The 57,671-nt window shown below is 37.7% G+C and carries 64 protein-coding genes and 1 riboswitch (1 of these 65 running past the window's edge); of the genes, 56 read left to right on the forward strand and 8 right to left on the reverse strand.

The window, feature by feature from the left end; genetic code table 11:
• Positions 1-220: 220 nt before the first annotated feature.
• Together rlmN and GY23_RS02435 are read left to right on the forward strand one after the other, a co-directional pair.
• A complete protein-coding gene (rlmN, locus tag GY23_RS02430; RefSeq protein WP_075617613.1) occupies positions 221-1,294 on the forward strand; it encodes a dual-specificity RNA methyltransferase RlmN in 1,074 nt (357 codons plus the stop codon).
• A gap of 138 nt (positions 1,295-1,432) precedes the next feature.
• Positions 1,433-1,690, forward strand: coding sequence for a phage holin (locus GY23_RS02435; RefSeq protein ID WP_075617614.1), 258 nt, complete (start codon positions 1,433-1,435; stop codon positions 1,688-1,690).
• Positions 1,691-2,165: 475 nt separating this feature from the next.
• On the opposite strand, the gene lexA is transcribed toward GY23_RS02435, so the two are convergent.
• Positions 2,166-2,786 carry a transcriptional repressor LexA gene (gene lexA, locus GY23_RS02440; protein ID WP_075617615.1) on the reverse strand — a complete coding sequence of 207 codons (621 nt, stop codon included), beginning with the start codon at positions 2,784-2,786 and terminating at the stop codon, positions 2,166-2,168.
• 170 nt (positions 2,787-2,956) lie between these two features.
• Between lexA and yneA the strand changes: the two genes are divergently transcribed.
• The 6 genes from yneA (at position 2,957) to GY23_RS02470 (ending at position 7,216) form a co-directional block, all read left to right on the forward strand.
• Positions 2,957-3,274 carry a cell division suppressor protein YneA gene (yneA, locus tag GY23_RS02445; RefSeq protein WP_075617616.1) on the forward strand — a complete coding sequence of 106 codons (318 nt, stop codon included), beginning with the start codon at positions 2,957-2,959 and terminating at the stop codon, positions 3,272-3,274.
• The gene (locus GY23_RS02450) at positions 3,274-3,933 is read left to right on the forward strand and encodes a YneB family resolvase-like protein (protein ID WP_075617617.1); all 660 of its coding nucleotides are present in this window, start codon (positions 3,274-3,276) and stop codon (positions 3,931-3,933) included. The genes yneA and GY23_RS02450 overlap by 1 nt, the downstream gene beginning before the upstream one ends.
• 67 nt (positions 3,934-4,000) lie before the next feature.
• Complete coding sequence (locus GY23_RS02455; protein WP_075617618.1) at positions 4,001-4,234, forward strand: DUF896 domain-containing protein; 234 nt, start codon at positions 4,001-4,003, stop codon at positions 4,232-4,234.
• A gap of 89 nt (positions 4,235-4,323) precedes the next feature.
• Entirely contained in the window at positions 4,324-6,330 is a 2,007-nt protein-coding gene (gene tkt, locus GY23_RS02460; RefSeq protein ID WP_075617619.1) for a transketolase, read from the forward strand.
• 133 nt (positions 6,331-6,463) lie between these two features.
• Complete coding sequence (gene sirA, locus GY23_RS02465) at positions 6,464-6,919, forward strand: sporulation inhibitor of replication protein SirA (RefSeq protein WP_075617620.1); 456 nt, start codon at positions 6,464-6,466, stop codon at positions 6,917-6,919.
• Positions 6,920-6,997: 78 nt separating this feature from the next.
• Positions 6,998-7,216: a YneF family protein gene (locus GY23_RS02470; protein ID WP_075617621.1), complete on the forward strand. Its 219-nt coding sequence runs from the start codon at positions 6,998-7,000 to the stop codon at positions 7,214-7,216.
• A gap of 48 nt (positions 7,217-7,264) precedes the next feature.
• Here GY23_RS02470 and GY23_RS02475 read toward each other — a convergent pair whose 3' ends face one another.
• Positions 7,265-8,191 (reverse strand): alpha/beta hydrolase, encoded by a 927-nt coding sequence (locus GY23_RS02475; RefSeq protein WP_075617622.1) that lies wholly within the window; start codon positions 8,189-8,191, stop codon positions 7,265-7,267.
• A 17-nt stretch (positions 8,192-8,208) separates the two neighbouring features.
• Positions 8,209-9,108, reverse strand: coding sequence for a hydroxymethylglutaryl-CoA lyase (locus GY23_RS02480; RefSeq protein ID WP_075617623.1), 900 nt, complete (start codon positions 9,106-9,108; stop codon positions 8,209-8,211).
• Between the two features lie 83 nt (positions 9,109-9,191).
• Here GY23_RS02480 and GY23_RS02485 point away from each other — a divergent pair, with 83 nt between their 5' ends.
• The gene (locus GY23_RS02485) at positions 9,192-10,379 is read left to right on the forward strand and encodes an acetyl-CoA C-acetyltransferase (protein ID WP_075617624.1); all 1,188 of its coding nucleotides are present in this window, start codon (positions 9,192-9,194) and stop codon (positions 10,377-10,379) included.
• An 88-nt stretch (positions 10,380-10,467) separates the two neighbouring features.
• Positions 10,468-10,656 carry a DUF3886 domain-containing protein gene (locus GY23_RS02490; protein WP_075617625.1) on the forward strand — a complete coding sequence of 63 codons (189 nt, stop codon included), beginning with the start codon at positions 10,468-10,470 and terminating at the stop codon, positions 10,654-10,656.
• A gap of 50 nt (positions 10,657-10,706) precedes the next feature.
• On the opposite strand, the gene GY23_RS02495 is transcribed toward GY23_RS02490, so the two are convergent.
• Positions 10,707-11,609, reverse strand: coding sequence for an aldo/keto reductase (locus GY23_RS02495; protein ID WP_075617626.1), 903 nt, complete (start codon positions 11,607-11,609; stop codon positions 10,707-10,709).
• A gap of 70 nt (positions 11,610-11,679) precedes the next feature.
• Here GY23_RS02495 and GY23_RS02500 point away from each other — a divergent pair, with 70 nt between their 5' ends.
• The 12 genes from GY23_RS02500 to GY23_RS02555 all read left to right on the forward strand — a co-directional run bounded on the left by GY23_RS02500 (position 11,680) and on the right by GY23_RS02555 (position 22,772).
• On the forward strand, positions 11,680-12,228 hold the full coding sequence (locus GY23_RS02500; RefSeq protein ID WP_075617627.1) for an NUDIX domain-containing protein: 549 nt from the start codon (positions 11,680-11,682) through the stop codon (positions 12,226-12,228).
• A 51-nt stretch (positions 12,229-12,279) separates the two neighbouring features.
• Positions 12,280-12,798 (forward strand): hypothetical protein, encoded by a 519-nt coding sequence (locus GY23_RS02505; RefSeq protein WP_245827544.1) that lies wholly within the window; start codon positions 12,280-12,282, stop codon positions 12,796-12,798.
• A 99-nt stretch (positions 12,799-12,897) separates the two neighbouring features.
• The gene (gene fur, locus GY23_RS02510) at positions 12,898-13,356 is read left to right on the forward strand and encodes a ferric iron uptake transcriptional regulator (protein ID WP_075617629.1); all 459 of its coding nucleotides are present in this window, start codon (positions 12,898-12,900) and stop codon (positions 13,354-13,356) included.
• Positions 13,357-13,472: 116 nt separating this feature from the next.
• Positions 13,473-14,375, forward strand: a complete 903-nt coding sequence (gene xerD / locus GY23_RS02515) for a site-specific tyrosine recombinase XerD (RefSeq protein WP_075617630.1) — start codon at positions 13,473-13,475, stop codon at positions 14,373-14,375.
• A gap of 83 nt (positions 14,376-14,458) precedes the next feature.
• On the forward strand, positions 14,459-15,643 hold the full coding sequence (deoB, locus tag GY23_RS02520) for a phosphopentomutase (protein ID WP_075617631.1): 1,185 nt from the start codon (positions 14,459-14,461) through the stop codon (positions 15,641-15,643).
• 143 nt (positions 15,644-15,786) lie between these two features.
• Positions 15,787-17,091 carry a pyrimidine-nucleoside phosphorylase gene (locus GY23_RS02525; RefSeq protein WP_075617632.1) on the forward strand — a complete coding sequence of 435 codons (1,305 nt, stop codon included), beginning with the start codon at positions 15,787-15,789 and terminating at the stop codon, positions 17,089-17,091.
• 630 nt (positions 17,092-17,721) lie between these two features.
• Positions 17,722-18,078: an STAS domain-containing protein gene (locus tag GY23_RS02530; RefSeq protein WP_075617633.1), complete on the forward strand. Its 357-nt coding sequence runs from the start codon at positions 17,722-17,724 to the stop codon at positions 18,076-18,078.
• The gene (gene spoIIAB, locus GY23_RS02535; RefSeq protein ID WP_075617634.1) at positions 18,068-18,520 is read left to right on the forward strand and encodes an anti-sigma F factor; all 453 of its coding nucleotides are present in this window, start codon (positions 18,068-18,070) and stop codon (positions 18,518-18,520) included. The genes GY23_RS02530 and spoIIAB overlap by 11 nt, the downstream gene beginning before the upstream one ends.
• Positions 18,517-19,299 carry a SigF/SigG family RNA polymerase sporulation sigma factor gene (locus tag GY23_RS02540; protein ID WP_075617635.1) on the forward strand — a complete coding sequence of 261 codons (783 nt, stop codon included), beginning with the start codon at positions 18,517-18,519 and terminating at the stop codon, positions 19,297-19,299. The genes spoIIAB and GY23_RS02540 overlap by 4 nt, the downstream gene beginning before the upstream one ends.
• Positions 19,296-20,750, forward strand: coding sequence for a spore germination protein (locus GY23_RS02545; protein ID WP_075617636.1), 1,455 nt, complete (start codon positions 19,296-19,298; stop codon positions 20,748-20,750). Before GY23_RS02540 ends, GY23_RS02545 begins: the two co-directional genes overlap by 4 nt.
• A 70-nt stretch (positions 20,751-20,820) precedes the next feature.
• Positions 20,821-22,149: a diaminopimelate decarboxylase gene (gene lysA / locus GY23_RS02550; RefSeq protein WP_075617637.1), complete on the forward strand. Its 1,329-nt coding sequence runs from the start codon at positions 20,821-20,823 to the stop codon at positions 22,147-22,149.
• Positions 22,150-22,406: 257 nt separating this feature from the next.
• Positions 22,407-22,772 carry a GNAT family N-acetyltransferase gene (locus tag GY23_RS02555; RefSeq protein ID WP_075617638.1) on the forward strand — a complete coding sequence of 122 codons (366 nt, stop codon included), beginning with the start codon at positions 22,407-22,409 and terminating at the stop codon, positions 22,770-22,772.
• Here the strand turns inward: GY23_RS02555 and GY23_RS02560 are convergent.
• Positions 22,769-23,266, reverse strand: a complete 498-nt coding sequence (locus tag GY23_RS02560) for a DUF309 domain-containing protein (RefSeq protein WP_075617639.1) — start codon at positions 23,264-23,266, stop codon at positions 22,769-22,771. The two genes, GY23_RS02555 and GY23_RS02560, sit on opposite strands and share 4 nt — an antisense overlap.
• Before the next feature lie 56 nt (positions 23,267-23,322).
• Here GY23_RS02560 and GY23_RS02565 point away from each other — a divergent pair, with 56 nt between their 5' ends.
• From GY23_RS02565 to GY23_RS02620, 12 genes are all read left to right on the forward strand, one after another.
• On the forward strand, positions 23,323-24,102 hold the full coding sequence (locus GY23_RS02565) for a segregation/condensation protein A (RefSeq protein WP_075617640.1): 780 nt from the start codon (positions 23,323-23,325) through the stop codon (positions 24,100-24,102).
• Positions 24,095-24,670: an SMC-Scp complex subunit ScpB gene (gene scpB, locus GY23_RS02570; RefSeq protein ID WP_084544008.1), complete on the forward strand. Its 576-nt coding sequence runs from the start codon at positions 24,095-24,097 to the stop codon at positions 24,668-24,670. The genes GY23_RS02565 and scpB overlap by 8 nt, the downstream gene beginning before the upstream one ends.
• A 38-nt stretch (positions 24,671-24,708) precedes the next feature.
• On the forward strand, positions 24,709-25,680 hold the full coding sequence (locus GY23_RS02575) for a D-alanyl-D-alanine carboxypeptidase family protein (RefSeq protein WP_075618212.1): 972 nt from the start codon (positions 24,709-24,711) through the stop codon (positions 25,678-25,680).
• Positions 25,681-25,775: 95 nt separating this feature from the next.
• Complete coding sequence (locus GY23_RS02580; protein ID WP_075617642.1) at positions 25,776-26,510, forward strand: pseudouridine synthase; 735 nt, start codon at positions 25,776-25,778, stop codon at positions 26,508-26,510.
• A gap of 104 nt (positions 26,511-26,614) precedes the next feature.
• Positions 26,615-27,151, forward strand: coding sequence for a thiol-disulfide oxidoreductase ResA (resA, locus tag GY23_RS02585; RefSeq protein ID WP_075617643.1), 537 nt, complete (start codon positions 26,615-26,617; stop codon positions 27,149-27,151).
• 14 nt (positions 27,152-27,165) lie between these two features.
• A complete protein-coding gene (gene resB / locus GY23_RS02590; protein ID WP_075617644.1) occupies positions 27,166-28,824 on the forward strand; it encodes a cytochrome c biogenesis protein ResB in 1,659 nt (552 codons plus the stop codon).
• Entirely contained in the window at positions 28,821-30,005 is a 1,185-nt protein-coding gene (ccsB, locus tag GY23_RS02595; protein WP_075617645.1) for a c-type cytochrome biogenesis protein CcsB, read from the forward strand. The genes resB and ccsB overlap by 4 nt, the downstream gene beginning before the upstream one ends.
• Positions 30,006-30,105: 100 nt before the next feature.
• Complete coding sequence (locus GY23_RS02600; protein WP_075617646.1) at positions 30,106-30,822, forward strand: response regulator transcription factor; 717 nt, start codon at positions 30,106-30,108, stop codon at positions 30,820-30,822.
• Positions 30,815-32,596 carry an ATP-binding protein gene (locus GY23_RS02605; RefSeq protein ID WP_075617647.1) on the forward strand — a complete coding sequence of 594 codons (1,782 nt, stop codon included), beginning with the start codon at positions 30,815-30,817 and terminating at the stop codon, positions 32,594-32,596. Before GY23_RS02600 ends, GY23_RS02605 begins: the two co-directional genes overlap by 8 nt.
• 45 nt (positions 32,597-32,641) lie before the next feature.
• Entirely contained in the window at positions 32,642-33,178 is a 537-nt protein-coding gene (sigX, locus tag GY23_RS02610) for an RNA polymerase sigma factor SigX (protein ID WP_075617648.1), read from the forward strand.
• Positions 33,171-34,433, forward strand: a complete 1,263-nt coding sequence (locus tag GY23_RS02615; protein ID WP_075617649.1) for a hypothetical protein — start codon at positions 33,171-33,173, stop codon at positions 34,431-34,433. Before sigX ends, GY23_RS02615 begins: the two co-directional genes overlap by 8 nt.
• Before the next feature lie 75 nt (positions 34,434-34,508).
• A riboswitch (FMN riboswitch) is annotated at positions 34,509-34,641 on the forward strand.
• A gap of 155 nt (positions 34,642-34,796) precedes the next feature.
• Positions 34,797-35,375, forward strand: a complete 579-nt coding sequence (locus tag GY23_RS02620; RefSeq protein ID WP_075617650.1) for an ECF transporter S component — start codon at positions 34,797-34,799, stop codon at positions 35,373-35,375.
• Between the two features lie 81 nt (positions 35,376-35,456).
• Here the strand turns inward: GY23_RS02620 and GY23_RS02625 are convergent, their stop codons facing one another.
• The gene (locus tag GY23_RS02625; protein WP_075617651.1) at positions 35,457-35,705 is read right to left on the reverse strand and encodes a ferredoxin; all 249 of its coding nucleotides are present in this window, start codon (positions 35,703-35,705) and stop codon (positions 35,457-35,459) included.
• Positions 35,706-35,812: 107 nt separating this feature from the next.
• Between GY23_RS02625 and GY23_RS02630 the strand changes: the two genes are divergently transcribed.
• From GY23_RS02630 to GY23_RS02655, 6 genes are all read left to right on the forward strand, one after another.
• Entirely contained in the window at positions 35,813-36,865 is a 1,053-nt protein-coding gene (locus GY23_RS02630; protein ID WP_075617652.1) for a YpbB family protein, read from the forward strand.
• Positions 36,846-38,294: a RecQ family ATP-dependent DNA helicase gene (locus tag GY23_RS02635; protein WP_075617653.1), complete on the forward strand. Its 1,449-nt coding sequence runs from the start codon at positions 36,846-36,848 to the stop codon at positions 38,292-38,294. Before GY23_RS02630 ends, GY23_RS02635 begins: the two co-directional genes overlap by 20 nt.
• 83 nt (positions 38,295-38,377) lie before the next feature.
• Complete coding sequence (locus GY23_RS02640; RefSeq protein WP_075617654.1) at positions 38,378-39,001, forward strand: LysM peptidoglycan-binding domain-containing protein; 624 nt, start codon at positions 38,378-38,380, stop codon at positions 38,999-39,001.
• Positions 39,002-39,074: 73 nt separating this feature from the next.
• Positions 39,075-39,704 (forward strand): CBS domain-containing protein, encoded by a 630-nt coding sequence (locus tag GY23_RS02645; protein ID WP_075617655.1) that lies wholly within the window; start codon positions 39,075-39,077, stop codon positions 39,702-39,704.
• Positions 39,705-39,781: 77 nt separating this feature from the next.
• Positions 39,782-40,546, forward strand: a complete 765-nt coding sequence (locus GY23_RS02650) for a metallophosphoesterase (RefSeq protein WP_075617656.1) — start codon at positions 39,782-39,784, stop codon at positions 40,544-40,546.
• A 102-nt stretch (positions 40,547-40,648) separates the two neighbouring features.
• Complete coding sequence (locus GY23_RS02655; protein ID WP_075617657.1) at positions 40,649-41,623, forward strand: YpdA family putative bacillithiol disulfide reductase; 975 nt, start codon at positions 40,649-40,651, stop codon at positions 41,621-41,623.
• Positions 41,624-41,696: 73 nt separating this feature from the next.
• Here GY23_RS02655 and GY23_RS02660 read toward each other — a convergent pair whose 3' ends face one another.
• The gene (locus GY23_RS02660) at positions 41,697-42,179 is read right to left on the reverse strand and encodes a hypothetical protein (protein WP_084543943.1); all 483 of its coding nucleotides are present in this window, start codon (positions 42,177-42,179) and stop codon (positions 41,697-41,699) included.
• A 230-nt stretch (positions 42,180-42,409) separates the two neighbouring features.
• Positions 42,410-43,375: an asparaginase gene (locus GY23_RS02665; protein WP_075617658.1), complete on the reverse strand. Its 966-nt coding sequence runs from the start codon at positions 43,373-43,375 to the stop codon at positions 42,410-42,412.
• Between the two features lie 77 nt (positions 43,376-43,452).
• Between GY23_RS02665 and prsW the strand changes: the two genes are divergently transcribed.
• From prsW to GY23_RS02745, 16 genes are all read left to right on the forward strand, one after another.
• Entirely contained in the window at positions 43,453-44,112 is a 660-nt protein-coding gene (gene prsW, locus GY23_RS02670) for a glutamic-type intramembrane protease PrsW (protein ID WP_075617659.1), read from the forward strand.
• A gap of 100 nt (positions 44,113-44,212) precedes the next feature.
• Positions 44,213-45,010: a spore cortex-lytic enzyme gene (gene sleB / locus GY23_RS02675; RefSeq protein WP_075617660.1), complete on the forward strand. Its 798-nt coding sequence runs from the start codon at positions 44,213-44,215 to the stop codon at positions 45,008-45,010.
• 11 nt (positions 45,011-45,021) lie between these two features.
• The gene (locus GY23_RS02680; protein WP_084543945.1) at positions 45,022-46,311 is read left to right on the forward strand and encodes a PepSY1/2 domain-containing protein; all 1,290 of its coding nucleotides are present in this window, start codon (positions 45,022-45,024) and stop codon (positions 46,309-46,311) included.
• A gap of 140 nt (positions 46,312-46,451) precedes the next feature.
• Positions 46,452-47,126: a (d)CMP kinase gene (gene cmk, locus GY23_RS02685; protein WP_211270636.1), complete on the forward strand. Its 675-nt coding sequence runs from the start codon at positions 46,452-46,454 to the stop codon at positions 47,124-47,126.
• The gene (locus tag GY23_RS02690; RefSeq protein WP_075617661.1) at positions 47,127-47,711 is read left to right on the forward strand and encodes a lysophospholipid acyltransferase family protein; all 585 of its coding nucleotides are present in this window, start codon (positions 47,127-47,129) and stop codon (positions 47,709-47,711) included.
• Positions 47,712-47,807: 96 nt separating this feature from the next.
• A complete protein-coding gene (rpsA, locus tag GY23_RS02695) occupies positions 47,808-48,947 on the forward strand; it encodes a 30S ribosomal protein S1 (protein WP_075617662.1) in 1,140 nt (379 codons plus the stop codon).
• 11 nt (positions 48,948-48,958) lie between these two features.
• Complete coding sequence (fni, locus tag GY23_RS02700; RefSeq protein WP_075617663.1) at positions 48,959-50,011, forward strand: type 2 isopentenyl-diphosphate Delta-isomerase; 1,053 nt, start codon at positions 48,959-48,961, stop codon at positions 50,009-50,011.
• A 352-nt stretch (positions 50,012-50,363) separates the two neighbouring features.
• Entirely contained in the window at positions 50,364-51,674 is a 1,311-nt protein-coding gene (der, locus tag GY23_RS02705) for a ribosome biogenesis GTPase Der (RefSeq protein ID WP_075617664.1), read from the forward strand.
• Positions 51,675-51,700: 26 nt separating this feature from the next.
• Positions 51,701-52,723, forward strand: a complete 1,023-nt coding sequence (locus tag GY23_RS02710; RefSeq protein WP_075617665.1) for an NAD(P)H-dependent glycerol-3-phosphate dehydrogenase — start codon at positions 51,701-51,703, stop codon at positions 52,721-52,723.
• Between the two features lie 91 nt (positions 52,724-52,814).
• Positions 52,815-53,018: a DUF2768 domain-containing protein gene (locus tag GY23_RS02715; protein ID WP_075617666.1), complete on the forward strand. Its 204-nt coding sequence runs from the start codon at positions 52,815-52,817 to the stop codon at positions 53,016-53,018.
• A gap of 9 nt (positions 53,019-53,027) precedes the next feature.
• Positions 53,028-53,744, forward strand: a complete 717-nt coding sequence (locus tag GY23_RS02720) for a hypothetical protein (RefSeq protein ID WP_075617667.1) — start codon at positions 53,028-53,030, stop codon at positions 53,742-53,744.
• Between the two features lie 424 nt (positions 53,745-54,168).
• The gene (spoIVA, locus tag GY23_RS02725; RefSeq protein WP_075617668.1) at positions 54,169-55,647 is read left to right on the forward strand and encodes a stage IV sporulation protein A; all 1,479 of its coding nucleotides are present in this window, start codon (positions 54,169-54,171) and stop codon (positions 55,645-55,647) included.
• A gap of 175 nt (positions 55,648-55,822) precedes the next feature.
• Positions 55,823-56,095: an HU family DNA-binding protein gene (locus GY23_RS02730; protein WP_075617669.1), complete on the forward strand. Its 273-nt coding sequence runs from the start codon at positions 55,823-55,825 to the stop codon at positions 56,093-56,095.
• A 185-nt stretch (positions 56,096-56,280) separates the two neighbouring features.
• Positions 56,281-56,850 (forward strand): GTP cyclohydrolase I FolE, encoded by a 570-nt coding sequence (folE, locus tag GY23_RS02735; RefSeq protein WP_075617670.1) that lies wholly within the window; start codon positions 56,281-56,283, stop codon positions 56,848-56,850.
• Between the two features lie 68 nt (positions 56,851-56,918).
• Entirely contained in the window at positions 56,919-57,140 is a 222-nt protein-coding gene (mtrB, locus tag GY23_RS02740; RefSeq protein ID WP_075617671.1) for a trp RNA-binding attenuation protein MtrB, read from the forward strand.
• 215 nt (positions 57,141-57,355) lie between these two features.
• A protein-coding gene (locus GY23_RS02745) for a heptaprenyl diphosphate synthase component 1 (RefSeq protein WP_245827546.1) crosses the window boundary here: on the forward strand, positions 57,356-57,671 show its 5' portion. Its footprint extends 341 nt past the window's final position; 316 of the gene's 657 nt are visible here — the first part of the coding sequence; the start codon lies at positions 57,356-57,358; its stop codon lies off the right edge, out of view.

Here is a 57,671-nt window from a genome sequence, read left to right on the forward strand (position 1 = left end):
AGTGCAAATGTACGGTAAAAAACGCAATAGCTAATTAATATATAATCAAATTATCCAAACATCTCGGATTCCAAAGTTCTTCTGGTATATATCGAAAAATGTTGAAGATAATAATGAAAATAAGAATTACATTAGTCGTTGTAAAATTCAATCAGTTGTTATATTGAACGAATTCTAGTAGAATAGGTACGGATTTTGTTTTACGAAAAGAGGGTATTGAATGAAAACATCTATTTTTGGATTAACATTGGAACAGCTAACAGCATGGCTTATAGATAAAGGTCAGAAAAAATATCGTGCAGAGCAAATTTGGGATTGGTTGTATATTAAGCGCATTACTGAGTTTTCTCAAATGAACAACATAAGTAAAGAATGTATCCAGTTACTAGAAGAACACTTCGTTCTGTATACATTAGAACAAAGTGTTAAACAGGAATCCGCTGATGGAACGATTAAATTCTTGTTCAAAATGCAAGATGGCAACTTAATTGAAACCGTATTGATGAGATTTAAATATGGTTTATCAGTTTGTGTAACTACTCAAGTTGGATGCAATATCGGCTGTAGTTTTTGTGCCAGTGGATTATTGAAAAAAAGCAGGGATTTAAATTCAGGAGAAATTGTCGAACAGATTATGAAAGTTCAACAACATCTTGATGCGGTGAAAAAAGAAGAACGTGTAAGTCACATTGTCGTAATGGGGATTGGTGAACCGTTTGATAATTACACGAACTTAATGAACTTCCTAAGTGTTGTGAATTCTCAAAAAGGACTTGCAATCGGTGCCCGTCATATTACTGTTTCAACTAGTGGGATTGTACCTAAGATTTATGATTATGCGGATGAAGGTCTTCAAGTGAACTTGGCGATCTCCATTCATGCACCAACAAATGAATTGCGTACACGCATCATGAAAATAAATAAAGCATATCCAATTGAGAAACTAATGGCAGCTATTGATTATTATTTAGAAAAAACTAACCGACGAATCACATTTGAATATATCCTGTTACATGATGTGAATGACCATGTAGAAGAGGCCTTGCAACTTGCAAAACTTCTTGAAAATAAACGTCATTTATCTTACGTAAACTTGATCCCTTATAATCCAGTGGATGAGCATGGGCAATATCAGCAAAGTAAACCTGAAGCAATTAGTGCATTTTACGATGCACTTAAGAAAAAAGGAATTAACTGTGGTGTTCGCCATGAACAAGGCGCAGATATTGACGCTGCCTGCGGTCAGCTAAGAAGTAAGCAAATCAAAAAAACAGCTAAAGAAACTGTCAAATAAAAGTTAAGCAACAGTCAAAAAAACGCCCTCAAAAGTTATTGAGAGGCGTTTTTTTGTGTTTTTATGTATGTATGAATACTATTTAGGAATCTTTGCTCATAAGCTGTCTTAACACAATCACAATGAGGAGGTAAAAAAGTGAGCGAATCAAAGAATACAGCTCCGTTTGATAAGATAATGCTTGTTAGGACTGCTGTACTTTTTTTAGCTTGGATTAATCAATATTTAGTGATAAACGGGAATAGTCCACTCCCATTTACCGATGCGGAATTTGAATTGGGAATCAGTGCACTTATTACATTCTTAGCTTCATTATGGGCGTGGTGGAAAAACAATGATATTCGTTTCAAAACACGACGCAATACACAATACTTAAAAGATAAGGGATTAAAGTGATCTAGAGGAGGATTTACGAAAAGGCTTAGTTAACTATCCTGTTTATCACATTTGCGTTAGCTGCACGTTCCGTGTAGGGCAACAAACATAATTGTGGGTCTCACACGTTACATGCAACTAGCACATGGATTCTCTCGCTTTTTTTTATAAAAAAAGACAAAAAAAGGCCGACTGAAGATGGAAATGTCAGTCGGCATGATATCGGCTCAAAATGAGTATAACATAGTTTTCCACAAAAGACTAGACTCTTTTTTGTTACGTATAAAACCTACTTGTTTGCTTAATCGATTAAACTGAAACATCATACCTCCGTGAATGAGGGGGAGTGTTTGATGGAAGAAATATCACGTCTCTAGCTGGACGGGAATACCGTAGAAGTGATGGATATTTCCACAGGAAGTGAAAAACAGCCATTGGAAAACAAGTAGTCAATTTGAAAGCCCCTTACAATCACTGTGAGGGGCTTTCAAATTGATTAATGAATATGACGATAAACGCCAACAACTTTTCCTAGAATAGTAATGTTCTCTACAATAATAGGTTCCATTGATGAGTTTTCTGGCTGTAAACGGAAATAGGATTGTTCTTTAAAGAATCGTTTAACCGTTGCTTCATCCTCTTCTGTCATGGCTACTACAATATCCCCATTATTTGCAGTTTGTTGCTGTTTAACCACAACATAGTCACCATTTAAGATGCCAGCTTCAATCATACTTTCACCCATAATTTCGAGCATAAATAGATTGTCTTCCGATGTTCCGAATGTTTCGGGAAGAGGGAAAAATTCTTCAATATTTTCAATAGCAGTGATTGGTAAACCCGCAGTTACTTTCCCGATTAAAGGTACATTTACAACGTTAGGTCTTATCTCTGTTAAATTATCATACTCTAAAATTTCAATTGCTCTAGGCTTGGTGGGATCTCGACGAATTAATCCCTTGCTCTCTAAACGTGCCAAGTGACCATGTACCGTCGAACTTGAAGCGAGCCCAACAGCTTCGCCTATTTCTCTAACAGAAGGTGGATAACCTTTTTTACGAACTTCATCTTTTATAAAAGCCAATATATCTTCTTGTCGTTTTGATACTTTTTTCAACTAGTTCACCTCTTCACCTATTGGGTTTCCTCATTTAACTAAGTTTAGTATATCAATCAAGATAAAAAAATGCAAACATAGGTTCTAATAATCGTTGACAAGAAACATGTGTTCGGTTTATAGTAAATGCAAGACTTACGAACAAACATTCTATTCTAGGAGGATTACATATGACTTGTGTGAAAAACAATCCATTTATATCGTTATTAATAGGGGTAATTTTTAGTTGCACATTAACTTTTGTCCTGTTTGCCGTTGATGAGGAACATACTTATAATGAAATTTATATTCAAAATGGAGATACACTGTGGACATTATCGGATAAATATAGAGGAAATACACCGCATCAAGATTGGATTTCTGAAGTGATGCTAGCGAACAAATTAGAAACTCAAATGATTCATGCAGGAGACACAATCATTATTCCGAATTCATTACATCAATTTTCACCAGATAAAGGGATAGAATTAGCGGGCGATTCAAAGTAATGTCGAATGAAAACTCTGCCGTCATATATTGTCGGGTAAGTACTGAAAAAGAGTCACAAGAAACCTCGCTAAATCGTCAAGAAGAAGAATTGAGAAAGTTTGCGGAAGAACATAAATACTTTGTAAGAGACGTCTTTATTGATCAACATAGTGGGTTTTCAGTTGAAAGAGAAGGTTTATTGGATATGCTGGATTTTATTAAGCTACAATCCATATCTACTGTCTTTATTCAAGATGAAACGAGATTAGGCCGGGGAAACTCACGTATGGCAATATTACATATGTTAAAAAAGTTAGAAGTCCAAGTTATTTCGTTAAGTGATGGAGGTTCAATTCGACTTAATGAAATGGACACGATGATGCTTGAAATCTTAGCATTGGTGGAAGAATACCAAAGAAAACTGCATAATGCTAAAATTCGTCGAGGGATGAGAAGGGCTGTTGAACATGGGTTCAAACCGGAAAAGAACCTTAAAGATCAAGGTAATCCTGAAGGTAGAGAACGAAAAGATATTCCGATTGAAGAAATCATTAAATTACGACAAAATGGATTAACTTATGAAGAAATTGCTTCAACATTAAGAGGATTTGGTTTTCATGTTAGCAAAGCTACGGTCCATCGGCGTTACAAAGAATATAAAGAAAGGCTTGAAGGCTAAATACTTGCGCTTCGAGCCTTTTTTGCATACCTTTTAATAAGGTTATGACAAGAAAGGGGTGTAATTTATGTTATCTCAAGATAAAATTGCACGAATAAATGAGTTATCAAAGAAATCTAAATCTGTAGGGCTTACAATAGAAGAAGCGAAAGAACAAACAACACTTAGAAAAGAATACTTAGAAACATTTCGTTCATCCATGAGAAGTACAATTGAGAATGTAAAGGTTGTGGATCCCGAGGGTAATGATGTAACACCCAATAAAGTGAAAGAAATTAAAGAGAAAAAGTTTCTGAATTAATAGTACATTTCACTAAGCATTGTCAGGTAGGCAAAACTTGACTAAACTATGGTGAGTAGGAAATATTTGCAACAGAAAGGATGTCATGCATGTCTCAACAAGTAGATCAATTAGCCATTACTACCATCCGTACATTATCAATCGATGCAATTGAAAAATCAAACTCAGGTCACCCTGGATTACCAATGGGTGCGGCTCCAATGGCATATACACTTTGGACAAAACATCTTCGTCACAATCCTGAAAATCCTCAATGGTTCAACCGCGACCGTTTTGTTCTTTCTGCCGGCCACGGATCAATGTTACTTTATAGCTTATTACATTTAGGCGGATATGACTTACCAATGGAAGAAATCAAAAACTTCCGTCAATGGAATTCGAAAACACCTGGACATCCTGAATTTGGTCATACAGCAGGAGTAGAAGCAACTACTGGGCCACTTGGACAAGGTATTGCAATGTCAGTTGGTATGGCAATGGCGGAACGTCATTTAGCCGCTGTCTATAACAAACCTAACCATGAAGTTGTTGACCATTTCACCTATGCATTATGTGGAGATGGTGACTTAATGGAAGGTGTTGCTGCGGAGGCAATTTCTCTGGCAGGACACTTGAAATTAGACAAACTGATCGTATTATACGACAGCAATGACATCTCTTTAGACGGGGATTTGAATAAATCCTTCTCTGAAAGTGTTCAAAAACGTTTTGAATCTTATGGATGGAATTATCTGCATGTTGCAGATGGTAACTCGCTAGAAGATCTTAATAATGCAATTGAATCCGCGAAGAATCATCAAGGTCAACCGACCCTAATTGAAGTGAAAACAGTTATTGGTTATGGTTCACCAAACCGATCTGGAAAATCAGATGCACATGGGATGCCATTAGGTAAAGAAGAAGCATTGTTAACAAAAGAAAGTTACAAATGGACTTTCGAGGAAGATTTCCATGTCCCAGAAGAAGTTTATGCCGCTTTCAAAGAAGCAGCTCAACAACTTGGTGGAGCAAACGAATCGATTTGGAATGAACAATTTAATGCTTACAAAGCTGAATATCCAGAGCTTGCACAACAGTTAGAACTTGCGATTAAAGGCGAACTACCAGAAAACTATGAATCGGAGATTCCTGTATATGAAGCAGGCAAATCAATTGCTACACGTTCATCTTCAGGTGACGTGATCAATGCGATTGCTAAAACTGTTCCATCTTTCTTCGGAGGAAGTGCAGACCTTGCCGGATCAAATAAAACGACTATTAAAGGTGCTGGCGATTTCTCTAGCGACTCATATGAAGGTCGCAACATTTGGTTTGGTGTTCGTGAATTTGCCATGGGTGCTGCATTGAACGGTATGGCATTACATGGTGGCTTACGTGTGTTTGGTGGTACATTCTTCGTCTTTAGCGATTATGTTCGACCAGCAGTACGTCTGTCTGCATTAATGGGATTACCTGTCACATATGTATTCACACATGATAGTATTGCCGTTGGTGAAGATGGTCCAACTCATGAACCAGTCGAGCAGCTAGCTTCTCTACGTGCTATGCCAAACTTGTCTGTGATTCGACCAGCAGATGCAAATGAATCTGCTGAAGCATGGAAACTTGCAGTTACTTCTCAATCGGTACCTACCGCATTGATTTTATCTAGACAAAACTTGCCAGTACTTGAACATACAGCGGAACGTGCAGCTGAAGGGGTAGCAAAAGGCGCATACGTCGTTTCTCCTTCGAACAAAGAAGAAGCAGATGTATTGTTATTAGCTACAGGATCAGAAGTTTCACTAGCGGTAGAGGCACAACAACTATTAGCTGTTGATGGAATCGAAGCCGCAGTTATTTCAATGCCATCTTGGGATCGTTTTGAAAAACAAGATGCAGCTTATAAAAACAGTGTCTTGCCTAAGACTGTGAAAAAACGTTTAGCCATTGAGATGGGTGTTTCATTCGGATGGGAACGTTACACTGGGGACGAAGGAAGTATTTTAGGGATCGATCGTTTTGGTGCAAGTGCGCCAGGAGAAATTGTTATGAAAGAATTTGGTTTCTCAAAAGAAAACGTAGTAGCTCGAGTTAAATCTTTACTGAATAAATAATCAAAAACAAGTAGTGTGCACTCGCCACTACTTGTTTTTTTTCGTCATAAATAGTGAAAGTAAATATTCGCAGTTCGACAACTTTAGCATTTCCTAGCCTTTATACTTAATAAAAAAAGTGGGGGTATTACATATGCGAACATATAAAATTTTTCACATTAAAAAAGCATACCAACCATTCGTTTTAGGTCGAGAGAAAATGCTGCAAGAAATTTTAGGTCAAGAAACTATCCAAAATACCCAAGATCACAATGAAATGACGTATGTGTGTGAAAAAATCGATGAGGGCTTTATTAAACAGGACTTAGAAAGAAAGCTTAGTCGATTATTTTCTCATAATGAACGAGATGAGCATCGGTTGTTTCTTGAACATCCTTTAAAAGGATCAATTCATATGCAATTTGAGCCATATTGTGTTCATGTCTGGTGTAAAGGTTCTCATATGCTTGATTTAGATTTATTCGCTGGGTTATCAGATTCTAGTGATTGCTATATGGCATTTCAACAAGAGGAAGCGTCTTATGGTTGGTTGAAGCCAATTAAGGTGGGATCAATTCATTCCTTTACAGAAATTCTAGACTTTGCCTAGTAAGGGCAATAGTTTTGTTGTATAATCCTTCTTGGAGACTTAAAGTCGAATGAGGCAACATGAAGGAGGAAAACAACTATGGCAACTGGTCTATGGATCTTATTCATTGTTATAGCGTTAATAGCAGGAGCTGCAATCGGTTTCTTTGCTGCACGTAAATATATGATGAAGTACTTAAAAGAAAATCCACCAATTAATGAACAAATGCTTCGCATGATGATGACTCAAATGGGACGTAAACCATCTGAAAAACAAGTGAAACAAATGATGAACCAAATGAATAAAGCACAAAAATAAAAATAGCACTCTTGTGAGTGCTATTTTTATATTATGTTTTATCCGCAACTATGGCAATAAATTGTATGTGTATAAAAAATTAGCGACAGTCTGTTCGTATTCTTCTGGATTCTGATTATAAGACTGTGCATGAGGACCATTTTCAAAGAATTTGATTTGTTTCGGTTCCGGTTTTAAATCGTATAATTCCTGGGTCATTTCTGGCAATATAAAATCGTCGGGTAAGCTGTGGATAAATAATACCGGTTTTTCAATTCGACCCACGGCTTCACGGGGTGACACGAGTTTCATTGAATAGCCATCACGAACACGTAAAAATATATCAGCTAACTTTATTGCGAGACTAGATCTCAATGGGGTTTCTTTTTTCATCAAATACATCAGTTGATCCGTAAAATCGGAAAAAGCACAATCGGAAATATAAAAATCGGCATGATCTTCGAGTGTACCAGCATACAAGATTGTAGTCGCAGCACCCATTGATTCTCCATGTATGCCGATAATGGCTTCTTCACCAGCATAATCATCTACGGCTTTGACCACCGCCTGTAAGTCCATTTTTTCATAATGACCAAAACTCGTGGTTTTACCACCTGAATCCCCATGTCGTCTATGGTCATATACAACGGAATTAAAACCCAATCGTTCAAAAAGTCGGGCATATTTTACAGAATTTATTTTGTTTTCGGTTACTCCATGACAAATGACAACAAAGTTATTTGTATCTAATGGTTCTAAAAATATAGCTTTTACTGGATAGCCATTTGGGCTGTCAATCCATTTTTCGTTTTTTTCTACTACGTTAAACCACGCTTCGTCAAATCGCTTGGCAGTAATTTCTCGATCCAAAATAAAAGCGTCATCTTTTTTCTTTAAGTACATCAATCTATTTGTCAAAACGAAACCAAATATTGCCGCTCCTGCGGTCATAATACTCGAAAGAATACTGGTGAACCAGAGAATGCGACGTTTCAATGGAATTCCTCCTATAGTTAATTATGTACTTGATATAGTCTAAACATGCCCGTATCAATGGGTCTTGAAACGCAAAGGGCGATATTAGCTATAGCTTTGCAGAGCAAATCCAAATCAATCCCAGTAGTTATCCCCATTCTATGTAGCATATTCACAACGTCTTCAGTTGCTACATTACCAGTGGCGCCTGGTGCAAATGGACATCCGCCAAGACCACCAGCAGATGTATCGAAGCGAGAAATGCCTGCTTGAAGGGCTGCATAAATATTGGCTAACCCCATTTTCCGTGTGTCATGGAAGTGAGCTGTCATCAAGACATTTGGGATTTCGCTGTTTAATTGCGAAAACAAATCATAACTTTCTTGTGGATTCGCCATACCAATAGTATCTGCTACACTTAATTCGTCTACACCCCAGTCTGCAAACTCTTTACATAAAGCAAGTGTATCCTCAGGGTCAATTTTCCCTTCGAAAGGACAATAGAAAGCTGTAGAAATACACGCTCGAACAAAGATTCCTTGTTGTTTTAGCTGATCTATTACTGGTTTTAGACCCTGCATACTTTCTGCAGTGGTTTTGTTAATATTTTTTTGATTAAAGCTATTACTCACCCCGACAAAAACCGCCACACTTCGTGCCCCAACTTCTATTGCTCTATCTACCCCTTTAGCATTTGGTGTAAGGACTAATTGTCTACCTTGTTTTTCAACAAGCTCAACAATTTCTGCAGCATCCGACATTTGAGGTACCCATTTAGGTGATACAAACGACGTGATTTCCATTTCTTTGATCCCGGATTCTTGAAGTTCATGAATAAATATCAATTTATCCTTAGTAGAAACCATATTATTTTCATTTTGTAAGCCATCTCTTGGACCGACCTCGATAATTGTCACATTGTTTGGTAAACTGAACATAACATCCCCTCCTACTTTCTATTGTAAGGATGGGAGAGGAGTGTAAGCAAATATATTTTCATATGGAATTAGGAGGATTTACATTGTCTAATAGAGAAGTTGTCATTGTTAGTGCTGTTCGTACAGCAATAGGTTCATTTCAAGGGTCATTAAAAGACGTACCAGCAACTAAGTTAGGTGCGATTGTCATAAAAGAAGCGGTAGCGAAAGCAGGCCTTGAACCAAACCAAGTAAGTGAAGTAATCATGGGGAATGTATTGCAGGCGGGACTAGGTCAAAATCCTGCAAGACAAGCAGCTATTTTGGCGGGTCTTCCGGATATGATTCCATCAATGACCATTAATAAGGTGTGTGGCTCAGGGTTGAAAGCGGTACATTTAGCAACTCAGGCTATCATTGCTGGAGACGCTGAAGTAGTTGTTGCGGGTGGAATGGAAAATATGAGCTTAGCACCATACTTATTGAATAATGCACGAGAAGGTTTCCGGATGGGCGATCAAAAAGTAGTGGATAGCATGATTTCTGATGGTTTATGGTGTGCTTTTAATAACTATCACATGGGTGTGACGGCAGAGAATTTATGTGATCGTTACGAAATAAGTCGTGAAGAACAAGATGCATTATCTGCAAGATCGCAAGAACGTGCGGTTCAAGCAATTGACGCTGGGAAATTCAAAGAAGAAATAGTAGCTGTTGAAATTCCACAACGTAAAGGTGATCCGATAATATTTGATACAGACGAATATCCTAAACGAGGGACTACTGCTGAAAAACTGAGCAAATTACGTCCAGCTTTCAAAAAAGAAGGCAGTGTAACAGCAGGAAATGCATCTGGAATTAACGATGGTGCAGCCGCAGTAGTTGTGATGTCGAAAGAAAAGGCAGTTGAATTAGGATTAACACCTCTAGCAACGATTGTAGCAAATGCCTCAGCTGGTGTTGATCCATCAGTAATGGGTATTGGACCTGTCCAAGCAGTAAAAAATGTTTTTGAAAAATCAGGTCTTTCGATGGCAGATATGGATTTAGTTGAAGCAAATGAAGCATTTGCAGCACAAGCAATTGCGGTTGATCGAGAGCTTGCATTTAATCATGATAAGCTTAATGTGAATGGTGGGGCAATTGCCTTGGGTCATCCAATTGGTGCAAGCGGTGCGCGCATATTTGTGTCACTTTTACATGAAATGGTTAAGCAAGATGTGAAAACGGGGTTAGCAACTTTATGTATTGGCGGCGGGCAAGGAGTCGCAACAATTGTCAAAAGACCTTAAAAATAGAAGGATGATTAGAATTGGCTAAAAAGAAAAACAAAATGTACGTCAACAACCTGAGAAATTAGAACATGGACAAGGAAATACTTTGTCAGATCAACTTCAAGTCGATGTTCTTGAAAAGTTGAAGTTAGCAAAGAAACAGCTACTTGATGATGAACGTGAGAAAGAAGAAGAGCGTCTGGCACAGGCAGAATTTAATCGGAAACAGAAAGAAAAAAATAAGTCCTTTGCTGAACTGTTAGATGATTATGGGATGAGTGGGAAAAAATATTAACGAAAAGACACCAAAGAGTTTTGATGCTCCTTGGTGTCTTTTTAGGCTTTTCATGTAAGATGTTCGGTGTATTGGTCCTTTGTAAGTAAATCATTGATTTCTTCTAACACGTTACTGGAAATCGATTGCTGGTAGGCATCCATCGTATTGTTCACTTGATTCACTGAACTAGCCCCTACTACGATTGAGGACACCTGTTTATGTTGTAGAACAAATGCCAATGCTAAACTAGTCAAATCTTTTGTGTTTTCTTCTAATTTTGTTAAGGTGCTAATTAAAGCGTCTTTTGAATACTTCTCGTAACCATTAGACTGCTCAGCTCGTTTGATTGCTTCAGCTGTAAGCAACCCTTTCGCTAGAGAGCCTCGCGTAATAACGGAAGCATCATGACTCGCAATCAAGTCCAACCATTCTTCAGGTCTTCTGTCTAACATGCTATATTGCATCATGACAGAGCTAGCATCGCTCTGGGACAAAAATCGTTGAATGACATTTGGTCGAATTGAAGAAATTCCATAAGCTCTTATAAGGCCTTCTTGTTTTAAAGATTCAAAAGCATCAATGGCTTCTTCTAAATTATTTTCCATTGTACCGCCATGGAGTTGATATAAATCTATATAATCGGTTTTGAGTCGTTGTAGACTTTCTTTTACTTGATGGGTGATATACGATTTTGATGAATCCCAACTCCAGGAATTGCCTTCATCATTCCATTTATTTCCTACTTTAGTAGCGAGAATGATGTCGTTTCGTTTACCCTTTAATGAATAGCCGACAACATTTTCGTTTTCTCCTTTATCGTATAGATCTGCAGTGTCAAAGAAAGTTATCCCTTGATCAATGGCTGCATCCACAATCTTTTTTGCTTGTTCCTTTTGTTGTGGAAGAGACATACACCCCAATCCTATTTCTGAGACCATTAGTCCACTTCGTCCAAGCTCACGTTTCTTCATCTGTCAGCCTCCTCATTTCATCCATGGTACAATTGGGAAAGCAAATAGACAAATAGAAAGAGTGGAATCTATGAAAAAATATGAAGAGAAATCGATTACATCCACACCTGTATATGATGGGAAAGTCATTTCACTAAGAATTGACGAAGTAACATTGCCTAATGGCAAAACATCTAAACGTGAATTAATTAAACACCCTGGTGCAGTCGCAATTATCCCTATCACAGCAACCGGTAAAATTGTTTTTGTTGAGCAATACCGAAAAGCACTTGAACGCTCTCTTGTTGAGACGCCTGCAGGAAAACTGGAGCCTGGAGAATCGCCGGAAATTACAGCAAGAAGAGAATTGGAAGAAGAAACTGGTTACGGATGTGAGCAATTAACGTATATCCAATCATTCGCAACCTCTCCTGGATTTGCAGATGAAATTATTCATATGTATGTAGCAGAAGGATTATATAAAATTGAGAATTCAGCGTCACTGGATGAAGATGAATTTGTCGAAATCATCGAAGCAACCATTGAAGAAGCGGAACTAATGATGAAAAATGGGCAAATATTTGATGCTAAAACGGCTTATAGTGTTTTATGGGTAAAAGAATATTTACAAAAAAGATGAATTTATAGGACTGGGACACGCATAAGCTACTCTATGAAAGGTAGGTGGCGGATGTTGACTCGGTCTTTCCCAATATTTTATTTACTAGGATTACTCGTCATCGGTTATTTAGGCGGATTGTGGTTATATTCGAAAATGCAATTTAATCAAGTAGAAAAAGTTATTAATTGGCTTGATCCCAGAATATTAAATGAACACATTCCGAGCGGCTTTGATTCAATTCTCCCGCAACTCATCACGATATTTCTTTTTCTTCTTTTCGCGACACATCTGATCCTAAAACATGTGATTCTGTTAATTGGTACGATGCGAGCTGTATTTTGGGGGATTTGTTCTGGTTTTTTAATCGCCCAGGAGACCGAGTTTTGGTCTTATGCGTTATGGTGGTTCCCATTTCAATTACTTTATTGTTCATTATTATTGCTCATCGGGTTTTTACTAGTGCCCCCACCGTCCTACCAAGAACTTAGTAAAAATCGTAGTTTTAAAGGGATTGGTCTCTTAAGTATTATTTATATTGTAATAACTGGACTTGAATTATTTGTACTCCCATTCATCCATCGTTTATAATCAATTCTAGATTATAATTATTATCAAGTGGAAGTCATTCTCTATCTTGTAATGAGAAAGACCAATTTGGTATAATGGAGATAGTTTGGGGGGCATCACATGGAGAGCCGAATTGATCGTATAAAAAAGCAGCTTCATGGTGCGAGCTATAAACTGACGCCACAGCGTGAAGCGACAGTTAGAGTGCTACTTGAAAATGAAGAGGATCATATGAGTGCAGAGGATGTTTATCTACTCGTTAAAAATAAAGCACCTGACATTGGACTTGCAACAGTATATCGTACACTTGAACTTCTTACAGAATTAAAAGTGGTCGATAAAATTAACTTTGGAGATGGCGTCTCAAGATACGATTTGCGTCAAGAAGGCGCAGCACATTTCCATCATCATCTCGTATGTATTGAATGTGGAGCCGTTGATGAGATCCAAGAAGATTTACTGGAAGATGTAGAAATGATTGTGGAAAAGAGATGGAATTTTCGCATTAAAGACCACCGCTTAACATTTCATGGTATCTGTTGGCGCTGCCACAATTCGCAGGATGAAAAAGAAGAGTGAATAAGAAGAAACAACTATTTTAAACGGGAATCACCTGATAAAAAGTTTCTTACATTCAAGTAGGTAAAAAGGATGGCAGATTGCTATCCTTTTTTATATTTATGGGAGGGATTGGAATGAAAGATATGCAAGATGCAGTTGCCGACTATCTTCATTTTTTACGAGTAGAACGCCAATTATCAGCGAATACATTGACATCCTATGAACGAGATCTGAAAGCATACATAAAGGATGTATCAAAAGTACAACAAATAAACACATTAAATGACGTAGATCGAATTCACATTCTTTCACATTTACAATCCTTAAAAACTGAAGGGAAATCTTCACGAACGTTAGCCCGACATATTTCTTCGATTCGTTCTTTCCATCAATTTTTATTAAGGGAACGCGTGTCAAACTCAGATCCAACGGTTCATTTGGAAATGCCACAAATGGATCGGACTCTACCAAAAATTTTATCGATTGAAGAAGTAGATGTATTATTAGCAACACCAACTCCGATGAAGCCACAAGGACTAAGAGATCGTGCGTTGCTTGAAATTCTGTATGCGACGGGAATGCGTATTAGTGAATGTATTTCATTGAATTTGGAGGATTTGCATTTAACGATGGGGTTTGTAAGGTGTTTTGGTAAGGGTGGAAAAGAGCGAATTATTCCGCTAGGCCAATCTGCACTCACTGCTTGTGAAGATTATTTAAGAGAAGGACGTCCGAAATTAATTAAACCTACACATCGCACAGATATAATTTTCGTAAACCAACGAGGAAAAGGATTAACTAGACAAGGTGTTTGGAAATTAATGAAAGAGTATGCCGTTAAAGCGGGCATACAAAATGAAATTACGCCACATACCATGCGTCATTCGTTTGCTACACATTTAATAGAAAATGGAGCAGATTTACGTGCGGTTCAAGAAATGCTGGGACATGCGGATATTTCCACAACTCAAATTTATACTCATGTAAGTAAAACTCGGTTGAAAGATGTCTATAAACAATATCACCCGCGTGCATAATTCGTTTTCATTCGTCAGAAGTCTGACGTGTATTTTTCCCGAATATTTGATAAGATACAGATAGAAGTTGAAGGAGGATATGTATGACAGACAAATCATTTAAACGAATTCATTTAGTTGTTATGGACTCAGTGGGCATTGGTGAAGCACCAGATGCAAACGCTTTCGGGGATATTGGTTCAGATACTTTAGGTCATATTGCAGAAAAAATGAATGGTCTAACAATGCCTAACCTTGAAAAAATGGGTTTATCGAACATACGACCAGTCCAAGGGATAAAGCCAGTAGAAAATCCAAATGCTTATTTTGGAAAAATGCAAGAAGCATCTGTAGGGAAAGATACGATGACTGGGCACTGGGAAATCATGGGGCTCAACATCAATCAACCCTTTAAAGTGTATCCAAATGGATTCCCGGACGAATTAATCACAGCATTGGAACAAAAAACAGGACGTAAAGTTATTGGGAATAAACCAGCAAGTGGAACAGAAATTTTAGATGAGTTAGGACAAGAACATATGGAAACTGGTGCGATTATCGTTTATACGTCAGCAGATCCTGTATTGCAAATTGCAGCACATGAAGAAATCGTTCCGTTAGAAGAACTATATAAAATTTGTGAGATTGCCCGTGAACTTACACTCGAACCCGAATTTTTGGTAGGCAGAATCATTGCTCGCCCGTTTATTGGACAACCAGGGAATTTTAAACGGACAACCAATCGTCATGACTATGCGTTGAAACCTTTTGACCGTACTGTAATGAACGAGCTAAAAGATGGGGAATATGATGTCATTGCAATCGGTAAAATCTCTGATATTTATAATGAAGAGGGAGTTACCGAATCAATACGGACAAAAGACAATATGGATGGTATGGACAAACTGGCGGAAGTCGTGAAGAAAGACTTCAAAGGCATCAGTTTCATAAACCTTGTCGATTTTGATGCACTTTACGGTCATCGTCGAGATCCAATCGGATATGGAGAAGCGTTAGAAGCTTTTGATGCACGAATCCCAGAAATCGTAAATGCATTAACAACTGAAGATTTACTTATAATTACGGCTGACCATGGCAATGACCCAACCTTCCCTGGAACAGATCATACCCGTGAATATGTGCCTGTATTAGCTTATTCTCCACGCTTTTCAAAAGGAACTGAACTTCCACTAAGTGAAACATTTGCTGATATCGGTGCCACAATTGCAGAAAATTTTAATGTTACGATGCCTAAATATGGTCGCAGTTTTCTTTCTTACTTAAAATAATGCTATGTTAAATTTCATTGTTGATATTTTCTTATATATAGATATGGAGCAAACTGCAGAGACTCCCGTGAATAGCGGAGCTGTTTCGCGGAATATCAACAGGATGATTTAACGTAGTCTAAAAAAAGGATAGGTGAATATTCATGAGAATGGTCGACTTAATCGAAAAAAAGCGTGATGGTAAAGAACTAACTACAGAAGAAATTCGTTTTTTCATTGAACAATATACAAATGATTCGATTCCTGATTATCAGGTCAGTGCTTTATTAATGGCTATTTATTTCCAAGATATGACAGATCGTGAACGTGCGGATCTCACAATTGCCATGGTTGAATCAGGAGAACAAATAGATTTGTCGGGTATCAAAGGAATTAAAGTAGACAAACATTCCACTGGCGGTGTAGGTGATACAACGACTCTCGTACTTGGTCCGTTAGTTGCTGCTTGTGGTGTACCGGTTGCCAAAATGAGTGGTCGAGGACTCGGTCATACGGGCGGAACAATTGACAAGCTTGAAGCAATAGAAGGTTTCCATGTAGAGTTAACAACAGAACAATTTACAAAACAAGTAAATGAAATGAAATTAGCAGTAATTGGGCAGAGTGGGAATTTAACACCTGCAGATAAAAAATTATATGCACTACGTGATGTCACTGGTACTGTTAACAGCATTCCTTTAATTGCAAGTTCAATCATGAGCAAAAAAATTGCAGCCGGAGCAGATGCCATAGTTTTAGATGTTAAAACTGGTGAAGGTGCCTTTATGAAAACGGTTGAGGATGCTCGCTTACTTGCAAAAGCCATGGTGCAGATTGGCAACAATGTAGGTCGTCAAACGATGGCGATTATCTCTGATATGAGCCAACCATTAGGATTCGCAATTGGAAATGCCTTAGAAGTACAAGAGGCTATTGACACACTTCGTGGAAAAGGACCAGCAGATTTGACAGAACTTTGCTTAGTCCTGGGAAGTCAAATGGTCGTTGTCGGAGGTAAAGCAAAAGATTTAGACGAGGCACGGTCGATGCTTTTAGAGGTGATTGACAATGGTTCAGCAGTTGAAATCTTTAAAGATTTCATTCAAGGTCAAGGAGGCAATCCGGCAGTAGTTGATTCTCCCGAATTGTTACCAAAAGCGAAGTATACGTTCGAAGTACCTTCTAAAGAAGCAGGGTATGTGTCGTTCATAGAAGCGGATGAAGTAGGTACAGCAGCCATGTTACTTGGTGCTGGACGTGCAACTAAAGACTCGGTAATCGATTTAGCTGTAGGAATTGTCCTACATAAAAAAGTTGGCGATCAAGTAAAAATAGGTGAATCACTCGCAACGATTCACGCGAGTTCTGAAAATATAGATCAAGTACTCGCTATTTTGTATCAATATATTGAGTTCTCAAAAGATCCTGTGACTGCACCTAGACTAATTGAAGAAATCATAACAGCATAAGTTTTAAAGACGAGCGTTCTCTTTTGAGGACGCTTTTTTATTTAGACATAATCAAAATTCAAGATAACCACGAACTGCACAGTCATAGTGATAACAACTAATTTAGGGAAGTATTAAGAATGAAAGGCCGATTTCACTGGCCACTCCTAAATTCGATAGAGGCAATGGGATTACAAGCAGTAAAAAAGATATTGCTCTAGTTTTCTAACTAGGAGGTGTGGATAGCACGACACCTTTACTTTCATGTGTTTTGTCACTGACACAACAATGGGAACAAAGAGTGGTTACCAAATAGAAGGAGGTCAAAATTTCATCTTTGACCGATTGGTCGATAAAGGCAGGCATCTATTCTCTAGTTGCCATAATAAGTATCACTGTTTTACATTGAGGAATCCGTAGCGACCTGAGGAACTTTATGTGACAGTGAACATTTTCTGTATTGAAGGACCGAGCGCACTTTGCTCGGTTTTTCTTTTATTCGATGTTTAAATAGTAGAAAGATTTTCCATACTAAGAATGAATTGAATGCCGCATAATCTGTCGATATATAAGATGTTTTACCTTTAATTGTCACCGAAAAGGAGTTTTAGGGGCTCACCTAGAATAGTCACGGAAAGGAGGAGTTACTAGATGAAACATCAACTATTATTTGTCGAAGACGGCATCGCTATTATTCGTTTAAAAGGCGAATTAGATCATCATGCAACACAAACAATCCGTGACGAAATTTCACAATCATTATACAGAGGAACTCTTCGGGCCATCGTATGGAACTTAAAAGAACTTCACTTTATGGATAGTGCTGGTATCGGGCTAATCTTAGGAAGAATGAGAGACTTTGTACCATCAAATGGTAAAACAGTTATTCTATATCCATCTGAAACCATGAAAAAAATCTTTCAATATTCCGGCCTAGGTTCATATGTTTGGCAAACAACAGAAGAAGAAACAATCGCAGAGTTAGGGGGTATTTTCAATGGAAAATGAAATGACGCTATCGTTTATTGCTATTAGTGAAAATGAAGGGTTAGCACGGATGGTAATGACCAGTTTTATTGCATCTCTAGACCCGACAATTGATGAGTTAGCTGAGTTTAAAACGATTGTTTCAGAAGCTGTTACGAATGCCATCATTCATGGCTATGAAGAAGATGGAGAAGGCATTGTGACAATTCGAGCAAAACGAAGTGGCCGTGAAATCACGATGACGATTAGAGATGAGGGACGAGGAATCTCCAACGTCGAACAAGCAATGGAACCTCTTTACACGTCAAAACCGGAAAGAGAACGATCTGGGATGGGCTTTACCATTATGGAAAGTTTTGCGGATCATTTATCGGTATGGTCAGAGCCTCAGAAAGGAACTGCGATTACCTTTACGAAAGAGTTTCTTCCCATACAATCCAATTTCGTTCTAGGTGAACGATGACGACGCCGATTGGACAACAACCCGTGTTGTTGACACAAGAAAAAATGCGAGAATTAATCCTCCTATCTCAACAAGGAGATAAGTTAGCTAGACAAACGATGGTTGAAGGGAATACACGACTAGTGTGGTCCATTGTCCAACGATTTGCTTCGCGGGGGGCGGATCTAGAGGACTTATTTCAAATCGGTTGCATAGGATTAATGAAATCTGTTGACAAGTTTGATTTATCGTATGAGGTAAAGTTTTCCACATATGCGGTACCAATGATTATCGGAGAAATCCAGCGTTTCTTAAGAGATGATGGCATGGTCAAGGTAAGTCGATCAATTAGGGAACTAAGTTTTAAAATACGGCATGCAACTGATGAATTTATTCGGCTTCATGAACGGCAACCCACTTTATCAGAACTGGCAGTAACGCTCGATGTTACCATGGATGAACTTGTTTTAGCATCGGATGCATTGAGAGATCCGGCATCACTACACGAACAACTCTTTGAAAGTGAAGGGGACGCATTGACGCTAATGGACCAATTGAGAGATGAGCGATCAGAGCGTTCGTTTGACCATATTCCATTACGAGATATATTGTCAAAACTAGGAAAACGTGAACAAATGATTATTTATTTGCGTTATTACCTAGACTGTACTCAGAGCGATATTGCTGAAAGGCTAGGGATATCTCAAGTCCAAGTATCTCGCTTAGAGAAGAAAATACTGAAGCAACTAAAAAGTTGGATGTTGCCTAAACAAGCAACATTAAAGGATGGATCTCAATAAATCATTCACTTTTTAACACAATTGAAGAAGCAGAAGGGTTTGTTAAGTCAAAGTTTGGTGATGGTGAAAGTTATGATGTTGGATTAAAACGCGGCCATATTTGGTCCATGCCTACACTATTTTTCTATATGAATGGGCTTATTGATTCAACTATTCTTACTCAAATCCTAACTCTGACTCAAGGGAATGTTTCTCAAGGGAAAAATGCCTCCACTTTTGATGAAGCGGAGGCAATGAATACTTATTTTCCGTATTTTTCTGTCACCATTTATGATTCAAAAGATGCCTGGATTTCTGCAGTACTCGGCGGTCAATTGGGTATAGTCACTCTAAGTGGGTACACCTATACAGTTGATGTAAGATCGTATGCGGGAAGACAACCTGAAGAGCCAGATAATGAAAAGGTAATTCGAGGGTCTAGGGACGGTTTCACAGAAAATATTATAATGAATACATCCTTAATCCGAAGAAGAATACGTGATGTTGATTTACGGTTTGAATTGACACAAATTTCAGAACGTGGAAAAACTGATATCGCCATTGGTTTTATTAAGGGTTTAGCAAATGAAGGGCATATCAACTATCTTCGAGAGCGATTGAAAAAAATCAAGCATGATGGTTTAACTATGACTGATAAATCCCTTGAAGAATGGCTTTTTAAGCAAAAATTTCATCCTGTACCATTTGTCCGTTATACCGAGCGAGCAGATACATGTGCAGCTCATTTACTGGAGGGGCATATTGCCATCATAGTGGACACATCTCCGTCGGTTATTTTAGTGCCAACAACGATATTTCATCATTTGCAACATGCAGAAGAACATCGTCAAGCACCTTTGATTGGAACTTTCGTGCGTTTAATGCGATTTGCAGGTTTCTCACTAAGTTTAATGTTATTGCCATTTTGGTATTTACTTGCTACTGAAGCGCAACATTTGCCCAAGTTTCTCAAATTTATTGGTCCCAAGGAGTTGGGCGAAGTTCCGCTTTTTCTACAGTTATTCATAGCAGATATTGGACTTGAGTATTTGAGGCTTGCCGCTATTCATACTCCTACCCCGCTCTCTACTGCTATGGGCTTGGTTGCCGCAATCGTAATTGGACAAATTGCGATTGATGTTGGATTATTTATTCCAGAAGTTGTGTTGTATACAGCAGTGTCATCAATCCTTACCTTTGCATTGCCATCGTATGAATTAAGTGTTGCAGCTAAACTCTTTAGGAATGTAGTTTTGTTTGCTACAGTAGCATTTGGCACCAATGGATTTTTCATCGCTTTATTGTTTACATTTATGTATTTAGTCTCAATCAAGCCAATGGGTGTGCCATACCTATGGCCACTAGTCCCTTTTTTCCCAAAGGCTTTAGCACGGATCATTGTCCGCTTCCCTTCTTCAAATGGAGCGCTCAGACCTTTCATTACCCATTCACCCCATCGAAAACGTTCATAATCCATCCATTGCATCGAAGTCTTTCCTTATGGTAAAGTTCATATATTGAAAACCATAGGGAGAGATGAAGATGCATTTATTTGGAACTCAGTCTGTGGACGGAAATGGCCACTTAACAATTGGTGGAACGTCTGCAATTACATTGGCAAAAACCTATGGAACCCCTTTATTTGTTTACGATACGGCTTTAATAAAAGAGCGTGCAAAAGCATTTATCCAAACCTTTAAACAAGCAGGTGTTCAAGCCCAAGTGGCATATGCAAGTAAAGCATTCTCATGTGTGGCTATGTATCAACTAGCAGCAGAAGAAGGTTTATCATTGGACGTGGTTTCAGGGGGCGAATTGTATACGGCGATACGTGCAGGATTTCCAGTTGAACGTATTCACTTTCATGGCAATAATAAAAGTGATGATGAATTGTCCTTTGCACTAGATTCAATGATTGGTTGTATCGTTGTCGATAACTTATATGAAATCGAACAGTTAAAGAGAATAACAGCTGACAAAAAGAAAAATGTGAATATATTACTACGGGTAACACCTGGGATTGAAGCACATACTCATGATTACATCACAACTGGTCAAGCGGATTCGAAATTCGGTCTTGATTTAAATAATGGACAAGCTGATCAAGCTTTCCAAGAAATAAAAGATGATCCATATATTCGTTTACTTGGTATGCATTGTCATATTGGATCTCAAATTTTTGACACGGTTGCCTTTTCATTAGCAGCTAAAAAGCTATTTGGTAAAATGTTGGAATGGAAAACACAATTCAACTTTATTTGTCCTGTCTTAAATTTAGGTGGTGGTTTTGGTATTCGTTATACCGAAGAAGACAAGCCCCTACAACCTGCAATTTATGTAGAAGATATGATAAAGTCGATTCAAAGAGATGTTCGCAATGAACAATATCCGATGCCCGAAATCTGGATTGAACCTGGACGTTCGTTAGTTGGAGATGCAGGAACTACACTTTACTCAATCGGATCTCAAAAAGAAATCCCGGGAGTAAGAAACTATTTAGCAGTAGACGGTGGAATGTCTGACAATATACGTCCCGCATTGTATCAAGCTAAATACGATGCTGCAGTAGCCAATAAAATGAACAATGAATATAATGCTACTTATACGGTAGCAGGTAAATGTTGCGAATCTGGCGATAAGTTAATTGAAAAAATTACCTTACCGCAAGTCCAAGCTGGAGATACACTAGCAGTCTTTTGCACTGGTGCCTATGGATACTCAATGGCAAGCAACTATAATCGACTTCCAAGACCTGCAGTTGTATTCGTTGAACAGGGTCAACACCAACAGGTTATAAAACGAGAAACATATGAAGATCTTGTCCGGCTAGACTGTTCTTTACAGGGGAAATCATTGGTCGAACTATCATGAGAAGATCGAATATAAAACTCTTACTATTTATTCTAATCATGGGTACAGTTTGGGGACTAGTGTATTGGCTTTTTATCGCACCTGACCTTTAAATTATGAGCAATTAGATGTCGTTAAACCCCATTTAGGAAGTGGGGGGTATACGGCATCTTATTTGGAGGAATTGTTAAATAATGGGATGTCGGTTGATGTTTCATACTAAATGATGTAGGATAGTCAATGATGTTGATGCGGAAACAAAAATGAGGGATACTATTATGTTAGTACGTTATAAAAAAACTTGTGAAAAAATCGCGATGGGTTTATTGTCATTTATGCCACAAGAAAAAGATATTAAAAAGTTACAAGAAACCATTCATACTTACGAGAACAACCCAAACTGGAATTTGTTTATGTGGAAAAAAGATGAAGATTTAGTTGGCTTAATTGGAATCGAAACATCTGATGAAGTATGTTTGGTTCAACATATTAGCGTGAACCCTTCTCATCGTGGAGAAGGTATCGGAAAAGAAATGGTGTCGAAAATCACGCAGTTTCTTCCATGTAATGAAGTAAGGGCAGCAGACTCAACAAAACCATTTTTAGACAAGTGCCTTAGACAAAAAGAAGGAACAGATGACTAATGTCTGTTCCTTCTTTTTTCTTCCCGTGCTTTTAGTATTTCAGACCGATCTCGAAGCATATGCTTGTGTATGAGATGATCTCCCGTAACTGGGATTGGTTGTGGCTGCTGATTAATGATTGTCACTAATTCAGGAGAGCTAATGGGTATTGTAAATGATTGAAAAGGCTGTTTATCACGGATCAGTTCAATAGAATGATTAAGATGTTCAATCACCATTTGAAGCTGAATCCCTTCAAAAAAAATACTTTCCACATTTAATAGAACTCGAGTTTGTGAATTTTCTAACGTTCGCAAAGCACCATTCATATTCCCTCTGCGCCAGTGATACATACCAGTGGATAGCAGGATCCATGCAGTTAGAGGATGTGTCTTATCGCCTGGTGCAAGTTCTTTCCAGTATTCTTCTAATACTTCGTGGCATTCAAAATAATCTTGATGTTTATTGAAGTACATAATAAATTGGGTGAAAAGTGGGTGAAACAACGGATGCATTCTTCTCACACTTCCTCTATACTAAAATTTGAATCTATTTGATCGGGTGATTTAACATGTCTTACGAAGTAAAATTGGATGCTTTTGAAGGTCCTCTTGATTTATTATTGCACTTAATCCATCGTTTGGAAATCGATATATATGATATTCCAATGGCAGATTTAACTATTCAATATATGGAACACATACGTGCTATGCAAGTCCTTGAACTAAATGAAGCAAGTGAATATTTAGTAATGGCAGCATCTCTTCTTGCGATTAAAAGTAAAATGCTCCTTCCTATCCACGAAGGTGACTTTGAAGATGATGAATTGATGATCGATATGAATGATCCACGTGAAGAGTTGGTAGGTCGTCTCATAGAGTATAGAAAGTATAAAGATGCAGCAGAAAAGTTGCAACAACTAGAAGAACAACGTACTCAGTTTTTCACAAGAGCACCAAGCGATTTAACAGACTATCAACCTACATTACAATTAGCTGCATTTGAAGAGCCATTAAATGTCTATGATATGATAGGTGCTTTTCAAAAAATGATGAGAAGAAAACAATTAAAAGCACCACTATCTACTAAAATTGCAAGACAGGAATTATCAGTAAAAGATCAAATGAAACATGTGTGTTCAATAATTAAATCACATGGTGGTAGTTGTTCATTTTACGACTTATTTCCTTTTGAAGACAAACCAACGCTTGTTGTAACTTTTTTATCATTACTTGAACTAATGAAGAGGCAGATCATCATGGTCGAACAACAACAGAATTTTGATGAACTAACAGTCAAACTACAAAATGAACGATGGGAGGAAGAATCACTTGAACTTATTGATGAGTAAAATTGAGAGTCTTCTTTTTGTCACTGGCGATGAAGGACTATCCGCAAAACAAATTGAAAATTTAACAGACGCGACGCCATGGGAAGTAAAAGATGCATTAACTAAATTGCAAGAGGACTATGTGAATTCGAAAGTTCGAGGAATCGAATTAAAAGAATTAGCTGGTACATATCAACTTATTTCAAAAAAACAAAATGCGGAAACCATACAACGCCTCGTCGATAACCCAACCACCCAACCACTATCACAAGCATCCCTGGAAGTGCTAGCAATTGTCGCCTACAAGCAACCGATTACCCGAATTGAAATAGAAGATTTACGCGGGGTGAAAAGCGAAAGACCTTTACATACGCTAAGCTTGAAAGGATTAATTCAAGAAGTTGGGCGAGCAGAAGGTACGGGACGTGCAATCCTATATGGCACCACGAAGGAATTCTTAAATGTTTTTGCTTTGAATGACATTCATGAGTTGCCACCTTTACCAGAAACAGAAGTGAATGATGAAGAAGACCAAACTGATTTATTTATGACTAAGTTTCAAGAAACGTTCAGTGAACAAAAAGTATAACAATTGAAAGGTGTTGCTATTTGCGAAAACTGTTTTTTATGGTTTTAGTTGTTTTCTTGGTAGTTACAGTTTTTCCGACCTTTTCACAAGCTCAAGGTTCCGCGTATGCGGTGATTGACGCCAAAACTGGTAGATTACTTGTCGGTAGTGGTGCACATGATAAGCTGGCAATTGCAAGTCTTACGAAAATGTGGACGGCAGTTGTCGTTGCAGATGAAACGAAATTAAAAGAAACAACTCGGATTTCAGCAAACGCTGCGACAACAGAAGGATCATCCATTTATTTGAAGACTGGTGAAGAAAAACCCATAGATGTACTTTTGTATGGATTAATGCTGAGATCAGGAAACGATGCGGCAGTTGCTCTCGCAGAACATACAGGAGGATCGGTATCAGGTTTTGTGAAATTAATGAATGAAAAAGCGAAAGTGATGGGATTGAAAGATACAACATTTACCAATCCGTCAGGACTTCACGATGATCAGCATTTATCAACTGCATATGACACTGCACTTATGTTGAAAATAGCAATGGAAAATAAGGAATTACGTCCAATCTTAATGGCAGCAAATTACAAGCAAAAAGGTACAAACTGGGAAAATAAACATAAGCTTGTTCGTTCAGATACAAAAGCAATTGCAGGTAAGACTGGTTTTACCAAAACGGCTGGAAGAACACTCGCAACCTATTTCAAAGATGGTGAAGAAGAAGTTATAGTCGTGACAATCAACCAATCAAATGATTGGGAAATGCATCAGCTACTTGCGCAGAATGCGTTTAAACAATATGATAGAGTGCAAGTCATACAAAAAGGTTCTTATGATTTACCGGGCGGATTGGTAGTTAATGTGGAGCAATCAGCCTATGTGTTAAAAAAGAAAGACGAACAAGTTTCTCATCTCTTGGTTCTAAACCGAGCTAAAGCAAAAGCGAAAGTTGCACGATGGGATGTTCAAATTAACGGAATAACCATACTTTCTAAAAAAGTGAATATTGAGCGGAATGAATGATGAAGACTGCTTTTAAAAAAGCGGTCTTCTTTTGTTTTGAGCGAAAGTATGCCATAATTTTGACAGAGTATAGGAAACGATGAAGAGGTGGAAGTATGGAGAGATTACAAAAAATGTTAGCCCATGCTGGGGTGGCATCCCGCAGAAAATCAGAGGAATTAATTTTAGAAGGCAAAGTAAAAGTGAATGGAAAAGTTGTAAAGGAACTTGGAACGAAAGTATCCGCAAGCGATACAGTTGAAGTGGATGGTGTGAAGTTAGAAAAAGAACAAAAAATATACCATTTATTATACAAACCAAGAGGAATCATCTCGGCAGTCACAGATGATAAAGGCCGCAAAACAGTTGCAGACTTATTCCCTCATATTAATGAACGATTATTTCCAGTTGGACGATTGGACTATGAAACATCGGGACTTCTGTTAATGACTAATGATGGGGATTTCACGTATATGTTAACGCACCCTAAATTCAAAATTGATAAAACGTATGTAGCGCGAGTAAAAGGGATACCGACAAGAGAACAACTCCGTCCACTTGAGCGTGGCGTTGTCTTAGAAGATGGGAAAACAGCTCCTGCTCATGTGAAATTATTATCGGGCGATACAAAACAAAACAAAGCAATCATAGAAATAACGATTCACGAAGGAAAGAACCGTCAAGTACGTAGAATGTTCGACGCGATCGGTTTCCCTGTACAAAAATTGAAACGGGAACGGTTTGCTTTCTTAACATTACTTGGATTAAACGCAGGCGAATCTCGAGAATTGACAGCTCACGAAGTAAAATTATTGCGCGTTATGGCTGAAACAGGAAAAATCGGGAAATAATTTAGGCGTGTAAACGTTCACAAACCCTACAAATGTATGCGTTATTCAGTTGATTTTCTTTGTTATAATAACATTGATTATTTCGTAATAGGGAGGTTGGCTAAATGGCTCAGACGAAACAACAACGGTTAATTATGAGAACTGTCATCTTGGCAGTTCTAGTAGTTGCGATTGTTTATACGATATTCACCAGTGCTACAAAAGAAAAAGTAGCAGTTTTAAGCGTCGGTGACAAAGCACCTGATTTTACATTAGTTGATCTAAATGGTGAAGAGCATAGCTTGTCTAATTATAAAGGACAAGGTGTGTTTTTGAATTTCTGGGGAACCTGGTGTAAACCATGTGCAAAAGAAATGCCTGCAATGGACCGTCAGTATGAGGTGTTTAAAGACAAAGGCGTTCAAACTCTTGCTGTAAATATTGCTCAATCAGATTTTGAGGTCCAACGATTTACTGATCAATATGGTTTGGATTTTCCTGTTGTCATTGATAAAACAAAAAGTGTAATGGATGCATACAACATTAATCCATTACCTACCACAATGTTAATCAATCCACAGGGTAAGATTGAGAAGATTATCACAGGAGAAATGACAGAACAGGATATTGCTGCTTTTATGGAGCAAATTGCACCTGAATAAGGAGTTCACTTTAAATGAACAAGATACTATGTACTTGTGGGCATGAAAACCCAAAAGGAACAGTTTTATGTGGAAGCTGTGGGCGTCCACTTACAGAAGAAGCCTCAAACCAGAAACTAGTAGACATGCGGTATGAAGGTTCTGCACGCCGTTCACAAACCTTCAACAAATCGATTATTGATAAAGTTTGGAACTTTTTTTCTAGTGTGAAAGTAGGAGTTTCATTAATCGTCATTATTCTAGTGGCAGCTGCTATTGGGACCATTCTGCCTCAGGTATTTTATGTGCCTGCTACTGGGGAAGCAGAAATCGCTGCTTACTATGAACGTGTATACGGTACATTCGGAAAATTATATTATCAACTAGGTTTGTCTGATTTATATGGGTCGTGGTGGTTCCAAACATTGATTGGGATGCTCGGAATATCCCTTATTGTCGCAAGTTTAGACCGTGTCATTCCTTTGTATAAATCACTTAAAAAACAACGGACTCGTAGACATGAAAGCTTTATGAAACGCCAACGTATATTTGGAATTGGTGAGAACGCACTAGGCGAAAATACATTTGCAAAGAGTGAAGAAAAGTTAAAAAGTCTTGGGTATAATGTTAAACGTGAAGATGGAGCAGTCTTAGGTGAAAAAGCTCGCTTTTCCAGATGGGGCCCTTATATTAATCATTTAGGTTTGATTATCTTTTTATTTGGGGTGATGCTCCGTGCATTGCCAGGGTTTTATGTGGATGAAACCATGTGGCTTCGTGAAGGAGAAACAAGAGCGATTCCAGAGACACCAGGGTATTATCTTAAAAGCGATGAATTTATTTTAGAAACGTATGACAAAGAAAAAGCGGATGAAGTATTCAACGATGCAATTGAAAGAGTTGGTACGATTGCCTCAAACTATCAAACTGACGTAGTCCTTTATAAAAAACCTGAAGATGCATTACCAGGTCAAACCGACAAGTTAGAAGAAGTTAAGAAAGATTCAATCCAAGTAAATGAACCTTTGAAGTTTGAAGGATTTGCGGTTTATCAAATGGATTTCCGACTAGATGAACTTCGCAGTATGCAATTTAACTTGTCGAACAAAGCAACAGGGGAATCACTGGGTGATGTTTCAGTTGATTTAGTAGAACCTGAAATGTCTTATGATTTAGGGAATGGAAATAAAGTAGAGTTGCTAGGATACTATCCGGATTTCACTGGATTTGAAAATGGTGAACCTCAAACACAGTCGCCAATTCCAAATAATCCAGCATTTTTAGTGAAAATGACGACTCCAGAAACACCTAAAGGTGAAACAAGTTTTGTTGCGATTAAACAGACAGTTGAACCATTTGGTGAAAATAAATATAAACTTGAGTTTAATAACGTGGAAACACGCGATGTTTCAGGTTTAACCATTCGAAAAGATAAAACTCTATGGGTTTTAGCCCTTGGTGGATTAATATTTATGATTGGTGTAGCACAAGGTTCGTATTGGAATCACCGTCGAATTTGGATACATGAAACAAAAGATGGACATATTGCGGTAGCTGCACATACGAATAAAAACTGGTTGTCGGTCAAAAAAGACTTGGATCAAGTAACGTTAGTAGCAAATCTACCTCCTTACATTGACCAACATGATTTAGAAGCATTAGAGGAAAAAAAGGATGGTGAGAAATCGTCATGACACTAGTCTCAGTTAGCGGGAATTTATTGTTTATCGCTTTTGTTTGTTATTTAGCTGCCACACTATTTTTTGGTGGTGCAGTAAAAAGTTCCACGAAAGAAATTGCGACTTCTGAAAAACGATGGGGTCGTATTGGGATCATTATCACGATTATCGGGTTTATTTCAAATCTAGGTTATTTTGTTACACGCTGGATTGCTGCAGGACATGCGCCAGTAAGTAACTTGTTTGAATTTACAACAGCATTTGGAATGATGATTGTTGGTTCGTTTATTTTAATTTATTTTCTTTATAAAACCCCGCTACTTGGATTATTCGCTTTACCAATTGCGGTTATAATCATTGGTTTTGCTAGTATGTTTCCAACTGATATCAATCCATTAATCCCGGCACTTAAAAGCTATTGGTTATACGTGCATGTTATTACAGCTGCGCTTGGAGAATCAATATTGGCTATGAGTGCCGTGGCAGGATTAATTTATCTCACTAAAAATATAGACCTTACCAAAAAATCAAAACAACGTTTTTGGTTAGAGGCCGTCATGCTTACTTTGGTACTTGTATTAGGATTTGTGGCTTCCACCACTACTTTCAAAGTGATGGATTATGAAGCATCATTTAACTATATCGATAAAGAAGAAAAAGCAGATGAGATTACGTACAATGTACCGCCTATATTCGGAATGAACGAATACGAAGCATTAACACCTGGTACGATGACACCACTGGTGGAAACACCACCGATTGTAAACGCGAAGAAATTAACGACAGTTACATGGTCCTTAATTTTCGGACTTGTATTGTATGTTTTAATTCGATTAATCATTCGAAAACCAATTGCAGCACTATTGCAACCACTCGCTAAAAAAGCGAATTCGCAATTAATGGATGAAATTGGTTACCGAGCTGTATTGATCGGCTTCCCTGTATTTACATTAGGAGCACTGATTTTTGCCATGATTTGGGCACAAGAGGCGTGGTCCAGATTCTGGGGATGGGATCCTAAAGAGGTATGGGCTCTCATTACATGGTTGTTCTATGCAGCATTCTTACATCTTCGTTTATCTAAAGGGTGGCAAGGGGAAAAATCTGCTTGGTTGGCTGTAATTGGCTTTATTATCATCATGTTTAACTTGATTGCGGTTAATTTAATTATTGCTGGTTTACATTCTTATGCCTAATATAGAAGCCTTTTCCTTCAATGGGAAGGGCTTTTCTTTCTTTTTAATACCGGCAACTGTACAATAATTGATAGAGATAGTTCGAAAGGGGTTACCCATAATGTCAGAAGATATTGCTGTATTAGTGGTAGATGACGAAGATCGTATTCGTCGCTTATTAAAAATGTATTTAGAACGTGAAGGTTATGTAGTAGATGAAGCTGAAAATGGTGCTATGGCAATAGAGATGGCAATGGAAAAAGATTATCATTGTATATTGCTAGATATTATGATGCCTGAAAAAGATGGTTTAGAAGTATTAGAAGAGCTACGCGAACAAAAAACCACGCCGATTCTATTATTAACAGCAAAAGGCGAGGAAGCCAATCGGATTTCGGGATTTGAATTAGGTGCTGATGATTATATTGTAAAACCATTCAGTCCACGTGAAGTAGTCCTTCGTGTAAAAGCCGTTTTGCGTCGTTCAGTATCTATTGCACCAATTTCGACTTCAACGGTTTCAAAAGATCTCGTTGTTTTTCCGAATTTAACAATTGATCACGATGCGCACCGAGTAACAGCGGATGGAACTGAAGTAAATCTAACTCCAAAAGAGTATGAGCTTTTATACTTTTTAGCAAAAGCACCGGATAAAGTATTTGATCGTGAACAGTTATTAAAAGAAGTCTGGCATTATGATTTCTTTGGAGACTTACGAACTGTGGATACACATGTTAAGCGTTTAAGAGAAAAACTTAATCGAGTATCTGAAAAAGCAGCCAAGATGATCGTGACCGTCTGGGGTGTCGGATACAAATTCGAGGTAATCAATGAATAGAATATGGAACAGCGTTGTCGGGAAGCTATGGGTAACCATATTGCTTCTCGTTTCGTTTGTATTATTTATCATTACAATCTTAATGCTAGAATTCTTAGGGAATTATCATAGTCAGCAAGCCGAAGTGACTTTACGCCAGGAAGCTGGAACCATTGCTCGTATAGTGGATGATCACGATAATGTAGATACGTCACTTGACATTATCTCAGTTATATTAGGTCCTGGAACCAATGCACTTATTTCGAAAGAACCACGTGAAGTTTCATTGACACTGCATGAAGGTGAAAATGGGGAATTGATTCACGAATACATTATGAAAGACAAAACACTTAATAGAGTGTTTCAATCATCTGAACCAATTTTGAAGGAAATGATTTTGCCTTCATTAACGAACAAAAATCAAATGGAATCATACTATGTGTTGGCTTCTCCATTAAATGTAGAAAATGAACTGCATGGGGCAGTCTTTATTTATCAAAGTTTAGACGTGATCCACCAAACAACAAAGAAAACGACAAACATCGTCTTTCTATCCGCATTCATAGCCTTTATTTTAACCACTTTTTTTGCTTTTTTCTTATCCACAAGAATCACTTCACCTCTTCGAAAAATGCGTGAAGCAGCGTTTGAGTTATCAAAAGGGAATTTTGATTCAAAGGTACCGGTCTTGCAAAATGACGAAATAGGTCAACTTGCAACCGCGTTTAATCAAATGGGTCGTCAGCTAAAACATCACTTGGAAGTAATTAATCAAGAAAAAGAACAACTTTCCAGTATTTTGACATCTATGACAGATGCGGTCATTACATTTAATCGTGATCACACCATCTTATTAAGTAACCCTCAAGCAGACAAATTGCTACAAAAATGGTTCTTTCGGATGGGGAATAGTACTAGTCAGCCAATTCCGATGGAGATGGACCATATGTTAGATCATGTGCTGCATTTAGAAGAGGAAATTAATGAAGAACTAGAAATGGAAGGAAGCTATTACGCGATTTCTATTAGTCCACTATATAGTGGGGATTCAATTCGTGGGGCAGTTGCAGTCCTTCGAGACATGACCGAACAACATCGCCTTGACAAGCTACGATCAGATTTTATCGCGAATGTATCCCATGAATTGAGAACGCCTATTGCTATGCTTCAAGGATATAGTGAAGCGATTGTGGATGAGATTGTCACATCTGAAGAAGAACGAAACGAAATGATGAAAATCATTTATGAAGAATCACAACGTATGGGACGATTAGTTACAGATTTACTTGATTTGGCTAGAATGGAATCCGGTAGGATGAGGCTCTATAAAGAAAATGTCGCTGTTGCACAAGTAATGGAAAGAATTACACAGAAGTTTTCACAAGTTGCCAAAGAATCTAATATTAATTTGGAGTTTGTAAATAGGATTTCACCTCAATTAACTGCAGAAATAGATGTGGATCGAATCGAACAAGTTTTGACCAACTTAGTCGATAACGCCATTCGGTACACGCCGAATGAAGGAAAAGTTTCAGTAAGTGTCGAACAACACAAAGCATTCGTTAAAATAAGTGTGCAAGATACTGGAACAGGAATTCCATCAGAGGATCTTCCGTATGTATTTGAGAGATTTTACAAAGCGGACAAATCAAGGATGCGTGGTAAGGGCGGAACTGGATTAGGACTCGCGATTGCAAAGAATATGGTAGAATCCCATGATGGGGACATTACCGTGCAGAGCATAGAGAATAAAGGAACCATTTTTACTTTTACATTACCAATAAAAAACTTGTAACTTTTTTATTCAATGAAACGACTAATTTATGAACGGGGGGAGTTTATGAATGACTCCGTTTTTCACAGACTATATGACCAGTACCACCAAGATGTTTTTCAATTCTTAATGTACATGGTGAAAAATAGACAGACTGCAGAAGACTTAATGCATGAAGTATATATTCGAGTGTTAAAAGCTTATAGCAAGTTTGAAGGCAAAAGTTCGGAGAAAACCTGGTTGTTTTCAATTGCTAAAAATGTGGCAATCGATCATTTTCGAAAATCGACCGTACGCAAGAAACACGCTTTTGATTTTTTTAACTGGGAAAAACAAGAGTTAAAGTCTCCTGATGCACTGCCGGAAGAATTAGCTGAAATGAATGATGAAATGAAGCAATTGTTATTAGCATTAGATGAATGTACAGGCGATCAAAAAATGGTCATTATTATGCGGTATTTCCAAGACTTATCCATAACTGAAACAGCACAAGTATTGGGCTGGACAGAAGGAAAAGTAAAGACCACACAACACCGTGCCATTCAAAAACTGCGGGATCGATTATCTGGGCATTCGGATAGGAGGCAAGTTCACGATGAGTAACAATAAATGGAGTGAACAGAAAATTGATGATTTACTTAGCCAAGCGCCCAAACTGCAAGACACACGTTCAAAAGATGAAGTGTTCAAACGGTTATCGGAAGATCCAAGATTGAAAACACAAGTTCCCAAAAAGCGGACTACATGGATTCCCTCAGCAGTAGCAGCAGCTGCGGTTCTTACATTGTGTTTGTTTACAGCCACCATGTTGAATCAACCGAATGAATCCGCTGAGATGGCAAAAGATCAAGGAGAAGTTTCCAGGGAGACTTCAAGTCAAGATAGTTCGGAAGACGCCTCGATGACGATGATGAAAGTTGAAGAAGCTGAAATCACTGAGGGAAGTTCTGATGAAATGATAGAAGCAAAATTAGAAAATGAACACACATTTTTGTCAAAGGCATCAACAGGGAATCAATTGACGGCAGTTTACCCGGATGAAGTGACTGATGATGTTACGGTCTTCCGGCTTGGTATGGCAGGGGATGCGGCAAATAGCGTTCCTGTGACCTTTCTAATTCCTAACAGTCAAATTGCTGCTGATTTCGGTGATAGAAAGCCAACATCATTAGAATTGTATCAAACGTATGCACCTCGGATCGATGAGGAATCTTTAGGTTTTACTGATTATCACCCTTATAAAGGTTCTTTTTCAGTTCAAGGAGATTCCTTACATCATACTCTCCCTAAAGATCATGCGTATGATACAGCTTCCGGCACCATCACCGTTTTTTTTCAATCCTTGAGTGAAACATTCCATGATTATTCTCAAATCGAATTTTTAAATGAAGATGGAACCAATGTGGAATTTGATCAAGCGGGTGAACCAAGTAAACCTACGGTGCTAGACGGGACCATCAATCATTCTGCTTATTATCTTTTCCGACAATCAAATAAAAATGTTTACTTAACACCAAACTTTGGGCAATCTTCTATTTCGTTGTCTGAAGCACTTCTACAAATGAAAGAAAAACCGAATGATGTTTACGAATCAGTGATACCCGAAGGGGTTAATTTTGAAGTGAAAAATGCAGGTGACATAACCCAAGTCGTTTTCTCACAGCCATTGGACCTGGAGAAAATGAATGCCCAAACAGCGACATATCTGATTGAAGGATTATTGCTGACAGGTGCAAGTTTTGGGGAATCGTTACAATTTGAAAATATTGTGCAACCAAATTGGAATGGCTTTGATTTTACCAAACCATTGCCTATGCCATTGGGTGCAAATGAAAGTCCCTTTTTGTTAAAAGAATAAATACACCCATTCGTAAGCTCAAGTAGTTTACAAATGGGTTTTTTTTCTTATAGTATACTATGTAAGTTAATATTGATTCATCTTCGGGGCAGGGTGAAATTCCCGATCGGCGGTAATAGGAGAACGATTCCTTAAGCCCGCGAGCCGTAAGGCAGGATTTGGTGCAATTCCAAAGCCGACAGTATAGTCTGGATGGGAGAAGGTGAAGGTGCGGTCGTTTTTCGTTCTGTCATTTAACGAGACGCCTATTTAAGTGCGCCTTTCTACTCCCCTAAGCGATAACGGCTTATGGGATTTTTTTGATGGGACAAAGCGAACGAACTTTTCTTCTTGTGGAGTGAATCGACAAAAGGAGAGAGTAATATGAAGAACACTAAATTACGTATTATGATTGCGGTTGGGATGTTAAGTAGTATTTCATTTGTACTGATGCTTTTCAACTTTCCATTACCCGTATTACCATCGTTTTTGAAAATCGATTTTAGTGATGTACCTGCACTCATTGCAGCGGTCATCATGGGTCCTGTAGCTGGGATCTTAGTCGCGCTTTTTAAAAATGTTTTATATTGGATGTTTAGTGGAAGTCCAACAGGTGTTCCAGTTGGTGAAATGGCCAACTTTGCAACGAGCATATTGTTTATAATACCGGTCTATATGATTTATCGGAAAGTTACAACTACAAAAGGTTTAGCAATTGGATTAAGTGCTGGAGTATTTGCAATGGCACTTGGCATGAGCGTATTGAACTATGCCGTATTCCTACCGATGTACACTTACTTCTTGAACTATCCAGCAGAAACTGGAGATGCATTATTTAAATCGATTGTACTTGGAATATTACCATTCAACTTAATTAAAGGTGTACTACTTTCAATGGTAATCTTTGTTCTTTTTAAAACAATGAAAAGTTGGTTAGATAAACAGCGTATACAATTTTCATAAAGTCATAATAAAAAGCTACGGAAGAAAACTTCCGTAGCTTTTTTGTGTCTTACATAGCAGACCATGCTTCTACACTTTTTACTATTCGTATTTTAAAGCGTCTCCATCAAATGATTCGTCAGCTACTTTAATTGAATCTGTAGGACAGCCTTCAAACGCATCTTGCATGTCTTCTTCTAGTTCATCTGGAACTTCAGTAGTTCCCATGTTATTATCTAAAATAACAAAGGCAATTCCTTCGTCATCATAATCATAGATATCTGGAGCAGCAGCCCCACACGCGCCACATGCAATACATGTATCTTTATCTACAATAGTATATTTAGCCATGTTAAACCTCTCCTTTTTCTCCGTCCGCTTGAAAAAGCTTTCGTACTTATTCTAATCATGTTTTATGCAATTTTCAACCTAAATACTCATCGATTGGAGGAAGGTCTGTGCTATTCCAACAAATTATCTTACATATGGTCCATCGTTTAAATGGAGAAAGAACAATCTCTGCTCCTTTTCATTTACTTAGAGGGAAACGTTCAGGACAAACGATTCAAGATGTTAAGAGCTTTGGTTTTACAAAGTACTTTTCATTATTTCCAAAACTATCTAAAGAGTCATACGACCAAACCATTCAACTAATGATTCAATCGGGGCTGTTGATTGTAAATGAGGATTCCATTCCGCATACTACTAAACTCGGGCAATTAGAGCTGCGACAGCTACCAAAACTTAAATTAAATGGCTGGTTATATAGAGGAAATGAACGATTATTTTTTCAACGGCTTTCTTTAGTAACTCAGACATTATCACATGTACAGGCTAAAAGTATGGCATTCACCCCTGTGCAAAAGGACGATAAAATTCAACAATGGGTACGGCAATTCCTAAGAAGTGTTCCATATCAATCAACTACATTTATTCAGCAATTTTATCAAGAATTATCCACTGTATTTCAGTCGCCAAATCTATCAGATCAACATTTGACAATTTTGTGTCATCGATTATCAGGGTTTGAAGTAAGTGGAATTACATGGCAACAATTATCGCATGCATTAAAAACCGATGAGCTAGACTTACAAATAAGATTCTATGAATGCTTACACATCTTACTTGATGAAATACTATCTAATCCTCAATTAGTTATATTGTGTAAAATAAGTGAAGGAATAAAGACAACCACCCCGTTAACAGATTCTGCAAAGAAAACATCAGAACTTCACCAACAAGGCTATTCTTTTGAACAGATTGTTACTATGCGGCAATTAAAAACGAGTACAATCGAGGATCATTTCGTGGAAATGGCAATGAATAATCCATCATTCTCGATCAAAGTTTTTTTTCCGAATGTCGATTCAAATATGTTGATTCAACAAGTTAGAAATCAACAGACCAAAAAATTACGCACGTTAAAAAATGCTTATCCTACATATTCCTACTTTCAGTTACGATTATTATTAGTAATGGGCGGTGATTCAAATGACAAAGAATCTTTATAAGGTACTTAATGATAAATTTGGTTTTTCATCTTTTAGAAAAGGTCAGAAAGAAATTATTGAAAGTATATTAAATGAGGAAGATGTTGTAGCCATAATGCCTACAGGTATGGGGAAATCCCTATGTTATCAAATTCCTGGATATCTCATGCCGCATACCGTAATTATTATTTCCCCTTTGCTATCATTAATGCAGGATCAAGTCGAACAATTGAAAAAAAGGGGTGAAAAGCGAGTTGTTGCGTTCAACTCTTTTTTAACACCACTTGAAAAACAACAATTTTTACAACGAATCGAATCCTATAAATTCATTTTTTTGTCACCAGAAATGTTGATGCAAGACCTAGTTAAAGCAAAACTACAAAGTATTCCTATTTCCCTTATTGTTGCGGATGAAGCACATTGTATTTCACAATGGGGGTACGATTTTCGCCCGGACTATTTGAGATTAGGTGAGTGGTTACACGAACCGACCCGACCTCCGATCTTGGCATTAACAGCTACAGCGACACAACAAGTCATGAATGATATTACACTCCATTTAAACATGGTAAATCCTACTTATCACATGCAATCACTTGATCGACCTAATATTCGATACTCAACTGTTGAAGTAGATTCATCTCATCATAAATTTGAGTCTATACTCAAACAAATTGAAAGTTATTCTGGTCCTGGAATTCTGTATACACAATCTCGGAAGAAAGCCGACGAGTACGCGCTTAAATTAAGTGCAGCAGGAATACGGATTGCATCCTATCATGCAGGAATGGATCAAGTGGATCGAATGTTTGTTCAGCAACAATTTTTACAGAATGAAATTGAATGGGTATGTGCTACGAATGCATTTGGGATGGGTGTACATAAAGACGATGTTCGACAAGTTATCCATGATCATTTTCCATCATCAGTCGCAAATTATGCCCAAGAAGTGGGACGAGCTGGAAGAGATGGAACAGACGCACTAGCAACTTTATTTTATACAATTGACGATGAACATCGCACAATTTTTGTTGCAACTAACGATTTTCCTGAAGAAATTCACGTTAAAATCTTTAATGAGAACAAATATAACGGAATGAGCGCCAATCAATTAGTGTCACAAGGATTACTATCTGAAAACCACGTGCGAATACTCGATTATTGGTCCGCACGGAAAACGGAAGAAGATACAATTTCTATGCTTCAGCAATTGAGACAAGAAAAAGTTCAACAAATCCATAGAATGAAAGAAATCATTACAAATTCATTATGTATCCGACATCAAATCGTGCAAACATTTGGTCAACAATTAGCAGACAAACCTCAAAATTGTTGCTCAAAGTGCGGGTTGAATACAGATGAAATTGTTCATTCTTCCCAAGAACGTTCTCAACAGATATTGTTAAGTCCATGGCAAAATAGATTATCTTTATTATTCCCAAGGGGTTAATAATAAAGTGAGGTTTGATTTACTTTTTCTCCAAATTTCGGCATAATAAGTACAGACGAAACGTAGAATAGGAGTTTATTGTAATGAATAAAGATGATTATCAAAATAAAATAGAAGAACATCGAAAACCTATTGAAATTAATAGTGCTGAAGAGCCAAATACACGTAAATCTAGACGTACTAATCCTTCCGTGTCAAAACAATCTAAAAAACAAAAACGAAATTATCTATTACCGATCTTGTTCTTTTTCTTTATCCTAATCCCAGTGTCTTTTTTAATTTATGTATTTGTCTTCTATCAACCAAGTTCGAATGGAGTAACTGTTGTCGACAATAGTCAAGTTCAATACGAACAAAATGAAAAAGAGGATGTAGCTGACACTAGTCCAGATGATGAAAGCACTGATCCACTAGCGTCTGATGTAGATCCAAAAGATTCAGAAGCGAGTGAGGAAACAACAATACCTGAAGAAACAACAGTACCAGAAGACCAACCGGCGGCACCCCCTGTTGAACAGCCTTCAGAAGTTCCTTCCGAACCACAGCCGACCTCAGATAAAACACATGTGGTACAGCCTGGTGAAAACCTTTACCGTATTGCCTTAAAATACTACCCTTCAGGTGGTGGAGTAGATCTAATCAAATCTGCAAATAACTTAACTTCTGACTCGATATCATCCGGTCAAACATTAATTATTCCGAATTAAATGTTTTAAAAAAGGAGTAAAGGGAATTTTGTAGAATAGTTAATACGTACTGAAATGAGAATGAGGTGACTGAATGTTTGCGAAAAGTGTAATGATACCAAAAGAAAAATGTATCACAATCGAAACAACCGAGTCTTTGCAGACGGCATTAGACTTATTGGAGAAAAATCAAATTGACGCATTACCAGTTTTAGAGAATGGAATATATAAAGGGATATTGAATCGTTATATTGCCTATAGAGCTTTTTACTATTGCGGTCTAAGCAAAGATGAATTTCAGGCGCAAACGTCTCTAATGGACGTTGTGACAAGAGAAGATATTTATTTAAACATTGAAGCTGTGTTTGAAGATTCTTTGATCCTACTTAATGATTTTCCAATAATTGCCGTTGTGGAGGAGAATCAATTCTTGGGGTTAGTGACACGTTTTGACATTATGGATCAGTTCCGCAGCGCATTTGGAATGGATCGCCCTGGCGTCCGCATTACATTTACTTCTGTAGAAACAAAAGGTCAAATTGCACGCGTTTCGGATATTATTCAAAAGTTTCATGAGTCAGTTATCTCGTTAGTTACATTTGATGAGTCAGACAAGTTACTGCGAAGAATTGTCTTGAAGATCGAGAAACGTGATAATATTCAAAAATTCCTGAATGAACTTGATCGCTCAGGATTCCGTGTATTGCACATGGAAGAAGATTGATTCATAGACTATGAAATAGCTCAATGTAAGGGGAAGGGGAGACCCTCCTCTTTTTATTTTGATTAAGGGGTGAGTGAATGCGTTATTTAATAACCATGATGGGTGTGATTTTTAGTATTCCTCTTTTCATGTTTAAAAAAGCATTTGAAACAAATGTTCTTCATCAAGAAATTGAGGTGGAATCTGTAAAGCAAGAAACTTTTCGACTTTTTTTTATTTCAGATATTCATCGGAGGAAGATATCAAATCGGCTAATTGAAAAAGTTGGTTCGGATATTAAGGCCGTGATCATCGGAGGAGATTTAGCCGAAAGAGGAGTTTCATTGGAACAAATCGAAGAAAATATTAAACAACTCGCGAAAATCGGACCACTAATTTATGTATGGGGAAACAATGACCGTGAAGTTGGCGAACGCCATATTCGCAAATTCATTCTTAATGAGGGTGGCATTCTACTAGAAAATGAGGCAATCTGTCTACAAAATCAGCGTGAGCAACTATGGATTGTTGGGATTGATGATGTTTCTTCTGGACGTGCAAATATTGAAAAAAGCTTTGCTAAGGTACCGGAAAGAGAGACTGTTGTTTTTGTCTCACATACCCCATTCGTCTTTAATAAAGTAATAGAACGTTATAAGCCGAGTGTGCTACTTGCTGGTCACACCCATGGTGGACAAATTCGAGTAGGTAAATGGGGTTATTATCAGCGTGGAACCCTAAAGTCAGAGAACAACGTCGTAACATTGATTAGTAACGGTTTTGGAACTACTTTTATGCCGCTGCGTTTAGGTGCGCCTGCTGAGTGTCATATCTTGTCGATTATGCCCTTGCAAAACGAATGACTGTACAAATGAAATGTAAATCCTCTTAGTTGTATAGTTCGTCAGGTTCTCCTATCATTATGTTTAGGTAGGAGAATTTCTATTTAAAGGAAGTGTAGAAAAATGAAAAATGTAAACGCAATTGTCGTCGGAGGGGGACCCTGTGGTCTAGCAACTGCAATAGCCTTACAAAATATTGGTGTCTCATCGATTATTATTGAAAAAGGGAATGTAGTGGAAGCAATATATAAATATCCCACACATCAAACATTTTTTAGTACAAGCGAAAAATTAGCAATCGGGGATGTCCCTTTTATTATTGAAGGACGCAAGCCTAAACGTAATCAAGCTCTTGTTTATTATCGTGAAGTAGCAAAAATGAAAAAATTACAGGTCCATCGATATGAAACGGTCGAGCGAGTTGAGAAACAGAAGGATACCTTTGTAGTGTATACATCAAAATCCACCTATAAAACAGCAAATGTTATTATTGCGACTGGCTATTATGACCACCCTAATTTGCTTGGAATTCCTGGTGAAGACCTGCCAAAAGTAAGTCATTACTTTAAAGAGGGGCATCCATATTTTGACACCGATGTGGTAGTAATTGGTGGTAAGAATTCAAGTATTGATGCCGCTCTAGAATTACATAAGGCTGGTGCTAGAGTAACTGTAGTATATAGAGGGTCTGAATATTCAAGCAGTATCAAACCGTGGATATTGCCTGAGTTTGAAGGGTTGGTTAGAAGTGGAGAAATTAATATGCTTTTCGATTCTCATGTCGAGCAAATAACATATGAAAAAGTTCGAATCCGTCAACACGAGAAAATGTATGACATTAACAATGATTTTGTATTTGCAATGATTGGGTATCACCCAGACCATGACTTTTTGAAAAATATGGGTGTCCAAATTGATGAACTGTCAGGAAGACCACTGATAAATGAAAGTACGATGGAATCTAACATAGAGAACCTATATATTGCAGGTGTCTTAGCGGCCGGGAACAATGCCAATGAAATATTTATTGAAAACGGACGGTTCCACGGAGAATTAATTGCAAATTCAATCTTGCAAAAAGAAAAGCTGCCAAAATAATGGCGGCTTTTCTTTTGGTGTATTGTTGGATTTCTATTTCTTGAAAGTCATTCAATCTACTATCTCGAGTTTTTTAATCTTCCGTTATTTCAACATTATTTTCTTCAGCTAATTGCTGGACTGATTTTATAAAGTTTCTCATTTCCGAGCGACCTTCGGATAACATATGATTCGCATCACTAATTAAATCATAATCTTGTGCTTCAAGAGCTGCTAAAACTTTAATGATTGCATTATATTGAGTATTGGTTGCTTCAAGATAAAGTTCGTGAACTTGTATTACTTCCGGTGTGTCAGGATCTATTGCTTCGGCTTCTTCTATAAGGATTTGATAGGCAGGAAGAACAACTTCTATAAGGTGAAGATACATATCTTCATCATTGGTGTAGTTAGAACCAGTTACACTTTCATACTCGCTAATTGCTTTAGTTTCTAGATCAATAATTGAGGACATATCGTTATTAATATAGTTCAAAAGATCATCTTGAACTTGATTACCACAACCAGCTAATCCTAAAAATAAACCAAAAACCATGAACAAAGCCGTTTTCTTCACAATAATCCCCTTTGTTTTTATTTCGAAAAAGGAAAGCGAAATACTTCTTCATGTTGAACCGTGATATGAATGAATCACGCCTATTTATGGTTTCATCTCGCTGTATTTATTGACCACTTCATTTATATGAGAAGGCTACATTGAAAAGGACTTAACATTCAATAAATTTCGATGATCCAACGGGCTTGTAAACTGTGAAAGCGAAAGCTAACCCCAAAAAGGAAATAATTCTAATAGTTGAATATGGTTGAAATAGAATTTTTCACATGGGGATCAGAGAGTCCGATGAGTAATTTAATTCGTGCTTTTTGGCCGCTTAACCCATGAGCAAACAAAATACCCATTTTTTCTAACATTTTTCCGCCGCCTTCATATCCATAAACAGGTTGAGCAATTCCGTTGTAACATCTTGATACCAAAACAATAGGAATACTTTGTTCTATAAGCTGTTGAATTGCTGGTATAATTGCAGGAGGTACATTCCCCTGCCCTAACCCTTCCAAAACCACTCCGTCGTACCCTGACTTGCCTACATGTAAGAGTAAATCAGCTTCCATTCCTGCATACACTTTGAAGAGAGCGATTTTTTTACTGATATTGCTCACATCATACGTTTCTTGACGAATTGGAGAATGGTGGAAGTGTACACCTGTTTTAGTAATTAGTCCAAGGGGTCCATATTGTGGACTTTGGAAAGTGGATACATTGCTGGTCGATGTTTTCGTGACATTTTGAGCAGTATGAATTTCATCATTCATCACGACAAGTACACCTTTGCCAAACGTATCATCGGAGATTGCTACTCGTACTGCAGATACCAAATTATAAACACCATCTGCACCAATTTCATTTGATGATCTCATGGCACCCGTTAAAATAATCGGGACATCACTTTTTATTGTTAAATCAAGGAAATAAGCGGTTTCTTCTAAAGTATCTGTACCATGTGTAATGACGATTCCTTCCACATCATATGATGATAATTGTTCATCGATAATTACTTTAAGTTTCAACATCTCCTTTGGTGTCATATGGGGAGAAGGTAAATTGAAGGCATTGATTTCATGAATATTCGCGTATTGCATCAAAGTGTGTATTTCAGCTGTGATTGGATTCGTCTCTCCTTGTATTACAGCTCCATTCATTACATGCATCGAAATTGTACCACCTGTATGAATTACTACTATTTTTTTCATGTTATTTTGATCTCCTTTCAACCATCAGAGGAATTAAAAATGATATAATTAAACGATGAAAAGGAGGCGAGTGCAACTTGATTATCATATTATCTGTCGCAATCGCTCCAGGACTTGCTCTATTTAGTTATTTGTATTTACGAAATCAGATATCGTCAGAGCCTTCACGAACATTGTTTCATACATTTATCTATGGCGCTATCTTAACTTTTCCTATTCTTTTCATACAGCATGTGTTTGAAGTAGAACAAATCATGCAATCATTTTTTATAAGGAACGTTCTGTTTACTAGTATGCTTGAGGAATTTTTCAAATGGTTTATTTTGGTTATGGCCATTTACCAACACGTAGAATTTGATGATCCATATGATGGTATTTTATATGGTGCTAGTATATCTTTAGGTTTTGCAACAGTCGAAAATATTTTATACTTGTTAACTTATGGGTTGGATACAGCTTTTTTACGGGCTATGATGCCTGTCTCGAGCCATGCTATTTTTGGTGTAGTTATGGGTTATTATCTAGGGCGTGCAAAATTCGCAATAAATGGTAAATCGAAACCGCTTTTATTTGTTGCATTATTGACCCCAATAGGTTTACACATGATGTATAACGGTATATTAGCGATTGAAGGAATTTCAATATATTTCATGATCCCATTTATGTTGTTTTTATGGTGGTTATGTTTAACGAAAGTGAAGAAAGCACACTTACTGACCATACAACATTATAGTTAATAAAAAAATATCATGCTGTTTTAAGCCAATTTACGAATTGGTTTATTTTTTTGTATAAAATTCGTCATTTTCCTCATTCTAAAAAAAAGGAGAAATGTCGATGAGAAAAAATAAATGGCTTTTAAGTATGGTGACGTTTAGTTTGTTAGTGTTTTCGGTTAGCTCCACCCATCCTACAGAGGCATTTTCAGCACAAGAGATTGAGCTTGGTGCATTTGGTGATGATGTAATTGAATTACAATCACGTTTGCAATACATCGGGTTGTACAAAAACAAGATTGATGGGGAATTTGGATACGGAACATATTGGGCACTTCGGAATTTTCAAGAGAAATATGGACTACCAGTTGATGGGATTGCAGGGCAAGCAACGAAAAACAAGTTAGCAAGTGTTGCGAAATACAATAAAGAATTTGTACACAATCAAATAGCTAAAGGAAATCAATTTACACATTATGGGGGTACTCCTTTAGAACAACAAGTTAAAAAAGGGGCAAACCAAGGTGCGAAACAACCGGAACAAACACAACTTCCATCTAAATATTCGGAACAAGATTTACAGCTGATGGCCAACGCGGTGTACGGTGAAGCACGTGGTGAGCCATACGAGGGTCAAGTTGCTGTAGCAGCAGTTATTTTAAATCGTGTAGAAGATCCACAGTTTCCAAATTCGATAAGTGGAGTGATCTTTCAACCGCGGGCATTTACGGCAGTTGCCGATGGACAAATATGGCTAACACCAAATGAACGAGCAAAAGAAGCTGTACTTGATGCGTTAAATGGGTGGGATCCATCTGAAAACGCACTGTATTATTTTAACCCTGTGACAGCAACCAGTGACTGGATTTGGGGTAGACCTCAAATAAAAACAATTGGGAAACATATATTCTGTGATTGAGGAGGAATGACGTGAAGATTTTATCTGGTGTATTAGCAATCGCCTTAATTGTAATGGGCGTATTTTTATATAATTCGAAACAAAATGAAGAAGCATTACAATATAGCTTAAGATCACAATACACAAATCAAATATCCGATGCATCTGAAAAATTAACTGAGCTACAAAAATCCGTACAGAGTGCAACAGTCTTTAAAGACAAAACCGCACAAGTCGAACCATTAGAAAATATTTGGAGACTATCTTCAGAAATAAAAAGCAATATCGCTTCTCTTCCACTGCAACAAGATTTTTCAAATGAATGGATGAACTATTTAGGGAGACTTGGTGAATATGCAAAATTAAGAAGCCAAGATAAAGTGCCCGAAGATAAATGGTTAAAAGTCACAAATAATGTAGCGACTAATTTAAATGATTTTTCTTTTGAGTGGCAAAATGCAACAACGGAAATGCTAGCAAAACAACAATCATTCTCTAAGTGGCAAAAAGAAATTAAAGCAGGAGAACCTTCAAAAACATGGACAGGTATGTCCGAAACAGTTAAAGGATATTCCGAAAGTGATTTTCCATTAACAGCAAGTGAATCCGATGATCAAAAGAAAAAAGATTTAAAAGCTATCGAGGATAAACCTGTTACGGAACAACAAGTTGTAAAAAGAATGAAAAACACATTCCCAGCATTTAAAAACGCAAATTTAGTTACATCCAGCAGTAAGCCTGATGCACCATATCCGTTTTACCATATTCAATTTCACGAAGGAATCCGAATTGGTTACGCAGATTACACTAAAAAAGGTGGACATCTCCTATCCTTGTTAATTGAACGTCCTATTGGAGACAATCGCATCACGCAAGAACAAATGAAAGCGAAAGCTGAGAAGGCTGTAAAATCATATGGCTTCAATGATGTAGAACTTGTTGAAACTCGTGAAAACCACTTGTATTGGCATGTCGTATTTGTTCGATTATCTCCAGGAAACAATGCACGTATTTATGCAGATGCGATTCAATTGAAACTTGCAAAGGACGATGGCGAGATTCTAGGTGTCAATGCACTGGAATATATTCAAAAAGAGACGTTGCCTGATCAAAAATTAGTAACGATAGATTGGAATGAATTCTTTACTGATCAAGTAAGCGTTGAAAGTGAAAGACTAGGGTATACAGAAAATGAACGGTTACAGCAAAGATTATGCTACGAGTTAATGGTTTTAAAAGAAACTAATCATGGATCGAACACACTCCGTATAATGATCGATACTGAAACAAAAGAAGTTTTGAAGTCTGAAATGTTAAATTAGCTTACTAAGGTTGTAATCAAAATTCAAAGAAAATTCCATGCCTATCGTAATACTGAAACCGAGATGAAAGCTCACGAAGGTGGGCTTTTTTTTGTTGAGCTGTGGTACAATATGTGTGAGAAAGTTAAGGGGTTGATCACGTGATTAAGAAGATTCAAATAGCCATTGATGGACCTGCGGCGGCGGGTAAAAGTACGATCGCAAAAATTGTGGCTGATGAACTGGGTTATACCTATATTGACACCGGGGCTATGTATCGGGCGATTACGTATAAAGCACTGGAACAAAACATAGATTTAGAAAACGAAGAGTTATTAGCTTCTTTACTGCTTGAAACCAATATTGAGTTAATCCCATCTGATGAAGGACAACTGGTCTTACTGGATGGAACAGATGTATCGAATGCTATTCGTTCGAATAAAGTAACTTCTTCCGTTTCAGCTGTAGCAGCACATGCTAGTCTTCGTGAAGAAATGGTTAAACGTCAAATGCAAATGGCTGAAAGTGGTGGCGTGGTTATGGATGGCCGTGACATTGGTACTCATGTAATGGTTAACGCAGAATTAAAAGTTTTTATGTCTGCTTCTGTTGCAGAACGTGCTAATCGCCGTCAGTTGGATAATGAACAACGTGGAATTGCTTCAACTGTGGAACTGCTAATGAAAGAAATCGCAGAACGTGACAAATTGGATAGTGAAAGATTAGCATCACCTCTTGTTCAAGCGAAAGATGCCATTTATTTGGATACAACAAATTTGTCCATTCAAGAAACTGCACAACGCATAACTCAGTTAGCGAAAGAGAGGTTGAGCTAAATGAACTTATACCATTTTGCCAAGTCACTTGTTTGGACAGTATTGAAACCGGTTTATCGATTCGATATCCATGGTTTGGAGCATTTCCCAAAAACTGGCGGAGTATTAATTTGTACGAACCACATTAATGCCCTTGATCCACCCGTCGTTGGAATTACAGCACCAAGACCCGTATACTTCATGGCGAAGGCAGAATTATTTAATGCACCAATATTAAAACCGCTCCTTCCAAAATTAAATGCCTTTCCAGTAAAACGTGGATTAAGTGATCGGGAAGCATTAAGGAGAGCCATAGCCATATTAAAAGGCGGGGAAGTAATGGGTCTTTTCCCAGAAGGCACTCGTAGTAAAAATGGTGAGCTTGGAAAAGGATTTTCAGGAGCTGGGTTTTTCGCGCTTAAAGGAGAAGCTGACGTAGTTCCATGTGCAATTATTGGGCCCTATAAGTCATTTAGACGTTTGAAGGTTGTCTATGGAAAACCGATAGATATGCAGCCTTATCGCGAGCAAAGAGCTTCAGCGGACGAAGTCACAAGTGTAATCATGAGCCGAATTCAAGAATTATTAGATGAGCATAAATCGTAATATTTGTCATAATCGTTAATCAAAAGTTGAAATTTTTGTTTTTATTGAAGTATTCGCATAAAATAAAGGTTGGAACGTTGTGAAGGAGGATGCTATATGTCTGAGGAAATGAACTTGCAGGAAAACCAAGAGTTCCGTGAAGGAACACTTGTAAAAGGTAAGGTTGCCCTAGTTGAAGAAAAGGCAGTTACTGTCACAATTGAGGGTGCACCATTTGATGGGGTCATCCCGATTAGTGAACTGTCAAGCTTACACATTGAAAAAGCTTCTGACGTCGTTTCAGTCGGTGATGAGTTGAAATTAATCATTACAAAAGTTGAAGATGAAAATTTTGTGTTGTCTAAAAGTAAAGTGGATGCCGCTGAGGCATGGGATTCACTAGAACAAAAGTTTACTAGTGGTGAAATTTTTGAAGCAGAAGTAAAGGATGTTGTCAAAGGTGGGCTTGTCGTTGACCTTGGGGTCCGCGGATTTGTTCCGGCTTCACTTGTGGAGGATCATTTTGTTGATTCTTTTGAGGATTACAAAGGGAAAGTTATGACTTTTAAAATTGTTGAAATGGAAAAAGAAAAAAATCGTATCATTCTTTCTCATCGTGCAGTGATTGAAGCTCAAAAAGAGTCAAATAAAAAAGATGTACTTGATCACATAAATGCTGGTGATGAATTAACAGGTACTGTTCAAAGAATTGCTGCATTTGGGGCGTTTGTGAATCTAGGCGGGGTGGATGGCCTTATTCATATTTCTCAATTGTCGCATGAACATGTTGAACAAGTATCAGATGTACTTCACGAAGGGCAAGAGGTCAAAGTGAAAGTTTTGTCCATTGATCGTGATAGTGAACGAATCTCTTTATCTATTAAAGATACACTTCCTGGGCCATGGGAAGAAATTGAAGACAAAGCACCAAGAGGGTCTGTCCATACAGGTACAGTTAAACGCCTTGTTTCTTACGGGGCATTCGTTGAAGTATTTCCTGGCATAGAAGGACTTGTCCATATTTCTCAAATTGCACATACTCATATCGGTACTCCACATGAGGTGCTAAAAGAAGGGCAAGAGGTGCAAGTGAAAGTATTAGAAGTCAATAAACAAGATAAGCGTTTATCATTAAGTATTAAAGATCTAGTAGAAAAAGACGATGAGTACTCAGGTATTGACTATGAAATGCCTGAAGAATCAAAAGGTTTTTCAATAAGTGATGTTATTGGTGATAAATTAAAAAACTTTAAATAATGGAGTAGTAGATGACTAGAGCAGAACGGAAATTAGACCATATTAAACATGCATTGTCGACCGGACAATCGAGAGAAACATGGTTAGATGATATTCGTTTCGTACATCAAGCACTTCCTGACAGCAGTTGGGAAAGCGTGTCATTGCAAGCTCAAATTGGCGAACTCATATTTGATTCGCCTTTTTTTATTAATGCAATGACGGGTGGAGGAGGAGCTAAAACGACTGAGTTAAACAGTCAACTAGCCCGTATTTCTCGTGAAATGAATATTCCTATGGCTGTGGGTTCTCAAATGGCTGCCATTAAGAATTCGGAAGAAATCGAAACATATACTACCATACGTAAAGAAAATCCGAATGGGATTATTTTCGCGAATCTTGGTAGTGAAGCCTCATTGGATCAAGCAAAGAAAGCCGTAGACATGTTGGAAGCAGATGCTCTTCAAATCCATTTAAATGTTATCCAAGAATTAACGATGCCTGAAGGGGATCGGAATTTTAAAGGGGCACTTCAAAGGATTGAACTTTTGGTAAGATCACTTGAAGTACCCGTGTTTGTAAAAGAAACAGGCTTTGGAATTTCTCAAGAAAGTTTTTTGAAACTACAGGAAATTAACGTTGCAGCCGTTGATGTAGGTGGTTTTGGCGGAACTAATTTTGCTGCAATAGAAAATGAAAGACGTCATCGTAAACTTACCTACTTCAATGATTGGGGAATTCCTACTGCAGCTACTCTTATTGAAACAACTTCTCTCGACACTAAAATTCCTGTGATTGCATCCGGTGGCATACAACATGCACTTGACCTTGTGAAGTGTTTGTCGTTAGGTGCTTCTGCCGTGGGGTTAGCAGGTGTTTTCCTAAAAACATTAGTAAATGATGGAGAAGAAGCGACGATAGAAGAAATAAAATTGATAAAAGAAGATTTGACGATGTTAATGGTATCTCTCGGGGCTAGTTCTATAGAAGATTTGCAAAATGTCCCACTTATTATTTCAGGTGAATTACACCATTACTTAACCCTTCGTGGAATCGATACGCATACATATGCCAATCGGAAATAACAAAGAGTTGTAGACAATTTCTAATGTCTGCAACTTTTTTTATTGTATTTTTGTTCATACAAGGCGGAAATGTACTGTTTCTTTTTATATATAATAATGCAACATTCTTTAATATTTCCAATATTTTCGTAAGAGAATTAATACTCGCAATGACAGCGAATCCTGAAATCGTATAGATTTACTATAAGCGACCGCTTATATATGAGCACTCAAAATTCACACGAAAATCGATTTCATATGGTGTGTTTTTGTCTGTTTAAGCATAATTAGCCTTTAAATGTCGAGCTTTCTTGGCGTTTTATACTTTTCTTATGTATAATACTTTAGAGAAGAAGTTGGAAGGATGAAAAATATGTCTAAACCGGTAGTAGCAATCGTCGGTCGACCGAATGTAGGAAAATCAACAATCTTTAATCGTATTGTTGGTGAACGCGTTTCCATAGTGGAAGATATTCCAGGTATTACACGTGATCGTCTATATAGCGCGGCTGATTGGTTAACTCATGAATTTAATATTATTGATACAGGCGGAATTGAAATTGGGGATGAGCCCTTTTTAGAACAAATTCGCCAACAAGCAGAAATCGCCATTCAAGAAGCAGACGTTATCATTTTCTTAACGAACGGACGCGAAGGCGTGACAGCTGCAGATGAGCAAGTTGCGAAGATTTTGTATAAAACGAAGAAACCTGTCGTATTGGCGATTAATAAAATCGATAACCCGGATATGCGCTCGATGATTTACGATTTCTATTCACTGGGATTTGGTGAACCATTCCCAATCTCGGGATCACACGGTCTTGGACTTGGAGATTTGTTGGATGAAGTAGCAAAAAACTTCCCTGAACAAGAAGAGGAGTTATATCCTGAAAACGTCATCAAGTTTTCATTAATTGGTCGACCAAATGTCGGGAAATCTTCTTTAGTTAACGCTTTCTTAGGAGATGAGCGTGTAATTGTTAGTGAAATTGCAGGAACAACCCGCGATGCCATCGATACACAATATGAATTCGAAGATCAACCGTACGTTATCATTGATACTGCGGGTATGCGTAAAAAAGGGAAAGTCTACGAAACGACAGAGAAGTACAGTGTACTTCGTGCACTTCGGGCAATTGAACGTTCTGATGTTGTATTGGTCGTGTTAAACGGTGAAGAAGGTATACAAGAACAAGATAAAAAAATTGCTGGATACGCTCATGAAGCGGGGAAAGCGGTCATAATCGTTGTTAACAAATGGGACGCAGTGGAAAAAGATGAGAAAACAATGAACAAAACAACTAAATTGATTCGAAGTCACTTCTTGTTTTTAGATTATGCTCCAATTATTTTCGTTTCCGCGAAAACAAAACAACGAGTTCACTCACTATTGCCGGTTATTAACCGTGTCAGTGAAAACCATGCAATGCGTGTTACTTCAAGTATCTTGAACGAAGTTATTGAAGATTCAGTTGCAAGAAATCCTGCGCCAACGGACAAAGGGCGTCGTCTGCGCATTTACTATGCTACACAAGTAGCAATCAAGCCACCAACTTTTGTCGTCTTCGTAAATGAACCAGAAATTATGCATTTCTCTTATGAACGATTCTTGGAAAACAGAATTCGTGAATCATTCGATTTCGAAGGAACACCAATTCGCCTTATCACACGTGCTAGAACGTAAGTTGTTCCAGTAAGGGAGTTGCTAACATGGAAAAAGTAGTCGTATTAGGTGCTGGGAGCTGGGGGACAGCTTTAAGTATTGTCCTTGCCGATAACGGGCACGAGTGTTTATTATGGTCTCATCGTAAAGATCAGGCGGACGAAATTAACGATCAACATTTAAATGAAAAGTATCTTCCGGGTACAATTCTACCAAAAACATTAAAAGCAACGTCTTCACTTGAAGAAGCAGCTGGTCATGGGAAAATCATTGTGATAGCTGTTCCGACTAAAGGAATTCGTGAAGTGTGTCGTAATTTGAAAGAAATGATAAATGAACCGATGCTATTTGTTCATGTTTCAAAAGGAATTGAACCAGATTCTTTAAAACGGATTTCTGAAGTCATTCGCGAAGAAGTCCCATCACATCTAATCGAGGAAATTGTCGTACTTTCTGGACCAAGTCATGCCGAAGAAGTAGTTTTAAGACATCCCACTACTGTAACAGCTGCTTGTGAAGATATTCTGTATGCTGAAAAAGTACAAGATCTGTTTATGAATGGACATTTTCGTGTATATACCAATTCAGATGTCATTGGCGTTGAAATTGGGGGAGCTCTCAAGAATATCATCGCATTGGGAGCTGGAATATCGGATGGTTTAGGTTATGGGGACAATGCGAAGGCTGCACTTATTACAAGGGGACTTGCTGAAATTGCAAGACTTGGCACAAAAATCGGGGCGCAGCCTTCAACTTTTTCCGGTTTAACCGGAATTGGTGACTTAATTGTGACATGTACAAGCGTTCATTCAAGAAACTGGCGTGCTGGCAACTTGTTAGGTAAAGGAATGAAATTAGACGAAGTATTAGAACAGATGGGTATGGTCGTCGAAGGTGTTCGTACCACGAAAGCTGCCTATCAGTTATCTGAATTTCACAAAGTTCCGATGCCAATAACTAGAGCATTGTATGCTGTATTATTTGAACATGTTGATCCAAAAACAGCGGTTGATCAGTTAATGGACAGAGTGAAGAAACGTGAAATGGAAGATTTGTATGAATATCAATAAATCGTCACAAAACAAGAGGTAGCGAGTCTTTGCCTCTTGTTTTTTCATGTTATACTTAATAGTTGAAAGATAGTGAAGGGTGGTAGAGTATATGTCGTCAATGGACAAAATGTGGGTTTCATTTGCTTCCATGGGCTTTATGATGATTTCTATGGGGTTAATTTATTTTAGTAGAAATAAAATAAATAATCGTGTCTTTAAATTTATTTTTGCGCTTGTAGCATATGTACTTCTTATCGTTGGTTTTTTAAGTATGGTTTATATTGTATTCAGTGGTCCTACAGGACGTTCATGAGGTGAAATGATGAAAAAATTATCTTTATTTTGTATAGCGATGTTTGCTGCAATTCTAATGTCGGGATGTATGTATCCTGACTCTGAACGAGCAGAAAATGAAAAGCCCTATGATGATCAATTGACGTCTGTTCAAGTAGCCGTTGAAAAGTTCCAAGAAGCTACTAATGGGATGTTGCCAATTAAAAACAGAGATCAGGATGTCGACCAATACATTAAATATCCAATTGATTTCGAGAAAATTGTACCTGCATATTTAAGTGAAATTCCTCCGAATGCATACGAAAATGGCGGGTTATTTCAGTATGTCATTATGGATGTGGAAGAGAACCCCACTGTAAAAGTAGTCGATTTACGTAGTGCTGAAAAAATAAGAGAATTAAATATTAAATTAGGAATTAATGGTTATGGACCAATTGCTGAACAAGTCGATAAAAATGTCTATAAATTGGATTATAAAGTTATGGGTTATGAAGATGAACAAACCGTTCCAAGTCCATATTCAGATGTTAATCTCCCATTGGTTGCTACTGGAGACGGGACGATTTATATCGATTACTCGATAGACTTAAATCGTATTCTTCAGGAAGATAAACCGAAAGTTACTCCTGGAGAAGATATTCGCTATCTTCTTGTCGATAAATATCCTGTAGTTCCAGCCTATTCACTACCATATACGGTAAATGAAAAAAACGAACCGGAATTTTTATCAGAAGAAGATAAATAAGTCCGCTAAGAAAAACTGGGCAATGTGCGCGATTCTCTATTACAATTGAAAGGTTTTAATTTCTGACTCATCTTTATTTTAAGTATATCATATTTAGGGGAGGTTATTGAAAAGTCCTTTCATTCTAAAAAAGCTCGTTAGTTATTTGTAAATACTGTTTTTTGGTGACATCAATATAGGGTAGGAAAAGCTATGAACGCTGGTTTCGGGGTACTCCCAAATTTCTTGTATTTTTATAAAGACATAGACCATGCTATTACAGGACATGTGACCTTTCGGTTGAGTATAACGTGCTTAAGTTTGGTACCATAATCGGTATTTCCCCAAAATAAAATTATAGAAATAGAGACAAACGTTTCGTGCATATGCATGAAACGTTTTTTTTGTGCATACGATAAAGTGCGTAGGGAAAGGGGGCAACGATATGGCTGAAGAGCTTTATCAACAAATAGCCGAACGGACAAATGGAGATGTATATATTGGTGTGGTTGGACCAGTACGAGTTGGAAAGTCTACTTTTGTAAAACGAGTAATGGAGAATTTAGTAATTCCGAATATGACAGATGAAGTGGAAAAAATTCGTGCTCAAGATGAATTACCACAAAGCTCTCCGGGTGCGGTAATCATGACAGCAGAACCGAAGTTCGTCCCAGCTCATGGTACTAGCATACAAGTTGGGGAAGATTCATTCCGTTTCAATATTCGCTTGGCAGATTGTGTAGGATACATTATTGAAGGTGCAAAAGGTCATGAAGATGAGAATGGTCCTAAGTATGTCCACACTCCGTGGCATCACGAGCCTATACCTTTTGAAGAAGCAGCTCGAATCGGTACCGACAAAGTAATTCGCGATCATTCAACTATCGGGATTGTGATGACCACGGACGGCTCGGTTAATGACATTCCGCGAACAGCTGTGGAAAAGGTAGAGGAAGATATTATTAACCAACTAAAAGAAATTGGCAAACCATTTGTCGTCGTGCTAAATACAAGACACCCTGCACATGAATCAACTCTTGGATTGCGTGATGACCTCTGTAAAAAATATGATGTACCAGTTATCGCAACAGCCGTGGATCAAATGACGGTAAGTGAGATCCAAAATGTATTAAAAGAAGCACTTTATGAATTTCCTGTCACATCTTTCGATTTGTTAACACCTGAATGGATGGATGTATTAGATAATGATCATCCGTTAAAGGTATCACTAAATAATTCGTTAGATACGTGGTCTCAACAAGTCTCTAAAATCCGAGATGTAAAAGATTTAGCAACATATTTAGCTGAAGAACCTTTCGTTGCATATTCAGAGGTTATTGAAGTGAATGCAGGAAAAGGAAAAGCATCTATTCAAATTGAGTTAACAGGGGAATCCTTCCAATCGGTTTATCTTGAATTTTTGGAAGAGCCGATCGTCACGAAAAAAGACTGGCTTTTATATGTGAAAGAAGCATCATACGCTAAGAAATCGTATTTACGATTCCACGAAGCCATTGAAATGGCCAAAGAAAGTGGCTATGGTGTTACTTTACCGGCAGTGGAGGACTTCACACCATCTGCACCTGAAATAGTCAAGGAAAACAATTTCTTTGGCGTACGAATGAAAGCAAAAGCACCTTCGCTCCACATTATTCGAGTAGACATGGAAGCGGAGTTTTCACCTCTAATTGGTTCTGAATTCCATAGTCAGCAATTGTTGAAAGATTTAAAAGACGCATACCTACACGATCGTGAAGCTTTATGGAAAACATCTTTATTTGGAACACCATTAAGCGAAATGCTGAAAGAAAGTATGCGTTTTAAAACAGAAGCTGTTCCGACACATGCTAAAAAACGTATGCGTGAAACGATTGAACGAATGGTAAATGAAGGCGATCGTGGAATGGTCACATTTATCTTATAGAGACGAGCAGGACGTCGCATTCAACTATGCGAATAGTCCTGTTCTTTTTTGTTGTCTATCATTTTTCTGCATGAACTTGCAATATGAGTTGGAAATATTGTTGCGAAGCCTTTTTGGTTATGATACTCTTTTTACATGATTGAGGTTCCATCCCCTTTGAGAGGAGGTGAATGGTGTGAATAAAACAGAATTAGTAAACTCAGTAGCTGAAGCTACAGAACTTTCTAAAAAAGACGCTTCCCAAGCAGTTGATGCTGTATTTGATACAATTCAAGACGCTCTTGCAAAGGGTGAAAAAATCCAACTTATTGGTTTTGGTAACTTTGAAGTTCGTGAACGTGCTGCTCGTAAGGGTCGTAACCCCCAAACAGGCATGGAAATCGAAATCGCTGCAAGCAAAGTACCTGCGTTCAAACCAGGTAAAGCTCTTAAAGACGCGGTAAAATAAGACGCGTCTGCAACTACATAAGAATGGCTTTTGTGAATACTCACAGAAGCCATTCTTTTTTGATTTGGCTACTTTCTTAGATTACTTTGCATTTTGTGTAGACGAATCAAGTGTTTTTGCGTAACATTTATGGTTGTGCTAAGATGCACATAGAAAAAAGGTTTGTCTAGTCAGGGGAGTGCTTCATGTCGACAGTGAATTTACAACAAATAGAGCAAGCAGTAAAAATGATACTTGAAGCGGTTGGAGAAGATCCAAACCGTGAAGGATTAATTGAAACACCGAAACGCGTGGCGAAAATGTATGCAGAGATGTTCTCTGGATTGCAAGAAGACCCAAAAGAATATTTCAAAACCGTCTTTCATGAAGACCATGAAGAATTAGTATTAGTAAAAGACATTCCGTTTCATTCCATGTGTGAACATCATTTGGTTCCTTTTTATGGGAAAGCTCATATTGCATATATTCCAAGGGACGGGATCGTTACGGGTTTGAGTAAATTAGCACGTGCTGTGGAAACAACAGCGAGACGCCCGCAGCTTCAAGAGCGAATTACTTCTACAATTGCCGATTCGATTATGGAGATGTTAAATCCATATGGTGTTTATGTGGTGATTGAGGCGGAGCATATGTGTATGACGATGCGCGGAATAAAAAAACCAGGTGCCAAAACAGTTACGGCAGTTGCACGTGGGGTTTATGAAAAAGATGATATAAAACGTAGTGAGATTTTATCGTTCATCCAAATGAACTAGTAAGAAAACTTTAGTGATAATTTTATGCTATGATAAATAGACAAAAACGTTCATGAAGGAGAAATAGTATGGCACAAACAGAATACATTGTAATTCGTGCTGAAGAAGATGGAGTTCATGTAATTGGACTTACAAGAGGGACAGATACAAAATTTCATCACTCAGAAAAATTAGATCGTGGTGAAGTCATGATCGCACAATTTACAGAACACACTTCTGCAATGAAAATTCGTGGCAAGGCAGAAATTCAAACAACACACGGCATAATTTTTAGCGAAACTAAAAAATAGGTTCTGTCAACGTGAATGACTGGCCGGCCTGTGTTATAATGACAAAATACGACACAGGCAATATACCGAAATGGAGCACGTAAGATGAACGAACAAATCATTCAACAAACAATTGAAAAATTTAAGTCGAAAATACTGGTGTACGTTCGTCACCGGACTCTACGTAGACATACGGGGGAACCGGAATTACGTGATGACCGTTTATTTTTTTGCTATTGCCTTTACTAAACGGTAATCAGTGGAATGATGAACATGAACAGTCAGCTATTTCTGTTGCAGTCATTTACAGTGCATTAGCTGCACATGATCAAATAAAAGAACTAAATGCATCTTCTAAAAGCCAACAATTGACTGTGCTAGCGGGAGATTATTATAGTGGTCTTTACTATCAAATGTTAGCGCGGTTATCCAATGTTGAATTAATTCGAACGTTATCGAATGGAATTATAGATATTAGTGAGAAAAAAGCTTCTTTTTACGATGATGTGAAACAATCGTTTGAGGAATGGATGACATCGATTCAAACAATAG

The organism is Paenisporosarcina indica (assembly GCF_001939075.1).
Taxonomy (GTDB): Bacteria; Bacillota; Bacilli; order Bacillales_A; family Planococcaceae; genus Paenisporosarcina; species Paenisporosarcina indica.

Bases quoted from the DNA above. Each gene is read 5' to 3' on its own strand.
- rlmN (WP_075617613.1), top strand. From the start codon at position 221: ATGAAAACATCTATTTTTGGATTAACATTGGAACAGCTAACAGCATGG.
- yneA (WP_075617616.1), top strand. From the start codon at position 2,957: ATGACTTGTGTGAAAAACAATCCATTTATATCGTTATTAATAGGGGTA.
- GY23_RS02450 (WP_075617617.1), top strand. From the start codon at position 3,274: ATGTCGAATGAAAACTCTGCCGTCATATATTGTCGGGTAAGTACTGAA.
- GY23_RS02455 (WP_075617618.1), top strand. From the start codon at position 4,001: ATGTTATCTCAAGATAAAATTGCACGAATAAATGAGTTATCAAAGAAA.
- tkt (WP_075617619.1), top strand. From the start codon at position 4,324: ATGTCTCAACAAGTAGATCAATTAGCCATTACTACCATCCGTACATTA.
- sirA (WP_075617620.1), top strand. From the start codon at position 6,464: ATGCGAACATATAAAATTTTTCACATTAAAAAAGCATACCAACCATTC.
- GY23_RS02470 (WP_075617621.1), top strand. From the start codon at position 6,998: ATGGCAACTGGTCTATGGATCTTATTCATTGTTATAGCGTTAATAGCA.
- GY23_RS02480 (WP_075617623.1), bottom strand. From the start codon at position 9,108: ATGTTCAGTTTACCAAACAATGTGACAATTATCGAGGTCGGTCCAAGA.
- GY23_RS02495 (WP_075617626.1), bottom strand. From the start codon at position 11,609: ATGAAGAAACGTGAGCTTGGACGAAGTGGACTAATGGTCTCAGAAATA.
- GY23_RS02500 (WP_075617627.1), top strand. From the start codon at position 11,680: ATGAAAAAATATGAAGAGAAATCGATTACATCCACACCTGTATATGAT.
- GY23_RS02505 (WP_245827544.1), top strand. From the start codon at position 12,280: ATGTTGACTCGGTCTTTCCCAATATTTTATTTACTAGGATTACTCGTC.
- fur (WP_075617629.1), top strand. From the start codon at position 12,898: ATGGAGAGCCGAATTGATCGTATAAAAAAGCAGCTTCATGGTGCGAGC.
- xerD (WP_075617630.1), top strand. From the start codon at position 13,473: ATGAAAGATATGCAAGATGCAGTTGCCGACTATCTTCATTTTTTACGA.
- deoB (WP_075617631.1), top strand. From the start codon at position 14,459: ATGACAGACAAATCATTTAAACGAATTCATTTAGTTGTTATGGACTCA.
- GY23_RS02525 (WP_075617632.1), top strand. From the start codon at position 15,787: ATGAGAATGGTCGACTTAATCGAAAAAAAGCGTGATGGTAAAGAACTA.
- GY23_RS02530 (WP_075617633.1), top strand. From the start codon at position 17,722: ATGAAACATCAACTATTATTTGTCGAAGACGGCATCGCTATTATTCGT.
- spoIIAB (WP_075617634.1), top strand. From the start codon at position 18,068: ATGGAAAATGAAATGACGCTATCGTTTATTGCTATTAGTGAAAATGAA.
- GY23_RS02540 (WP_075617635.1), top strand. From the start codon at position 18,517: ATGACGACGCCGATTGGACAACAACCCGTGTTGTTGACACAAGAAAAA.
- lysA (WP_075617637.1), top strand. From the start codon at position 20,821: ATGCATTTATTTGGAACTCAGTCTGTGGACGGAAATGGCCACTTAACA.
- GY23_RS02555 (WP_075617638.1), top strand. From the start codon at position 22,407: ATGTTAGTACGTTATAAAAAAACTTGTGAAAAAATCGCGATGGGTTTA.
- GY23_RS02560 (WP_075617639.1), bottom strand. From the start codon at position 23,266: ATGCATCCGTTGTTTCACCCACTTTTCACCCAATTTATTATGTACTTC.
- GY23_RS02565 (WP_075617640.1), top strand. From the start codon at position 23,323: ATGTCTTACGAAGTAAAATTGGATGCTTTTGAAGGTCCTCTTGATTTA.
- scpB (WP_084544008.1), top strand. From the start codon at position 24,095: ATGAGTAAAATTGAGAGTCTTCTTTTTGTCACTGGCGATGAAGGACTA.
- GY23_RS02575 (WP_075618212.1), top strand. From the start codon at position 24,709: ATGGTTTTAGTTGTTTTCTTGGTAGTTACAGTTTTTCCGACCTTTTCA.
- GY23_RS02580 (WP_075617642.1), top strand. From the start codon at position 25,776: ATGGAGAGATTACAAAAAATGTTAGCCCATGCTGGGGTGGCATCCCGC.
- resA (WP_075617643.1), top strand. From the start codon at position 26,615: ATGGCTCAGACGAAACAACAACGGTTAATTATGAGAACTGTCATCTTG.
- resB (WP_075617644.1), top strand. From the start codon at position 27,166: ATGAACAAGATACTATGTACTTGTGGGCATGAAAACCCAAAAGGAACA.
- ccsB (WP_075617645.1), top strand. From the start codon at position 28,821: ATGACACTAGTCTCAGTTAGCGGGAATTTATTGTTTATCGCTTTTGTT.
- GY23_RS02600 (WP_075617646.1), top strand. From the start codon at position 30,106: ATGTCAGAAGATATTGCTGTATTAGTGGTAGATGACGAAGATCGTATT.
- GY23_RS02605 (WP_075617647.1), top strand. From the start codon at position 30,815: ATGAATAGAATATGGAACAGCGTTGTCGGGAAGCTATGGGTAACCATA.
- sigX (WP_075617648.1), top strand. From the start codon at position 32,642: ATGAATGACTCCGTTTTTCACAGACTATATGACCAGTACCACCAAGAT.
- GY23_RS02615 (WP_075617649.1), top strand. From the start codon at position 33,171: ATGAGTAACAATAAATGGAGTGAACAGAAAATTGATGATTTACTTAGC.
- GY23_RS02620 (WP_075617650.1), top strand. From the start codon at position 34,797: ATGAAGAACACTAAATTACGTATTATGATTGCGGTTGGGATGTTAAGT.
- GY23_RS02625 (WP_075617651.1), bottom strand. From the start codon at position 35,705: ATGGCTAAATATACTATTGTAGATAAAGATACATGTATTGCATGTGGC.
- GY23_RS02635 (WP_075617653.1), top strand. From the start codon at position 36,846: ATGACAAAGAATCTTTATAAGGTACTTAATGATAAATTTGGTTTTTCA.
- GY23_RS02640 (WP_075617654.1), top strand. From the start codon at position 38,378: ATGAATAAAGATGATTATCAAAATAAAATAGAAGAACATCGAAAACCT.
- GY23_RS02645 (WP_075617655.1), top strand. From the start codon at position 39,075: ATGTTTGCGAAAAGTGTAATGATACCAAAAGAAAAATGTATCACAATC.
- GY23_RS02650 (WP_075617656.1), top strand. From the start codon at position 39,782: ATGCGTTATTTAATAACCATGATGGGTGTGATTTTTAGTATTCCTCTT.
- GY23_RS02655 (WP_075617657.1), top strand. From the start codon at position 40,649: ATGAAAAATGTAAACGCAATTGTCGTCGGAGGGGGACCCTGTGGTCTA.
- GY23_RS02665 (WP_075617658.1), bottom strand. From the start codon at position 43,375: ATGAAAAAAATAGTAGTAATTCATACAGGTGGTACAATTTCGATGCAT.
- sleB (WP_075617660.1), top strand. From the start codon at position 44,213: ATGAGAAAAAATAAATGGCTTTTAAGTATGGTGACGTTTAGTTTGTTA.
- GY23_RS02690 (WP_075617661.1), top strand. From the start codon at position 47,127: ATGAACTTATACCATTTTGCCAAGTCACTTGTTTGGACAGTATTGAAA.
- rpsA (WP_075617662.1), top strand. From the start codon at position 47,808: ATGTCTGAGGAAATGAACTTGCAGGAAAACCAAGAGTTCCGTGAAGGA.
- fni (WP_075617663.1), top strand. From the start codon at position 48,959: ATGACTAGAGCAGAACGGAAATTAGACCATATTAAACATGCATTGTCG.
- der (WP_075617664.1), top strand. From the start codon at position 50,364: ATGTCTAAACCGGTAGTAGCAATCGTCGGTCGACCGAATGTAGGAAAA.
- GY23_RS02710 (WP_075617665.1), top strand. From the start codon at position 51,701: ATGGAAAAAGTAGTCGTATTAGGTGCTGGGAGCTGGGGGACAGCTTTA.
- GY23_RS02715 (WP_075617666.1), top strand. From the start codon at position 52,815: ATGTCGTCAATGGACAAAATGTGGGTTTCATTTGCTTCCATGGGCTTT.
- GY23_RS02720 (WP_075617667.1), top strand. From the start codon at position 53,028: ATGAAAAAATTATCTTTATTTTGTATAGCGATGTTTGCTGCAATTCTA.
- spoIVA (WP_075617668.1), top strand. From the start codon at position 54,169: ATGGCTGAAGAGCTTTATCAACAAATAGCCGAACGGACAAATGGAGAT.
- folE (WP_075617670.1), top strand. From the start codon at position 56,281: ATGTCGACAGTGAATTTACAACAAATAGAGCAAGCAGTAAAAATGATA.
- mtrB (WP_075617671.1), top strand. From the start codon at position 56,919: ATGGCACAAACAGAATACATTGTAATTCGTGCTGAAGAAGATGGAGTT.